Source organism: Microvirga arvi (assembly GCF_016892765.1).
Lineage (GTDB): Bacteria > Pseudomonadota > Alphaproteobacteria > Rhizobiales > Beijerinckiaceae > Microvirga > Microvirga arvi.
Window position 1 is genome coordinate 1 of record NZ_JAFEMD010000039.1, and the last position, 52225, is coordinate 52225.

Annotated in this window: 46 protein-coding genes, 1 tRNA gene and 1 rRNA gene; 23 read left to right on the plus strand and 25 right to left on the minus strand. The window is 64.2% G+C overall.

Features of this window, described 5'->3' with window-relative positions:
- Positions 1-290 precede the first annotated feature (290 nt).
- From rrf to ILT44_RS20815, 5 genes are all read left to right on the plus strand, one after another.
- Positions 291-407 (plus strand): 5S ribosomal RNA (rrf, locus tag ILT44_RS20795).
- A gap of 131 nt (positions 408-538) precedes the next feature.
- Positions 539-615, plus strand: a tRNA-Met gene (locus tag ILT44_RS20800).
- A gap of 204 nt (positions 616-819) precedes the next feature.
- Positions 820-1797: a TAXI family TRAP transporter solute-binding subunit gene (locus ILT44_RS20805; RefSeq protein ID WP_204241532.1), complete on the plus strand. Its 978-nt coding sequence runs from the start codon at positions 820-822 to the stop codon at positions 1795-1797.
- Between the two features lie 76 nt (positions 1798-1873).
- A complete protein-coding gene (locus ILT44_RS20810; protein ID WP_204241533.1) occupies positions 1874-4045 on the plus strand; it encodes a TRAP transporter permease in 2172 nt (723 codons plus the stop codon).
- Between the two features lie 104 nt (positions 4046-4149).
- Positions 4150-4980, plus strand: a complete 831-nt coding sequence (locus tag ILT44_RS20815) for a tellurite resistance TerB family protein (protein ID WP_204241534.1) — start codon at positions 4150-4152, stop codon at positions 4978-4980.
- Between the two features lie 6 nt (positions 4981-4986).
- Here the strand turns inward: ILT44_RS20815 and ILT44_RS20820 are convergent, their stop codons facing one another.
- Positions 4987-5586 (minus strand): hypothetical protein, encoded by a 600-nt coding sequence (locus ILT44_RS20820; RefSeq protein ID WP_204241535.1) that lies wholly within the window; start codon positions 5584-5586, stop codon positions 4987-4989.
- A gap of 235 nt (positions 5587-5821) precedes the next feature.
- On the opposite strand from ILT44_RS20820, the gene ILT44_RS20825 reads away from it, so the two are divergent.
- Positions 5822-7630, plus strand: coding sequence for an IlvD/Edd family dehydratase (locus ILT44_RS20825; RefSeq protein ID WP_204241536.1), 1809 nt, complete (start codon positions 5822-5824; stop codon positions 7628-7630).
- A gap of 28 nt (positions 7631-7658) precedes the next feature.
- A complete protein-coding gene (locus ILT44_RS20830) occupies positions 7659-8402 on the plus strand; it encodes an SDR family oxidoreductase (RefSeq protein WP_204241537.1) in 744 nt (247 codons plus the stop codon).
- 366 nt (positions 8403-8768) lie between these two features.
- Here ILT44_RS20830 and ILT44_RS20835 read toward each other — a convergent pair whose 3' ends face one another.
- The 8 genes from ILT44_RS20835 to ILT44_RS20870 all read right to left on the minus strand — a co-directional run bounded on the left by ILT44_RS20835 (position 8769) and on the right by ILT44_RS20870 (position 16786).
- A complete protein-coding gene (locus ILT44_RS20835) occupies positions 8769-9740 on the minus strand; it encodes a 2-hydroxyacid dehydrogenase (RefSeq protein WP_204241538.1) in 972 nt (323 codons plus the stop codon).
- 24 nt (positions 9741-9764) lie between these two features.
- Positions 9765-10070, minus strand: a complete 306-nt coding sequence (locus ILT44_RS20840; protein WP_204241539.1) for a TfoX/Sxy family protein — start codon at positions 10068-10070, stop codon at positions 9765-9767.
- Positions 10067-10990, minus strand: a complete 924-nt coding sequence (locus tag ILT44_RS20845) for a DMT family transporter (RefSeq protein WP_204241540.1) — start codon at positions 10988-10990, stop codon at positions 10067-10069. The genes ILT44_RS20840 and ILT44_RS20845 overlap by 4 nt, the downstream gene beginning before the upstream one ends.
- Positions 10991-11138: 148 nt before the next feature.
- On the minus strand, positions 11139-11669 hold the full coding sequence (locus ILT44_RS20850; RefSeq protein ID WP_204241541.1) for a MarR family winged helix-turn-helix transcriptional regulator: 531 nt from the start codon (positions 11667-11669) through the stop codon (positions 11139-11141).
- Between the two features lie 103 nt (positions 11670-11772).
- Complete coding sequence (locus tag ILT44_RS20855; RefSeq protein ID WP_204241542.1) at positions 11773-12594, minus strand: ABC transporter permease; 822 nt, start codon at positions 12592-12594, stop codon at positions 11773-11775.
- Entirely contained in the window at positions 12594-13388 is a 795-nt protein-coding gene (locus ILT44_RS20860) for an ABC transporter ATP-binding protein (RefSeq protein ID WP_204241543.1), read from the minus strand. The genes ILT44_RS20855 and ILT44_RS20860 overlap by 1 nt, the downstream gene beginning before the upstream one ends.
- Before the next feature lie 24 nt (positions 13389-13412).
- Positions 13413-14417: an ABC transporter substrate-binding protein gene (locus tag ILT44_RS20865; RefSeq protein WP_204241544.1), complete on the minus strand. Its 1005-nt coding sequence runs from the start codon at positions 14415-14417 to the stop codon at positions 13413-13415.
- 800 nt (positions 14418-15217) lie between these two features.
- Positions 15218-16786, minus strand: coding sequence for an OpgD/OpgG family glucan biosynthesis protein (locus tag ILT44_RS20870; RefSeq protein ID WP_204241545.1), 1569 nt, complete (start codon positions 16784-16786; stop codon positions 15218-15220).
- A 640-nt stretch (positions 16787-17426) separates the two neighbouring features.
- Here ILT44_RS20870 and ILT44_RS20875 point away from each other — a divergent pair.
- The 3 genes from ILT44_RS20875 to ILT44_RS20885 all read left to right on the plus strand — a co-directional run bounded on the left by ILT44_RS20875 (position 17427) and on the right by ILT44_RS20885 (position 19825).
- Positions 17427-18581, plus strand: a complete 1155-nt coding sequence (locus ILT44_RS20875) for a type III PLP-dependent enzyme (protein WP_204241546.1) — start codon at positions 17427-17429, stop codon at positions 18579-18581.
- Between the two features lie 128 nt (positions 18582-18709).
- On the plus strand, positions 18710-19276 hold the full coding sequence (locus ILT44_RS20880) for a GNAT family N-acetyltransferase (protein ID WP_204241547.1): 567 nt from the start codon (positions 18710-18712) through the stop codon (positions 19274-19276).
- Positions 19277-19312: 36 nt separating this feature from the next.
- Positions 19313-19825 carry a hypothetical protein gene (locus tag ILT44_RS20885; RefSeq protein ID WP_204241548.1) on the plus strand — a complete coding sequence of 171 codons (513 nt, stop codon included), beginning with the start codon at positions 19313-19315 and terminating at the stop codon, positions 19823-19825.
- A gap of 9 nt (positions 19826-19834) precedes the next feature.
- On the opposite strand, the gene ILT44_RS20890 is transcribed toward ILT44_RS20885, so the two are convergent.
- A complete protein-coding gene (locus ILT44_RS20890) occupies positions 19835-21058 on the minus strand; it encodes an MFS transporter (RefSeq protein ID WP_204241549.1) in 1224 nt (407 codons plus the stop codon).
- Positions 21059-21305: 247 nt separating this feature from the next.
- On the opposite strand from ILT44_RS20890, the gene ILT44_RS20895 reads away from it, so the two are divergent.
- Entirely contained in the window at positions 21306-22733 is a 1428-nt protein-coding gene (locus tag ILT44_RS20895; RefSeq protein WP_204241550.1) for a homospermidine synthase, read from the plus strand.
- 56 nt (positions 22734-22789) lie between these two features.
- Positions 22790-23128 carry a hypothetical protein gene (locus ILT44_RS20900; RefSeq protein ID WP_204241551.1) on the plus strand — a complete coding sequence of 113 codons (339 nt, stop codon included), beginning with the start codon at positions 22790-22792 and terminating at the stop codon, positions 23126-23128.
- A gap of 7 nt (positions 23129-23135) precedes the next feature.
- Here ILT44_RS20900 and ILT44_RS20905 read toward each other — a convergent pair whose 3' ends face one another.
- From ILT44_RS20905 to ILT44_RS20915, 3 genes are read right to left on the minus strand one after another with little or no spacing between them, the layout of a single operon-like run.
- Positions 23136-23660, minus strand: coding sequence for a DUF2937 family protein (locus ILT44_RS20905; RefSeq protein ID WP_204241552.1), 525 nt, complete (start codon positions 23658-23660; stop codon positions 23136-23138).
- An 11-nt stretch (positions 23661-23671) separates the two neighbouring features.
- On the minus strand, positions 23672-23950 hold the full coding sequence (locus ILT44_RS20910; protein WP_204241553.1) for a hypothetical protein: 279 nt from the start codon (positions 23948-23950) through the stop codon (positions 23672-23674).
- An 8-nt stretch (positions 23951-23958) separates the two neighbouring features.
- A complete protein-coding gene (locus ILT44_RS20915) occupies positions 23959-24966 on the minus strand; it encodes a WD40 repeat domain-containing protein (protein WP_204241554.1) in 1008 nt (335 codons plus the stop codon).
- Between the two features lie 172 nt (positions 24967-25138).
- Here ILT44_RS20915 and ILT44_RS20920 point away from each other — a divergent pair, with 172 nt between their 5' ends.
- The gene (locus ILT44_RS20920; RefSeq protein ID WP_204241555.1) at positions 25139-25381 is read left to right on the plus strand and encodes a hypothetical protein; all 243 of its coding nucleotides are present in this window, start codon (positions 25139-25141) and stop codon (positions 25379-25381) included.
- Between the two features lie 51 nt (positions 25382-25432).
- On the opposite strand, the gene ILT44_RS20925 is transcribed toward ILT44_RS20920, so the two are convergent.
- The 6 genes from ILT44_RS20925 to ILT44_RS20950 all read right to left on the minus strand — a co-directional run bounded on the left by ILT44_RS20925 (position 25433) and on the right by ILT44_RS20950 (position 30842).
- A complete protein-coding gene (locus ILT44_RS20925; protein WP_204241556.1) occupies positions 25433-26395 on the minus strand; it encodes a CobW family GTP-binding protein in 963 nt (320 codons plus the stop codon).
- Between the two features lie 47 nt (positions 26396-26442).
- Positions 26443-27363, minus strand: a complete 921-nt coding sequence (locus tag ILT44_RS20930; RefSeq protein ID WP_204241557.1) for a metal ABC transporter solute-binding protein, Zn/Mn family — start codon at positions 27361-27363, stop codon at positions 26443-26445.
- Positions 27364-27387: 24 nt separating this feature from the next.
- Positions 27388-28254, minus strand: coding sequence for a metal ABC transporter permease (locus ILT44_RS20935; RefSeq protein ID WP_204241558.1), 867 nt, complete (start codon positions 28252-28254; stop codon positions 27388-27390).
- 10 nt (positions 28255-28264) lie between these two features.
- On the minus strand, positions 28265-29014 hold the full coding sequence (gene aztA, locus ILT44_RS20940; protein ID WP_204241559.1) for a zinc ABC transporter ATP-binding protein AztA: 750 nt from the start codon (positions 29012-29014) through the stop codon (positions 28265-28267).
- Positions 29015-29017: 3 nt separating this feature from the next.
- A complete protein-coding gene (locus tag ILT44_RS20945) occupies positions 29018-29173 on the minus strand; it encodes a hypothetical protein (RefSeq protein WP_204241560.1) in 156 nt (51 codons plus the stop codon).
- Between the two features lie 91 nt (positions 29174-29264).
- Positions 29265-30842: an OpgD/OpgG family glucan biosynthesis protein gene (locus ILT44_RS20950; protein ID WP_204241561.1), complete on the minus strand. Its 1578-nt coding sequence runs from the start codon at positions 30840-30842 to the stop codon at positions 29265-29267.
- A 153-nt stretch (positions 30843-30995) separates the two neighbouring features.
- On the opposite strand from ILT44_RS20950, the gene ILT44_RS20955 reads away from it, so the two are divergent.
- The 3 genes from ILT44_RS20955 to ILT44_RS20965 all read left to right on the plus strand — a co-directional run bounded on the left by ILT44_RS20955 (position 30996) and on the right by ILT44_RS20965 (position 34716).
- Positions 30996-31964, plus strand: coding sequence for a TAXI family TRAP transporter solute-binding subunit (locus ILT44_RS20955; protein ID WP_204241562.1), 969 nt, complete (start codon positions 30996-30998; stop codon positions 31962-31964).
- Between the two features lie 92 nt (positions 31965-32056).
- Positions 32057-34348 carry a TRAP transporter permease gene (locus tag ILT44_RS20960; RefSeq protein ID WP_204241563.1) on the plus strand — a complete coding sequence of 764 codons (2292 nt, stop codon included), beginning with the start codon at positions 32057-32059 and terminating at the stop codon, positions 34346-34348.
- Positions 34348-34716, plus strand: coding sequence for a DUF1850 domain-containing protein (locus ILT44_RS20965; RefSeq protein ID WP_204241564.1), 369 nt, complete (start codon positions 34348-34350; stop codon positions 34714-34716). Before ILT44_RS20960 ends, ILT44_RS20965 begins: the two co-directional genes overlap by 1 nt.
- Here ILT44_RS20965 and ILT44_RS20970 read toward each other — a convergent pair.
- A complete protein-coding gene (locus ILT44_RS20970) occupies positions 34713-34910 on the minus strand; it encodes a hypothetical protein (RefSeq protein WP_239468420.1) in 198 nt (65 codons plus the stop codon). The two genes, ILT44_RS20965 and ILT44_RS20970, sit on opposite strands and share 4 nt — an antisense overlap.
- Positions 34911-35059: 149 nt before the next feature.
- Here ILT44_RS20970 and ILT44_RS20975 point away from each other — a divergent pair, with 149 nt between their 5' ends.
- On the plus strand, positions 35060-36658 hold the full coding sequence (locus tag ILT44_RS20975) for a gamma-glutamyltransferase family protein (protein ID WP_204241566.1): 1599 nt from the start codon (positions 35060-35062) through the stop codon (positions 36656-36658).
- Here ILT44_RS20975 and ILT44_RS20980 read toward each other — a convergent pair.
- Positions 36655-37671, minus strand: coding sequence for a nickel/cobalt transporter (locus ILT44_RS20980; protein ID WP_204241567.1), 1017 nt, complete (start codon positions 37669-37671; stop codon positions 36655-36657). The genes ILT44_RS20975 and ILT44_RS20980 overlap by 4 nt on opposite strands.
- Positions 37662-38303 carry a DUF1007 family protein gene (locus ILT44_RS20985; RefSeq protein WP_204241568.1) on the minus strand — a complete coding sequence of 214 codons (642 nt, stop codon included), beginning with the start codon at positions 38301-38303 and terminating at the stop codon, positions 37662-37664. The genes ILT44_RS20980 and ILT44_RS20985 overlap by 10 nt, the downstream gene beginning before the upstream one ends.
- Before the next feature lie 194 nt (positions 38304-38497).
- On the opposite strand from ILT44_RS20985, the gene ILT44_RS20990 reads away from it, so the two are divergent.
- Positions 38498-41998: an indolepyruvate ferredoxin oxidoreductase family protein gene (locus ILT44_RS20990; protein ID WP_204241569.1), complete on the plus strand. Its 3501-nt coding sequence runs from the start codon at positions 38498-38500 to the stop codon at positions 41996-41998.
- A 233-nt stretch (positions 41999-42231) separates the two neighbouring features.
- On the opposite strand, the gene ILT44_RS20995 is transcribed toward ILT44_RS20990, so the two are convergent.
- The gene (locus tag ILT44_RS20995) at positions 42232-43437 is read right to left on the minus strand and encodes an amino acid aminotransferase (protein ID WP_239468416.1); all 1206 of its coding nucleotides are present in this window, start codon (positions 43435-43437) and stop codon (positions 42232-42234) included.
- Between the two features lie 91 nt (positions 43438-43528).
- Positions 43529-44236 (minus strand): uracil-DNA glycosylase, encoded by a 708-nt coding sequence (gene ung / locus ILT44_RS21000; protein WP_204241570.1) that lies wholly within the window; start codon positions 44234-44236, stop codon positions 43529-43531.
- 198 nt (positions 44237-44434) lie between these two features.
- Here ung and ILT44_RS21005 point away from each other — a divergent pair, with 198 nt between their 5' ends.
- The 5 genes from ILT44_RS21005 (at position 44435) to ILT44_RS21025 (ending at position 51091) form a co-directional block, all read left to right on the plus strand.
- The gene (locus ILT44_RS21005; RefSeq protein WP_204241571.1) at positions 44435-45946 is read left to right on the plus strand and encodes a bifunctional metallophosphatase/5'-nucleotidase; all 1512 of its coding nucleotides are present in this window, start codon (positions 44435-44437) and stop codon (positions 45944-45946) included.
- A gap of 223 nt (positions 45947-46169) precedes the next feature.
- Complete coding sequence (locus ILT44_RS21010) at positions 46170-48377, plus strand: HWE histidine kinase domain-containing protein (RefSeq protein ID WP_204241572.1); 2208 nt, start codon at positions 46170-46172, stop codon at positions 48375-48377.
- A gap of 145 nt (positions 48378-48522) precedes the next feature.
- A complete protein-coding gene (gene hemH / locus ILT44_RS21015) occupies positions 48523-49584 on the plus strand; it encodes a ferrochelatase (RefSeq protein WP_204241573.1) in 1062 nt (353 codons plus the stop codon).
- Positions 49585-49658: 74 nt separating this feature from the next.
- Positions 49659-50645 (plus strand): SPFH domain-containing protein, encoded by a 987-nt coding sequence (locus ILT44_RS21020; RefSeq protein WP_204241574.1) that lies wholly within the window; start codon positions 49659-49661, stop codon positions 50643-50645.
- Entirely contained in the window at positions 50642-51091 is a 450-nt protein-coding gene (locus tag ILT44_RS21025) for an NfeD family protein (protein ID WP_204241575.1), read from the plus strand. Before ILT44_RS21020 ends, ILT44_RS21025 begins: the two co-directional genes overlap by 4 nt.
- 1 nt (position 51092) lies before the next feature.
- Here ILT44_RS21025 and ILT44_RS21030 read toward each other — a convergent pair whose 3' ends face one another.
- Positions 51093-52088, minus strand: coding sequence for a KpsF/GutQ family sugar-phosphate isomerase (locus ILT44_RS21030; RefSeq protein WP_204241576.1), 996 nt, complete (start codon positions 52086-52088; stop codon positions 51093-51095).
- Positions 52089-52225: the final 137 nt, after the last annotated feature.

Genomic DNA, 52225 nt, shown 5'->3' on the forward strand with positions numbered 1-52225 from the left:
AGGCCAGGTGTGTAAGCGCGGTGACGCGTTGAGCTGACTGGTACTAATCGCTCGATTGGCTTGATTGCTCTCATGATCACTGTCCGTGATCATGATTTTGGACAGCCTCAGACGCCGGCGGGAACGTCCGTTCCCTTGGCTTTCCCGTGCATGAGCACGGGCGGCCGGTCGGCCTTCGCGGGATCTTCGATCCCGGGAGTGTTGAGGTTGAGAGATAAGACCTTTGGGTTTGAACTGTGAAAAGTTCAGGCCGGCGCCCCTGGCGCCCTTGCCTGTTTGTCCTTCGCCGGTCCGGTGATTTGAGCGAGGAGCATAAGAACCCGATCCCATCTCGAACTCGGCCGTTAAACTCCTCAGCGCCGATGGTACTGTGTCTCAAGACCCGGGAGAGTAGGTCATTGCCGGGCCTGCCAAGGACAAACACAACGCCTCTTTATCGATATCGACAACGCGAAACGCGGCGCTTCTTCACAAGAGCGCCGCGTTCGTGTTTGTCCTCGAGATCGCCTTCGAAGCCTGCTTCGAAGGCCATGATTGACGCGGGGTGGAGCAGCCCGGTAGCTCGTCAGGCTCATAACCTGAAGGTCACAGGTTCAAATCCTGTCCCCGCAACCAAACAGAAGCCCTCGCAGGCGAAAGCCGCAGGGGCTTTTGCTGTCCAGCATAAGCAAGATAAGCGCCTCAAACGGCCCGAAAAAACATCCCTTCGTTCAATAACAAAGATTGAAGAGGCCCATAGACGAGGCATGGATTCCCGATAGAGTGGCGCAGAACCGTATTGCAAACGGTCGTAGCCTTCACCAGGGGAACATAGTGTCCATGAAGTTGACCCGTCGCGAGTTGGCCAAGATCGGCCTCGGACTTGGGGCTGCAGCCGCCCTCGGCCGTAATGCTTTTGCGCAGGCGCCTGCATTCTTCCGGATCGGGACCGGCGGCACGGCTGGAACCTATTATCCCGTGGGCGGTCTCATCGCGAACGCCGTCTCGAGCCCGCCGCAGCTCGTCCTGACGGCTCAGGCGTCCAACGGCTCGGTCGCCAACGTCAATTCTATCGTCTCCGGTGCGCTCGAATCGGGCTTCACCCAGGCCGACGTCGCCTACTGGGCCTATAGCGGCACAGGGCTATTCGAAGGCAAGGGCAAGATCGAGGATCTGCGGCTCCTGGCCAATCTCTATCCTGAGAGCATCCATCTCGTGGCTGCGAAATCAGCCAACATCAAGTCCGTCGCCGATCTCAAGGGCAAGCGCGTCTCCCTCGACGAGCCCGGCTCGGGCACCCTTGTTGACTCGCGGATCATCCTCTCCGGCTGGGGCCTGAAGGAATCGGATGTGAAGGCCGACTTCCTGAAGCCGAACCAAGCAGCCGAGCGCATGCGCGACGGCGGACTGGATGCTTTCTTCTTCGTCGGCGGCTATCCGACCAGTGCGATCACGGAACTCGCGGCCACCGGCGGTGGCGTCGACCTCGTTCCGCTGGCGGGGCCCGAGGCCGATGCCATCCGCAAGCAATACAGCTTCTTCGCCGCTGACGAGATTCCGGCCGGCACCTACAAGGATGTGGCTGCCGTGAAGACGCTGGCCGTCGGCGCCCAATGGGTGACCTCGGCCAAGGTGCCGGAGGCGGTCGTCTATGAGGTCGTGAAGGGTCTCTGGAGCGACAGGACCCGCGCGGCTCTCGACGCCGGCCATGCCAAGGGCAAGCTGATCCGCAAGGAAAGCGCTCTTGCCGGCGCCGGCATCCCCGTGCATCCGGGTGCGGAGCGCTTCTACAAGGAAGCCGGTCTCCTCAAGAGCTGATCGACACCAGCCCTCCAGTCAGCCTCCCGCGTCAGTCGCCGCGGGAGGCGCTTTGCTTCCCGTCCAAGAGTACGTCATGACCGCCACCGATGCCCATGTGATCATTGAGAACCGCAGCCTCGAGGAGAAGTTCGATCCCGAGATGCGCTTCCGTCCCCTGCCGACGGGAACCGCGTGGCTGGTTGCAGGACTTCTCCTGACTCTCTCGTTCTTCCACTACTACACGGCAGGCTTCGGATTGCTGCGGGAGGCCACTCATCGCGGCATCCATATGGCCTTCGTGCTCGGCCTCATCTTCCTGGTCTTCTCGGCATCCAAAAAGGACTATGACCGGATCGCGCCTTCGAGCTGGTGGCGTCCGGGCAGCATCTCGCTGATCGACTGGGCTCTTGCGGTCGCCGCGGTCGTCTCCTCTCTCTACGTCCCTTGGATCTTCAGCGAGCTCGCTTTCCGGGTCGGCAACCCTTCGCCGACCGACGTGGTGATGGGGACGATCCTCATCGTCGTCCTGCTGGAGGCGACGCGCCGTTCCGTAGGCTGGCCGCTTCCGGTCATCGCCATCGGCGTCATGCTCTATGCCTATTTCGGCCCCTCCATGCCGGGCATCCTGCAGCATCCCGGCGCGTCCTGGTCGAACATCGTCAACCATCTCTACCTCACGAGCCAGGGCATTTATGGCATCGCTCTGGGAGTCGTTGCCACTTACGTCTTCCACTACGTGCTCTTCGGCGTGCTCGCGACGCGGGTCGGCCTCGGCAAGCTCTTCATCGATCTCGCCACCGTTGTCGCCGGGCGCTATGCAGGCGGACCGGCGAAGGTCTCGATCTTCGGCTCGGCCCTGTTCGGGATGATCTCCGGCTCCTCCATCGCCAATACGGTGACGGTCGGCTCGCTGACGATTCCGGCCATGATCCGGGTCGGCTACCAGCGCCATTTCGCGGCGGCCGTCGAGTCGGCCGCCTCGACCGGTGGCCAGATCACGCCGCCGATCATGGGGGCCGCGGCCTTCCTCATGGTCGAGTTCCTGAACCTGTCGTACCAGACGATCATCCTGGCGGCGATCGTTCCGGCCTGCATGCACTTCTTCGGCGTGTTCATGCAGGTCCATCTCGAGGCCAAGCGAGCCGGGTTGAAAGGGCTGCCGGTGGAGGAGCTGCCGAACGCTGGAAAAGTCATCCGTGAGGGATGGCAGACCATCATGCCGCTTGCTGTTTTGCTGATCGTGCTGTTCTCCGGATTTACACCTTATCTGGCCGCTTTCTGGGGCATCACGGGCTGCCTCGTCGTCGGCGCTTCGCGGGTTCCCGTCATCACCATCGGCTTCCTCGTCGCGATCATTGCAGGGATCGCCACGGGCCTTCTCACGCAGCTCGTCTTCGTGGGGCCGGTGCTGGCTTTCGTCCTGGGCCTCCTGATCTACACCTACCTCAGAAGCGAAGCCGGCAAGGCGGTGGTCATCGACCTCATCGACGCCTTCGTGGTCGGCGCGAAATACGCCATCGGCGTGGGTGCGGCGGCGGCCACCGTCGGGATCATCGTCGGCATCGTCACCCTCACCGGCGTAGGCTTCAAGATCTCCTTCATCGTCACGTCCTTCGCCGCGCAGCTGGCTCAAGGCTTCATGGATCTCGTGCCGGCGGGCCTTGCCGACATGAAGGCGATGACTCTGTTCTTCACCCTGCTGATGACGGCTATCGTCTGCATCCTGCTGGGCTGCGGCGTGCCGACCACGGCAAACTACATCATCATGGTCACCGTCGCGGCGCCGGCCCTCGGCCTTCTCGGCGTCCAGCCGCTCGTCGCCCATTTCTTCGTCTTCTATTACGGGGTGCTCGCCGATATCACGCCGCCCGTGGCCCTGGCCGCTTATGCCGGGGCCAGCATGGCGGGCGCCGACCCGTTCAAGACCGGCAACACGGCCTTCCGCCTTGGCCTCGGCAAGGTGCTGGTGCCATTCGTCTTCGTCTATGGGCCGGCCATGCTCATCGTGACGCCCGAATTCACCTGGCCCGGCTTCCTCTTCGTCGTCGCCGGTGCCGTGGTGGGCATCATGTTCCTGTCGGCGGCCTTCGCCGGCTATGGACTGACCGTGATGCGGGCTTGGGAGCGCTGGCTCATCGGCTTGGCATCGCTGCCGATCATCGCGCCCGATCCGGAACCGACCCTGATCGGCCTGGCAATGGCAAGCCCCGTGGTCGTGTCCCAGCTGTTCAAGGCTCGCGCCGCACTGGTGCCGAAGCCGGCCTGAGGGCGGATAAGGCGGTGCTGGGCACGGCTCACGCAAGAACCTGAACCATTCTGCCGCGCTCCCGTTGTGTTCTTTGCTTGGTTCAAAGACAGCAGGAGAGCCTCATGGTGGATTACAGGAAGCTTCTGGATGCGTTCGTAGGAGCCATCGGACGTCCTGATCACACTCCGGGGCAGCCTGCTCAGGGTGGCGTGCGCCAGCAGGTCGAGAAAGGCGTGACCCAGGTCACGGGCCAGTCGCCCGATCAACTCCTGCAGAAGGCCAAGGATTTCGCAACCCAGCATCCGGGTCTGACCCAGACGGCTCTGATCGGCTTGGCCGGTCTCCTGTTCAAAGGGCGCAAGAAGAGCAAGCTGACCGGCAATCTGGTCAAGCTCGGCGGCCTCGCCGTCATCGGCGGGCTGGCCTACAAGGCCTATCAGAACCAGCAGGCGGCCAGAGGCGGCGCCGCTGGAGAAGACAACGCGCCGGCTGCTCCTGCCGCCTCTGAGGCGCAGATCTCCGCCCCTAAGCCCGAAGAGGCCGTCGCGCGATCGGCTCTCAGCGTGACGGAAACCTCGCGCTTCCATCCGGTGTCCCAGACCGAGGACGATGCGCTTCTCTTCCTCCGCACCATGGTGGCGGCTGCGGCGGCCGACGGGCATATCGACGAGGCGGAGCGGTCGCGAATCACCAAGGGTCTGACCGAGGCGGGCATCGACCCGGACGCCACCCGTTGGCTCGAGACAGAGATGGCTTCGCCCGCCGATGTGGAGGAGCTCGCCGCTCCTGTGAATGATCCGGAGAAGGCGGCTCAGGTCTATGCGGCAGCCCGCATCGCCATCGATCCCGACACGATCCAGGAGCGCGAATTCCTGCATCAGTTGGCCGAGGCCCTCGATCTCGATCCGGCTGTCAGGACGCAGATCGACGACACGGCAGGGGCGCTGACCTGAGGCGTCTCAGAGAGGCGAGGTTTTCCCTAAAGGCTTGATGCTCTGGTACTTCACCGTAGTCTGCCTGCCGCCTCCCTCCTCGTAGCGCTTGGCCAGAACGAAGCCGAGATCGGGCGAGTACAGATCCGTAACTTCTGACGTGACCTTGCCCTCGGCATTGAGGTAGCGGTTGCGCACGATCAGCACGTTGTAGGAGCAGGCGCCGAGCTGGAACTGCTCCTGGCCTGTCACGGTGAGTTCAAGAGAGACCAGGGCGCCTACCTTGTCGGGCTGAGCTAAAGCATAGGTGATGGCGCGGCGAGCCTTCAGCTCGAGGGGGAATACGGTTCGCAAATCGGAGACGGGGATGTTGATGCTGCGTGCCGTGTCGTCGAAGCGGCTGATCGGAAAGAAGCCCCGGTAGTAGACGACGTGCTGCTTCTTTCCGCTCGGATACGAATTCACCACGTGGACGAAATGGTTCGGAGCTGGCCGAACCTCGGCGGTGGCCCCCTGCTGCTCCAAAACAAACCCCAGCTTCGCCGTCTGTGCTGTCGGACAGTCATTCGCCGAGGCCGTAGACACAAGAGGGGCCACAAGGGCCGCAAGGAGGGTGTATCGAAACATGGCTGGGCTGCTTGGAATGGGCGTGGGCGAACGCAAGGAATGAGATCTTTATGTGCAACCCTATAACGCGCTGCGCTTGTCTTGGAAATGCCGAATGGAGTCTGGTGCTGAGCTTGGATGAAAAATATTTCCCATGCCTCGGCAGCAACTTTCGTCAGGGGATGGTTGATCTCGGCTTCCGCTCCAGATCAAATACCGACTAATTCGGTTACGGATGCCCGAAAGGAAATGAAGAATGGCTGAGAGGCCTCACCGTCGCACTCCCGATCAGCTTCGCTCACGGCTCTGGTTCGATAATCCGGACAATCCGGGCATGACGGCGCTCTACCTGGAGCGCTATCTGAATTTCGGCCTCACGGCCAAGGAGCTGCAGGGCAAGAAACCGATCATCGGCATTGCGCAGACAGGTTCCGATCTGTCGCCCTGCAATCGGCACCATCTGGACCTTGCCAAGCGCGTGCGCGACGGCATCACGGCCGCCGGCGGCGTAGCTTTCGAGTTCCCGTGCCATCCGATCCAAGAGACCGGTAAGCGCCCGACCGCCTGCCTCGACCGCAATCTCGCCTATCTCTCCCTCGTCGAGGTTCTCTACGGCTATCCGCTCGACGGCGTGGTGCTGCTCACCGGCTGCGACAAGACCATGCCGGCCTGCATCATGGCGGCGGCGACCGTGAACATTCCGGCGATTTCGCTCAATGTCGGCCCGATGCTCAACGGCTGGCATCACGGCGAGCGCACGGGCTCCGGCACCATCGTCTGGAAGGCCCGCGAGCGCCACGCGGCCGGCGACATCGACTACCAGCAGTTCATCGACATCGTCGGCTCGTCGGCTCCGTCCGTCGGGCACTGCAACACCATGGGCACGGCCTCGACGATGAATGCGCTGGCCGAGGCTCTCGGCATGTCACTGCCGGGCTCGGCCGCCGTGCCAGCGCCTTACCGCGAGCGCGGGCAGATGGCTTATGAGACGGGCAAGCGTATCGTCGACATGGTTTGGGAGGACCTGAAGCCCTCCGACATCATGACCCGCGAGGCGTTCGAGAACGCCATTGTCGCCAATGCGGCCATCGGCGGCTCCACCAATGCGCCGGTTCATATCAATGCGATCGCCAAACATATCGGTGTGCCGCTCGATTGCGACGACTGGGAGCGCATCGGCTTCGAGATCCCGCTGCTCGTGAACGTGCAGCCGGCGGGTGAATATCTCGGTGAAGAGTACTATCGCGCGGGTGGCCTTCCGGCCGTGATGGCCGAGCTGATCGGCGCCGGAAAGATTCACGAGGATGCGATCACCTGCACCGGCACGACCATCGGCGAGAATTGCCGCGGCAAGCATACCTGGGATCACGACGTGATCCGCTCCTACGACAATCCGCTGAAGGAGAAGGCAGGCTTCCTGAACCTGAAGGGTACGCTCTTCGATTCCGCGATCATGAAGACGAGCGTGATCAGCCCGGAATTCCAGGAGCGCTATCTCAACAATCCGGAGGATCCGAACGCCTTTGAGGGACGCGTCGTGGTGTTCGATGGGCCGGAGGATTATCATCATCGCATCGACGATCCGTCGCTCAACATCGACGAGCACACGATCCTCATCATGCGCGGCGCAGGGCCCGTCGGTTATCCGGGCGCCGCCGAGGTCGTGAACATGCAGCCCCCGGGCGCGCTCATCAAACGGGGCGTTCTCTCGCTGCCCTGCATCGGCGACGGACGTCAGTCCGGCACGTCGGGCACGCCGTCGATCCTCAACGCCTCGCCAGAGGCGGCTGTCGGCGGCGGGCTGGCGCTGCTGCAGACGGGCGACCGCATCCGCATCGATCTCAACAAGCGCAGCGCCGACATTCTCCTGTCGCCGGAAGAGCTGGAGAAGCGCCGCGCCGATCTCGAAGCCCGCGGCGGCTATGCCTATCCGGCGAGCCAGACCCCCTGGCAGGAGATCCAGCGCTCCATGGTCGACCAGCTCTCGGAGGGCATGACCCTGAAGCCTGCCGTGAAGTACCAGAAGGTCGCGCAGACCTTCGGCGTGCCGCGCGACAATCATTGATCTGCAAAAGACGGGGACGAGAGCGGTCATGAACAGACTTCAAGGAAAGACAGCCCTCGTCACGGCGGCAGGGCAGGGGATCGGGCGCGCGATCGCGGAAGCTTTCCTCCGCGAGGGTGCGAAAGTCTGGGCAACGGATCTGGATGTTGCGAAGCTGGAAGGACTCGAGGGAGCTGAAAAGCGCAGGCTCGACGTGCTCTCAAGTGCCGGTGTCGAGCAACTCGTCGCCGAGGCGGGATCCTTCGACATCCTGGTCAATGCGGCGGGTTTCGTGCATCACGGCACGATTCTCGAATGTTCCGACAAGGACTGGGATTTCTCGTTCGACCTGAACGTGAGATCCATGCATCGTACGATCAAGGCAGTGCTGCCCGGCATGCTGAAGAAGGGCGGCGGATCGATCGTGAACATCGCCTCCGGCGCCTCCTCTGTGCGCGGCATTCCCAATCGCTATGTCTACGGCACGACCAAGGCGGCGGTGATCGGCCTCACCAAGGCCGTGGCGGCCGATTTCATCAAGCGCGGTGTCCGCGCCAACGCGATCTGTCCCGGCACGATTCAGTCGCCGTCGCTCGACGAACGCATCGCGGCCCAGGCGGAAAGCTCCGGCCAAAGCCTGGACGCGGTGCGTCAGGCCTTCATCGACCGCCAGCCCATGGGCCGGCTTGGCACGGCGGAGGAGGTAGCGGCGCTTGCCGTGTATCTGGCGTCCGATGAAGCCAGCTACACGACGGGTCATATTCATCTAGTGGATGGCGGGTTCGCGCTTTAACCTCGCGTCCATGGGACGATGCGACTGTCATCCCCTGCGAGCGTAGCGAAGGAAGGGGATCCACCCACGCGCTTATCTGATGGATTCCCTTCCCCTTCGCTGCGCTCCGGCCAGGAATGACAAACCTTACATCGCTGCCATGTCATGGCCAGGACAAGCCAGGCCATATGCATTTCGGCTATCTCTCACCTCATCCTGAGGAGGTCGCTCAAGCGACCGTCTCGAAGGAGGATCAGTGCTCTCTGGTATCTCCTTCGAGACGCAGACTGCGTCTGCTCCTCAGGATGAGGACGGAGGAACACAAGACGGGAGTCACCGGCACAAGGCCGGTGACGACGAAGAGTTGAGACTAATTGTGAAAGCCGCTCAACCGACCCGTCCCGTGTAAGGCGTCTCCGGCACCGGAGTCAGCGGGCCCTTGCCCTCGACCCACGAAACGATGTTGTCGGCCACGAGCTTGCCCATGGCGTTGCGGGTGTGCACCGAGGCCGAGGCGATGTGGGGCAGGAGCACCACGTGCTCCATGTCGATCAATTCCTGCGGCACGCGGGGCTCGTCATTATAGACATCGAGACCGGCGCTCAGGATCGTTCCGGCCTTCAGCGCCTCGATCAGCGCCTGCTCGTCCACGACGCTGCCGCGCGCCACGTTGATCAGCACGCCGTTGGGTCCCAAGGCCTTCAGCACATCGGCATTGATGAGATGGCGCGTCCCGGCGCCACCGGGCGTGATGACGATCAGCACGTCGCAAGCCTCCGCGAGGCCGATCACCGTCGGGAAATAGGGATAGGCAACGTCGTCCTGCTGACTGCGCCCGTGATAGGAGATGCTGACCCCGAACCCGTGAACCCGCTTCGCGATGGCCTTGCCGATGCGTCCGAGACCGACGATGCCGACCTTTCGGCCGCGCAGGGTGGACGAGAGGGGGAAGGAGGCTTTCAGCCATTGTCCCTCGCGCAGGTAGCGGTCGGCCTGCGGGATCTTTCTCAATGTGGCCAGGAGCAGGCCGATGGTGAGGTCGGCCACCTCGTCGTCGAGAACGCCGGGGGTGTTGGTGACGACGATGCCGCGTCGGGCTGCTTCCGCCGCGTCCACGTTGTCGTAGCCGACACCGAAGCTCGAGATGATCTCCACGTTCGGCAGCCGGTCGAGCAGCGAGGCTTCGAGGCGGCCATAGAGCGTGCTCGTGGCCACGCCGCGCATGCGCGGCCCGAGTTCCTTCAGAAACGCCTCCTGATCCGCGTGCTCCCACAGGCGGTGCAGCGTGCAGGCTTTTTCCAGCGTCTCGATGACGATCGGCATCATCGGCGCGGTCATCAGGATATCGGTGCGGCTCATGGTGTTTCCTGTTGTCGTCTGTGGTCAGGCAATGGTGCAACGTGCGCCGCCGCCTCGGCGAAGGGCCTCGTCGATGCTCCTGGCCTGATGCTGGAGCGCCGTCTTCACATCCTGGGGCAGATCGAGCCAATGGCAACCGCGCAGGGCCGCTTCCAGGGCGTAGAGGGCGTTGAGATTGACGCGGCGGGGCAGCATGAACCTGAGGCGCCGATAGGCCTCGACAGCGCCGATGGAGCGAAGCTCGCCGACAGTATGGATGCCGACCTCCGTCAGCCAGCCCTGCGTGACGGGTCCGATTCCGGGCAGGGTTTCGAGGGAGGCATCGCTCATGAGGGCGTCTCCGGCTGTCGTGGCTTCACGCGTTCACGGGAGAGCAAATAAAGCCCCGATGCGATGACGATGCCAGCCCCGACGAAGGTCCAAGAATCGGGCCAGTCCCCGAACAGGATGTAGCCGAGAGCGAGCATCCAAAAGATCTGGCTGTAGATGAAGGGCGCCAGGATCGCCGCCGGGGCCCGGGCATGGGCGAGAACCAGGAGCCAATGCCCGAAGGCCCCATAGAACCCTGTCGTCGCCAGAAGAAACCACACGAGCGGCGAGGAGGGCGTGGTCCAGATCCAGGGCAGAACGGGCGTCACGAAGAGAATGCCGGCGACGCTCGAATAGAGCGTCGTCGTGGCGGTGGGGTCGCTCGAGGCGAGCATGCGGGTCACAATGTTGTAGAAGGCATAGGCCACGGAGCCGGCGAGCGACAGCAGAGCCGCGGGATGCATGGTTCCCAGGCCCGGCCGCGTGATGACGAGGATGCCGACGAAGCCGACGGCGATGGCGGTCAGGCGCTGCCAGCCGACGCGCTCTCCCAGGAGAGGACTTGCCAGCAGCGCCACCAGCAGGGGTGTCGCAAAGATGATCGACTGGGTTTCGACCAGCTGCAGGTATTTCAGGGCGAAGAAGTTGCAGAGGGTCGAGGCCAGGAGGAGGGAGGATCGAATGAGCTGGAGCGGGAGCCGGCGGGTCCTGAGCGCTCCCGGCTGGGTTCGGGGATTGATGACCAGGAAGGTCAGCAGGGCCGCCGACATGTAGCGGGCCCACACCGTCACCATGGGGTCGACGGAGCGGTTGACCCATTTGGCCGTCGCATCGAGGCACGAGAAGCAGAGCAGCGCCCCGCACATGAGGGCGATGCCGATCAGGCGGTTCCGGCGCTGCGAAAGCGGCTTGGGCAGGGATGGGGAGACGGTGTCGGCCATGGTCGGGATGCTAGCCCATCGTGCGGAAAAGTGGATCCGGTTTTCCGCATTGAACGATGGGCCAGTAAGGAAGAAGCATCGCGGTCAGGACGCGAATACCCGCGGCGCACGGCCCTCGTGCGCGCACATCAGAGCTCGGGCGTGTCGGTCAGGCCGTCGCGGCGAGTTCGGGCTCGCTTGTCGCTTCCAGCCCTTCGACCTCGTCGTCGGCCTCGAAGCCGGTCTGGTCGGCGCCTGTGAGGCCGGCAAGGTTCTTGGCGGCCTTCCGAAGGAGCTTGCGCAGACGCTTGCGGTCCTTGTTGTCGAAGCCCTGGAGCAGCTCGGCCTCGACCTCGTCCCAGAGAGCGTCGATGGCGGCTGCCTTGCGCTTGCCTTCCTTGGTGAGCTTCACGCGCACGACCCGGGCATCGCCGGGTTCCGCGTGGCGCTCCACCAGCTTGAGGGCGGACAGGCGCGAGACCGTCTTGGAGGCCGTCGGCGGGCGCACGCGCAGGATCGCCGCCAGATCGCCCATGGTCATGGGGCCGGAATTGCTGAGGGCCTGGAGCACCTGCTCCTGACCGGCGAAGAGGCCGAGTTCGGACAGCTTGTCGCCCGTGCGGCTTCGATGCAGGCGCGAGGCTTGAACCAGAGCCCATCCGACGCTCTTGATGCCCGGATGCTTGTTGTCGGTGTCCATGGTCCCTCGCTGTTCGAAGCGTTGCCTTGCGTACCATGGGTGGAACTCATGACGGTACGATGACAAGCCGGCGCAATATTAACAGGCTAACAGGGCGGGCGCCTCATTTCTCAGGAGCGAGGGCACTTTCGTGCCATCGGCGTAAGAAGCGGTGACTGAGGCCTGCGAGCAGGAGATAAAGGCCGATGCCGGTCAGGGCCAGAAGGACGAGGGCCGCAAAGAGGCGCGGGATATTGAGGCGGTACTGGCTTTCGATGATGCGGTAGGCCAATCCCGACCCTGCCCCAGCGGAGCCCGCTGCCATCTCGGCCACCACGGCGCCGATCAGGGAGAGCCCTCCGGCGATTCGGAGCCCTGTTAGGAAAGCCGGCAGGGCGGCAGGACGGCGCAGATACCACAAGGCTTTCAGCCGGGACCGGAAGAGCGCCAGGGGAGTTCGGGACGCGGGGGCACCATAAAGCTGGAACAGCTCCATGAGGTTCCTGTCGACCGATTGCAGCCCGAGCATCGTGTTGGAGAGAACCGGAAAGAACGCGACGAGCCACGCGCAGGTCAGAACCGCAACGTCCTGCGGCATGTAGATCAGAAGCAGGGGCGCGATGGCGATGACAGGCGTGACCTGCAGCACGATGGCAAAGGGATAGAGAGAATACTCGACGATCCGCGACAGGCTCAGAAGAAGGGCAAGGAAAACGCCGCCGGCCACGGCGAGAGCAAGCCCCAGGAGCGTCGTGCCGAGGGTCGTCAGGAGCGAGGCGCGCAGAAGCGGCCAGTCGGCGATCATCGTCGCGCCGATCAGGCTCGGCGCCGGCAGGATGTAGGGCGGGATGCCTTGCAGGCGCACCGTCGCCTCCCAAGCCCCGACAGCCGCTGCGAAGACGGCAAGCGGCAGGACAAGCTTCCAAGGATTGGAGGCCGGCGCCATCACCCGCGCTCCTCCGCCATATGCTCCAGCAGGATCCGCGAGATCTCTCCGCATAAGGCAGCGTAGCGCGTGCTGGTGCGAAAGTCCTTCGCGCGCGATCCGGGCGTTTCGCCCATGACCTCGGCGACGATGCGGCCCGGGCGCGGGGACATGACCGCGATCCGGCTCGACAGATAGGCGCTCTCATAAACCGAATGGGTCACGAACACCACGGTGCAGCGCAGATCGTTCTGCAGCCTCAAAAGATCGTCGTTCAGCCTGAAGCGCGTGATCTCGTCGAGCGCTGCAAACGGCTCGTCCATGAGCAGCAGGCGCGGCTTCAGGGAAAGCGCGCGGGCAATCGACACGCGCATCTTCATCCCGCCCGAAAGCTCTCGCGGATAGGCTTTCGCGAAATTCTCCAGGCCGACGAGGGAGAGGCTCTCGGCAATGCGCTCCCGCGCATCGTGCCTGGAGACGCCCCGCAGCTGCAGGGGCAGCCACACATTGTCCGCCACATCGGCCCAGGGCATCAGCGTCGGCTCCTGAAACACGAAGCCGATCTCGCTGCGATGATCCTCATGGGTGGAGCCCGGCCAGGCGACGTGTCCCGTGGTCGGCTCGGCTAGTCCGGCGATGAGGCGCAGCACTGTCGATTTTCCGCAGCCCGACGGCCCGAGCAGGGACAAGAACTCGCCGGCACGGATGTCGAGATCGAAACCGGCAAGCGCCGTCACACCATTGGCAAAGACCTTGGTGATGCCATGCAGGGAGGCGAGCGGGGATGCGGGCTCGATCATGGGATGCAGCAGCATTGGGCGAACCGGCGCCGCTCTCCTCTATTTCTTCAGGTTCAGGCCCACGCCCTTGTTCACGAACTGGAGCGTGTAGGCCTTGCGGTAATCGAGATCCGGCTTGAACAGGCCGGCCTTCACCATCTTGTCGAAGAAGTCATTCATGCGCGCATCGGTCATAGCTCCGATGCCGAGCGTTTGCGTGTCGCCGGAATCGACGATGCCGTATTCCTTCATCTTGGCATGGGAATAGGCCAGCAGCTCGTCGGTCATCTCCGGGTTGTCGCGCTTGATGAGCTCCCTGGCCCTGGTGTTGTCGCCGTAGAGATAATGGTACCAGCCGATGGTCGAGGCATCGACGAAGCGCTGCACGAGATCGGGATTTTTCTCCACCACCTCGCGACGGGTTTCCACGGTCGTGGAATAGGTGCTGAAGCCGTGAGCGGCGAGCAGGAACACGTTGGGCCTGAAGCCTGCGGCCTTCTCGATGGTGAGGGGCTCGGACGTGACGTAGCCCTGCTGCACCGCTTTTTTGTTGGCGATGAAGGGGGCCGGGTTGAAGCCGAAAGGCTTCACCTGCTCGTCTTTGAAGCCGTACTCTGCCTTCATCCATTGGAAGAAGGTGGCGACCGCATCCTTGGAGAGCAGGATGTCATTGGACTTCTTCAGATCCTCGAAGGTATCGAGCCCCTGGCCGGGATGGCTGAGGAGGACCTGCGGCTCTTTCTGGAAATGGGCCGCCACCACGATGGTGGGAATGTCCTTCTCCACCGCTGAGAAGGCTTGGATCATGCTGCCGCCCATGTAGAAGTCGAGCTTGCCGACCGTCATGAGCATGCGGTTGCTGGCGCGCGGGCCGCCCGGAACGATGGTGACCTTGAGCCTGTATTTCTCGTAGGTGCCGTCGGCAAGCGCCTGGTAATAGCCGCCGTGTTCGCCCTGCGCGAGCCAGTTGGTGCCGAAGGTCACCTCCGTCAGCGGCTGCTGCGCCAGGGCGCTTCCGCCCAGGCACGCTGCGAGCGCTCCTGCGATCCAGGCATTCAGCTTCATCGGCACTCACCTTCCGCTAGGCAGGGTGGACGGACTGCCTTTCGAGGCACAGGTTCTGCGCGGTTCGATCGAGCTTGGCAAGGTCCCCTGTCAGCCTCGGTTAAGTCCGAAGCGGATGGATCGATCCATATCAAAGAGCCAGCACCTTGGGGCCCGCAGCCTAAGCTGCGAGCCTTGCGGGGAGATCGAGGGTGGCGCGTCGGGCAGCCCGGCTCGATGATGTGTGGTGAAAAGTGAGAGCCGGACTGCTCGTCACGCGCGGTTTGTTTCAGCGGACCTGGATCAAGCCAGGATCGGCCACCCGCGATCACAGGCGTGCGAGACCTGCGGCGGGACCGCTCCCTGCCCCACTCTTGCGACGCCTCGCGAGCGCGCCCCTCGAGGGCGGGGATGCCCAACGATATAGCCGAGCTTAGGACGATTGTCAAGAACAAAATGAGAACGTACACCCTGCCCTCTCCCCTTTAGCGGGAGAGGGTGGCCCTCGCGTCAGCGAGGGTCGGGAGAGGGGCAGTGCGAGACCGATGACGCCCCCTCTCCCGGCTCACTTTCGTTCGCCACCCTCCCCCGCAAAGGGGGGAGGGAACGCCCGCACCCCGTCATGGCCGTCCTTGGACTTGATCCGGGGATCGTCCCGGTGATGACGGGGAGGGTGTCAGGACCGAGGAAGCTTAAAACCGCAAGAGTGTCATTCCCGGCCGGAGCGCAGCGGAGGGGAAGGGAATCCATAGGGACGAGCCTCATCATGGATCCCCTTCCCGGTCCTGCGGATCGCCGGGGATGACACGGGGAGCTGTGGGCTAATCCACGAACCAGGGATAGGTCCAGGTCTCTGTCAGGGCCCGGTTGCCGGCGCGCAGGAAGGCGCGCAGGTCCGTGGACTGCCCCGGCTCCAGCCTGACATCGATGGCGGCGCGAAAGCCGTCGATGTGGGGGTTGGGCATCAGGAAGGTGTTGGTGATCTGGCCCGTGGAGGTGGAGGGCACCAGCTGCACCTGTTCCGGAGCGCCGAGATAATAGGGCAGGTTGCCGCCGGCGAAATCGATGATGAACCGGCGATGTTGAGGATCGCTCGGAGCGTTCGATCCGCTGGCGCGCGGCGGCGTCTGGAAGGTGTTGACCGCCTTTCCGCCCGGATGCATGGCGCTGATCGCGGCGGCAGCCCTCAGACGGTAGGAGAGCACGACCTCCTGCCCCGGCTCGTAAGCGCGGTTCGGCTGCCAATAGGCGACGATGTTGTCGTGTGTCTCATCCCCTGTCGGGATCTCGACCAGTTCGACCCAGCCTTCCCCCCATTGCCCCACGGGCTCGACCCAGTAGCCGGGCCGCTGGTGGTAATGCGCTTCCAGATCCTGGTAATGCTCGAACACCCGGTCGCGCTGCATCAGGCCGAAGCCGCGAGGATTGTTGTCGCTGAAGGACGAGATCGTCTTCTTGTTGGGATTGCGTAACGGACGCCAGATCCATTCACCGGCGCCCGACTGCATAAGCAGGCCATCCGAATCGTGCAGCTCCAGCCGGAAATCGTCGGTGGGCTTCCGGTCGTTCTCGCCTTCGAAGTACATGGAGGTGAGCGGCGCCAGGCCCACATTGGTGATGGTTTGGCGCGGGAAGAGCGTGGCCGTGACGTCGAGGGTCGTCTCCTTCGACGGGTAGATCTCGAACCGGTATGCTCCCGTCACGGAGGGGCTGTCGAGAAGGGCATGGATGATGGCCCGCTCGTCGTTGGGCTTGGGCATCTCGACCCAGAACTCGCGGAAATGCGGAAACTCCTCCGCTTCGCCGCCTTCCACGTTGATCGCGAGTCCGCGCGCCGAAATGCCGTATTTCTGACCGGCTCCGAGGAAGCGGAAATAGCTCGCGCCGAGGAAGGCGATGAGCTCGTCCAGCAGCTTGGGCTCGTTCAGCGGGTAGTGCAGCCGGAAGCCCGCAAAGCCGAGATTGACCGGCAGCGGCCGCTCGATCTTGTTGCGGCCGTAGTCGAACAGCTCCCGCTGGTAGGGCACGGGGGCCGGGACGCCCTCGCGGATGATGTTCACCGTCACCGGGCGTGGATAGAGGAAGCCGAGATGAAAGAGCTGCATCCGGAACGGTCCGTTCCCCGAGGCGAGCAGGGCCCTTTCAGGGCGGAAGCGGATGTCGCGGTAATCGTCGAAGCTGAGCCGGTTCAGGGGCTCGGGCAGCTGTGTCGGCGGAGCCTCGAAAGGTGCCGTCGACAATTCGCGGGCTCGGCGCACCACATCCTCGTAGCGGAAGGGCGTGGGCTGCGGCACCCCGTTCTGCTGGGCGGAAGCCTGCCGGCTTGAGGCGGACAGCGCAGTCGCTGCGAGCAGGCTTTGCAGGAGGGTGCGGCGGGACAGGTGCGTCATGGCAGTGGAGCTGTTCTCATCTTGAGGGAGCGGCCGGGCTTCGAGAGCGGAATATGGGGCCTCAGCCCTCATCCGTGTAGCTCGACCGCTTAATGGAAGCTGAATGGTGATGCGGGCAAGACACAGGTCTCGGCAGGGTTAAAAAAATCCTCGGACAAGGCCCAAAAACTCTTGTGATCGGGGGCGAATGTGCTTATTTCAGCCTTGCCCAATTTCGCACGTGCCTGTGGTCGTGTGTCGGTTGGTGGGCATCCGGACAAGAGGCCGGACAGCCGCCCGAGTGCGCTCTAGCTCTCGATACCCCTAACCGGCAGCCGGAGGCGAAAACCGGCGCACCTCGCTCTCAGCGGGGGACGCGACTTAAAGCAACGACGAACGGGCTTTTTTGGTCTCGTTGGCCCTCCAAAGGTCAACACCGAAGAGGCTTGTTTATCATTGCCAGGCGTGCGGATGGAGTATCCCCATCCAATCCAAGGCAGCATCTCCGGGTGAAGAGCCCATCGCGCCTCTCGTGTCTCCATCGCACGAAGCGGGATGCCATCTTCCCTCGCTGACGCCGGACGGCAGGAATCCTGATCGTCTGAATTTCAATCCGGAGGCTCCACAAGACCTCCATTGAACCTTTGGTGGGGAGAGCGCCGTGACTCAGCGCATCCGTGAATTCCTGCGCAACCGACGTGAGGACGGCCCGTGCGTGGTCGTCGACCTCGAGGTCGTGCGCGACAACTACTCCAAGTTTGCCCGTGCGCTCCCCGACACGCGCGTGTTCTACGCCGTGAAGGCGAACCCGGAGCCGCAGGTGCTCAAGCTCCTGGCCGAGCTCGGCTCGTGCTTCGACACGGCGTCCGTGGTCGAGATCCAGCTCGCGCTCGACGCCGGCGCCACGCCTGACCGCATCTCGTTCGGCAACACGATCAAGAAGGAGCGCGACATCGTTCGTGCGCTCGAGCTTGGCGTGCGCCTCTATGCGGTCGACTGCGAGGCGGAGGTCGAGAAGATCGCCCGCGCTGCCGAGACGGCTGGCATCGAGGCTTCCGAGGTGAAGGTGTTCTGCCGCATCCTGTGCGACGGCGCCGGCGCCGAGTGGCCGCTCTCCCGCAAGTTCGGCTGCGTGCCAGAGATGGCCGTGGACGTGCTGGAGCATGCGCACCGTCAGGGCCTCGAGGCTTACGGCGTGTCCTTCCACGTGGGCTCGCAGCAGCGCAACACGGAAGCCTGGGATCAGGCTCTCGGTTCCGCCTCCGCGATCTTCCGTGAGTGCGCCCACCGCGGCATCCACCTGTCGATGGTCAACCTCGGCGGCGGCTTCCCGACGAAGTACCTGAAGACGGTCCCGATGGTCGAAGCCTACGGCGAGTCGATCTTCCGGGCGCTGTCGAAGCACTTCGGCAACCGCATCCCGGAGACGATCATCGAGCCGGGCCGCGGCATGGTCGGCAATGCCGGCATCATCGAGACCGAAGTCGTCCTGATCTCCAAGAAGAGCCGGGACGAGGACGAGGTGCGCTGGGTCTATCTCGACATCGGCAAGTTCGGCGGACTCGCCGAGACGATGGACGAGTCGATCCGCTACCCGATCCGCAGCGAGCGCGACCACGACCGCAAGGTGCCGTGCGTGCTGGCCGGTCCGACCTGCGACTCGGCCGACGTTCTCTACGAGAAGGAGCCTTATCCGCTCCCCATCTCGCTGGAGATCGGCGACAAGGTGCTGATCGAAGGCACGGGAGCCTACACGACCACCTACTCGGCGGTCGCATTCAACGGCTTCCCGCCGCTGAAGTCCTACGTGATCTGATTCACGTCCCGCCTGCCTCGTGAAACGAGGCAGGCATCAACCCCCAAAGAGTTGTCCCGGACGGCCGGCTTTTAGTTCAAGCCGGTGCGAGGGCTGTCGCTCACCCCACGTATTGGGAGGCCACGGCCATGATCACGATTCGCGAAGAAACCTTCCACGATGTCGAAGCGCGCGAGGCGCTGCTCGATTCCTGCTTCGGACCTGCCCGGTTCCAGAAGACCTGCGAGCGCCTGCGCGAGGGCAGGATGCCGGCCAACGGGCTGTCGCTCGTCATCGACCGCAACAGTGAGATCATCGGGACCGTGCGCCTGTGGCACGTCTCCGCCGGTGCGAACCGCGCAGCCCTGATGCTCGGCCCCATCGCCATCGATCCGTCCGTGCAGAGCCTCGGCCTCGGGGCCAAACTGATGCGCGAGTCGCTCAAGCGTGCTGCCGGCCTCGGTCACAAGGCGGTGCTGCTGGTGGGCGATGCGCCCTATTACGAGCGCTTCGGCTTCTCGACCGAAAAGACGGGCTCGCTGTGGCTGCCAGGTCCCTACGAGCGCAACCGCTTCCTGGCACTCGAATTGCAAGCCGATTCGCTTTCAGGGGCGAAGGGGCTTGTCTCGGCAACCGGAGCTATGGAAGAAAAGCCTGATCTCGGCCTCCTCGTGGCTGCGGCAGCACAGGGAGCGGGATCCCTGACAGCTTTCTAGAAGCTGCACACCAGATAGAGAAATGAGAGGCTCGCGATGAATGAAGTCCCCGATCGCGAGCCTCTTCGGGAGGTTCTGCAAGGCATCGCATCCGTTAGGCAACTTGGCAAAAGGGAAGATTTCGATGCGGCTCTGGCCCTCGCGCGAGACTTGCTTGATCGCTTCCCAGGCTGTGCTGCCTTATGGATGCTCAGCGGTCGCCTGATACAATTGGCCAAGAACGATGACGCTCCATTGGATCAGATCCTCCAATGCTTTGAGAATGCTGCGGCACTGGCGCCGCATGATCCGGAGTGCAGCATAGAGCAGGGCTATTTCCTCTATGCTGTTCAGGATCGAACAGAAGCAGGCCAAGAGCATTTCGCGGCGGCTGCCACGAAAGCACGTGAACTCCTTCGCGAAGCACTCATCGGCCAGCTCAGATGCGCTGTGGAGCGCGGCAATAGGGAAGCAAGCCTCGAAATCATCAGAGAGGCCGACGCCATATTCCCGGAAGATTTCGACATCCAGATTCTGAAGGATGAGTTGGCGTCGCAAATCGGAAAATAGGCGGAAATCCTATAATGGCTGCAACCGTTCGGCCCTCGGATTGGGCAGCACAAAGGTGATGGCAGCCGCCGCCAGCATGTAGGCGACGAAGCCTAAGCAGATCGCTTCCAGGCTGATCCCGGCATCGAACAGGAGGCCGATGGCGCCGGGCGTCGCGGCCGATGCCACCACCATGATCGCACCCGCAAGCGCGCGGATCTTGCCGAGATGCGTGGTGCCGAAGAGCTCGGCCAGCACGGCTGCGATCACCACATTGGTGCAGCCGGAGGTGAGGCCGATCAATCCGAAGAATACGAGCGGCAGGAACGGCGCGTCGAAGGTGGCGAGGACAAGGGACGCCGCCGTCATGCCGGCCAGGTAGAAGTGGCTGAGGCGCACGGCTCCGAATCGATCGATGAAGGTGCCAGCCGTCATGGCAACGACGACCGATACCAGGGCGAAGAGCGTGATGCTGCTCGCCAGGAGCTCGAGGGACCAGCCTTTCACCTCCGCGATGAAGCGCTGATGAAAGAAATAGGCCGTCATGATGGCCGGATAGCCGATCATGGTGGGGACGAGCGCGAGGAAGCGCCAGTCGCGCAGAATGTCTTTCCAGCGCGGCCCTGCCTCGCTCGAAGCCTTCCTGTGCGCGGCTTCATCAACGGACGGATCCTTGCGCCTGATGGCAAACCCGAGCAGCCAGCCGAGGCAAAGAGCCACGATGATCGTAACCGATGCGGTGCGCCAGGCGCCCGTCCAGCCGATGGCCGTGATCAACGCGATGGCAACGGCGGGAAAGAATGCCTCGCCGGCCGGGAAGCCGAGGGCCGCCACGCCCAGCGCCCTGCCGCGCACGCCTTCGCCGAGGCGGGCGGTGCTCATCACGCCCGCATGGCTCAGCATGCCCTGGCCGAAAAGGCGCAGGGCAAACAGGCTCAAGCCGAGCACGATCACATTGGGGGCCAGCGACAGGCTGAGCGCTGCCGCTGCCAGGCCAAGCATGGCCGTGGTGGCGTAAAGCCGGATATCGACCCGGTCGATGACGCTGCCGACCCAGATCATCAGCAGGCCCGAGGAGAGGGTCGCGAGGGAGTAGATCGAGCCGAAGGCGCCGTGCGTCAGGCCGAAGGCCGCGCGGATGTCCGGCCCCGACAGGGAAATGAAGAAGGTCTGGCCGAAGGAGGACAGGAAGGTCAGGGCGAAGCCCAGGCCGATCATGCGCCCGTGGCGCATGAGAAGTTCGTGAAATTTCATCGGTCGCAGTCGGTTCAGGGTATCACGGCGGCCATCATGAAGCCTTGTTGCACATTGTCGAGGGTGGATTGAGCATGGCAGGGCGGACTTGAGCCATCGGGCCTTCGCCATGCGTCAGGATATGGCTTGCAGTGCCTGCCGGAGCCTACAGGCATTGACCCCAGGGGCTCCTCAATCCTAGATGCGCCCGAAACCGTTATCCGGCGTTGACCTTTTTCATCGCTGCTTTCGCAAGGAGACAGACCCGATGACCACCTGGCCCGTTCATGGTCGTATCAGCGGCCCCATCGTCATGATCGGCTTCGGCTCGATCGGGCAGGGCACCCTGCCGCTCATCGAGCGTCATTTCGAGTACGACAAGAGCCGCTTCGTGGTCATCGATCCGCAGGAGAAGCACAAGGAACTGCTCGACGAGCGCGGCATCCGCTTCATCCAGAAGGCGGTGACCAAGGACAATTACCGTGAGCTGCTCACGCCGCTGCTGACCGCAGGCGGCGGTCAGGGCTTCTGCGTCAACCTCTCGGTGGACACGGGTTCCGTGGACATCATGGAGCTGTGCCGTTCGCTCAACTGCTTCTACATCGACACCGTGAACGAGCCGTGGGCCGGCTTCTATTTCGACAAGAGCAAGGGGCCGGAATCGCGCACGAATTTTGCCTTGCGCGAAGTGACGATGGAGGCGCGCCGCCGCAATCCCGGCGGCACTACGGCGGTGTCCTGCTGCGGCGCCAATCCGGGCATGGTGTCCTGGTTCGTCAAGCAGGCGCTGGTGAACGTCGCAGGCGATCTCGGCATCACCTATGACGAACCGAGGAGCCGCGAGGATTGGGCGCGTCTGGCGCAACGCGTCGGCGTCAAGGGCATTCACATCGCCGAGCGCGACACGCAACGCGCCAAGTCCGAGAAGCCGATGGGTGTTTTCGTGAACACCTGGTCGGTGGACGGCTTCGTGTCGGAAGGCCTGCAGCCGGCCGAGCTCGGCTGGGGCACGCATGAACAATGGATGCCGGAGAATGCCGGCACGCTTGGGCCGGACGCGCAGGCGATCTACCTGCTCCAGCCCGGCGCCAACACCCGCGTGCGCACCTGGTGCCCGACGCCCGGCTCGCAATACGGTTTTCTCGTCACGCACAACGAGTCGATCTCGATCTCGGACTATTACACCGTGCGCGAGAACGGGAAGGCCGTGTACCGGCCGACCTGCCACTACGCCTATCATCCGTGCAACGAGGCGGTGCTCTCGCTGCACGAGATGTTCGGCAGCGCCGGCAAGTTCCAGGAGGAGCAGCACATCCTCGACGAGAACGAGATCGTGGACGGCATCGACGAGCTCGGCGTGCTGCTCTACGGCCACGGCAAGAACGCTTATTGGTACGGCTCGCAGCTCTCCATCGAGGAGACGCGCCGCGTGGCGCCCTACCAGAACGCCACCGGCCTCCAGGTGACCTCCGCCGTGCTCGCCGGCATGGTCTGGGCGCTGGAGAATCCCAATGCCGGCATCGTGGAAGCGGACGAGATGGATTTCCGCCGCTGCCTCGAGGTGCAGATGCCCTATCTCGGCCCGGTGAACGGTTTCTACACTGACTGGACCCCGCTCACTGACCGCCCCGGCTTCTTCCCGGAGGACATCGACACCTCTGATCCGTGGCAGTTCCGGAACGTTCTGGTGCGATAACACATCCAGAGCCCTCCTCCCCCTCGTGGGGAGGAGGGGAAAATGGAGCAGACTGCATGCCCCACTTCGACGAGTTCTACGCCAACAAGCTCCGCGGAGGTCTTGGCGTCACAGATGCCGAGAGCGTGCTCGATCTGCGCGGCGCATCCCGCGAGCAGGCTGCGGCTTCGATCCAGGACATGCTGGAGCGCAGCCGCTTCGGGGCGCCCAAGGCGGTGGCCATCCGTCTCGATGCGCCGGCGGAGGGTGGAGGCGAGACCCTGTTCCAGCCCATCGGCAAAGCCCTGCTCGAGGCCAAGAAGCGCGGCTGGATCGACCGCCTGCAGACGCTGCCGGCGCAGGATGGCTTGGGCTTCTACGTGGTGCTTGCCGGAAAACCGGAGCGCGAGGCCTGAGGCTGTATCAGGCCTGCACCACACTCCGCCTTGAACGCGAACGCCGGAAGAGACTGCGCAGGAAGCCCGAGAGCAGAAGCAGGCCGCCCCAGACGGCGATGAAGCCGATGGCCGTGGAGAGAAGGCCTTCCTCCGTCACCGGCAGGGCCGGCTCGAAGTCGCGGGAAACGGCTTCCATGATATCCGTGTCGCCGTCGCGAACCATGAGGGCGACGCGGGCGAAGGGGCCCGCCTCCAGCATGGCTGCCCGATGGGTTTCCAGACGGCTCAAACGCTCCACATTCGCCTGCATGGCCGTGCCCTGGCGGCTGACGAAATCGTCCGCATTGGAGCGCAGGCGCGTGATCGCGCTCTCCCGCGTCACGCCGCTGGCTTGGGCATCCCTTTCGAAACGGCTGATCACCTGCCGCAATTCGTCAACCGCACCGCCGAGACGCTGACGGTATTGCTGCCCGAATTCAGGCCCTTGCGAAGCGACAATGCCGCCGAGGAGCCCCATTCCGAAGGCGACGATGCGAGTGATCCGGGACAAGCTTGATCTCCTCAACCGTGAAGAGCCGCGAGGATATCTTGTTCCATGACCTCGTCGAGGGGCTTGGGGACCTTGAGCGCCCGCGTCTTTTGTCCGGGCTCCATCACGAGGATGACAGTCTCGATTCCCGGGCAGCCGGGATCGTTGCATGCGATCTCGTTGACGGCGAAAGCCGTTTCAGGCGATGCCCGAAGCGCTGAGCGGGCCAAATCCTTCACTTGGTCCACGGTCTGCTTGTCGGGCTTCGGCAAGCCGAAGCTTCCGCGCAGGAAGGCGCCGAAGCGAGCCACCGGCGACCTCATGCGGGCAGGGTCAGAATGCCGGCCTGACCGTCCTCGCAGCCGAAGGCCAGACGTTTGCCGGCCTTGTCCCAGGCCATGGCCGTGATGCCGCTATCCTTGACGGCAGGGCGCACCAGAAGCTCGGAGGCGTCCGTCAGGCGGATGAGCAGGATGCAGCCATCTTCATAGCCGGCCGCGAGCACATAGGTGTTCGGGTGGAAGGCCACCCGGCTGACCTTCGCCGGGCGCACGCCGCATTCCCGCGGGGCCTTGCCCATGGGGCCCTCCTTCGACTCGAAGGGCCAGATGATCGCAGCCTCCGCGCCGGAGGTGGCAAGCCATTTGCCGTCTCCCGACCAGGAGAAGGAGCGCGTCTTCGACGGATAACCGCTCATGCGCATATGCCCCTTGTCGGGGATGAGGCGCCAGCCGTGCAGGGAATTCTCCTGCATGGAGGTCACCACGAAGCGGGCATCGGGCGACCAGGTGACGTCGAGGTGGGAGCCCTTCCATTCGAGCCCTTCGGGCTTGGCCTCCACGTTGGGAAACCAGAGCGTGGCGCCGTTGTAGTGAGAGATCGCCAGCCGGTAGCCCTTGGGTGCGAAGGCGAGCCCGCGCGCGGTGGAGGGAACCTCGAGAATCTTCTCGCGACCCTTGTCGTCGCGGGCGATGACCCGCTTGCCCACTGCATAGGCGAAGGCGCCGCCCGCGTTGACGGCGAGCGAGTCGATCCAGGCGCCCTTGGTCTCGGCCAGGGTCTTGGTGGAACCGTCAGACCCGGTGACGGCGACGCGGCCGTCGTCACCGCCGGTGACGAAGCGCTCGCCATCGCAGGCTCCCACCAGCACGCCCGCGTCTGGATGAGCTTCCACCCGATGGGTCTCGCCATCCTTTGCCAGCAGAACGCCGCCATCCCCCAGGCCGAAGGCCGTCGTACCCTTCAGCCAGCCGAGGGCCGTCACATGCGCGCCCGCCTCCACGGGCGTCACGCTTTGGGTCAAGGAGGGGGCGGTTCCTGTACTCATCGAGCAATTCCTTCAGATTGGCTGCCCATACCATAAATCGACGCTAGGGGGGCAAGATCGTCGTGAGGTTCGACAGGCACCATACGCATGGCCGGAAGGACTAAGACCTTTGCGCCTTAGACCGGCTGGGACGCCAGACCCATGATGCGCGTTCTCGAATCAGGAGCGACATATGCGGATCTTGCCTCTGATCACCCTCACTATCGCGATCGCGATGCCCATGGGCCTTGCTGCCCAGGAGCAGCGCGGCGCTACGACGGCAAGGGAGGTGCTGAAGGCCGCCTGCGAGAGAGACGCCCGCCTGATCTACAGGACGGGCAACACTACGGCGCCCGACCTCCGTGAACAGATGCTGGCCGCCCGCAAAGCCTATGTCCGCGACTGCCTCGTGAAAGGGAATGCGGTTTCCGGGTGAGCCGCAGAACGCCTCACAGGGGAGCCCGTAAGCCGGCAGGGACGAGGTGCTTTATGCCGCGCAGGCGAGAAAGCCCTCTCGGATCGCCTTCTCGTTCAGATCGCGCCCGATGAACACGACCTTGGAGGTGTGCTTCTCGCCAGGCTTCCACTCGCCCTGCACATCGCCGTCGAGGATCATGTGAACGCCCTGGAAGACGAAGCGTTTCGGCTCATCGGGGAATGCCACGATGCCCTTGCAGCGCAGGATGTTCGGCCCCTCGACCTGGGTGAGATTGGAGATCCAGGGCATGAACTTCTCCGGGTCGACCTCGCCCTCCAGGTGCACGGCGACGGACTGCATGTCCTCGTCGTGATGGTGGTGATGGCCCTCCTCGAGGAAATCGGGTTCGAGTTCGATGATGCGGTCGAGATCGAAGGCCTTGCGATCGAGCACTTCCGAGATCGGAATGGCGCAGTTCTGTGTCCGGTGGACCTTGGCATAGGGGTTGATGGCGCGAATGCGGGCTTCGACCTCGTTTAGCTCAACCGCGGACACGAGATCGATCTTGTTGAGGATGATCACGTCCGCGAAGGCGATCTGGTTCTTGGCTTCGGGCGCATCCTTCAGCCGGTCCGAGAGCCACTTGGCATCGGCTACCGTCACCACCGCGTCGAGGCGGGCGGCGTCGGAGACGTCCTGGTCCATGAAGAAGGTCTGCGCGACGGGGGCAGGATCGGCAAGGCCCGTGGTCTCGACGATGATGGCGTCGAACTTGCCCTTGCGCTTCATCAGCCCGTCGAGGATGCGGATCAGGTCGCCGCGCACGGTGCAGCAGATGCAGCCGTTGTTCATCTCGAACACTTCCTCATCGGCGCCGACGACGAGCTCGTTGTCGATGCCGATCTCGCCGAACTCGTTGACGATCACGGCATATTTCTTGCCGTGCTGTTCGGTGAGGATGCGGTTGAGAAGGGTGGTCTTGCCGGCGCCGAGATAGCCTGTGAGGACGGTGACGGGGATCTTGTCGGTCATCGGATAATCCGCAACGTTCATCTCCCACGAGCGGGGAGGGTGGATGATCAGCTCGAAAGGGCCGCGCTGAAAGCCCTTATATTGTGTCTCATCATGTCAATGTAAGTGCCAGCAGGGCCATTGGGCTCCGAGAGCGCATCGGAATAGACCTGGGACCCGATCTTTGCCCCGGTTTCCGTGGCGATGCGCGCCATCAGGCGGGCATCGGAGACGTTCTCGACGAAGACGGCGGCAATCCTCTCGCGCTTGATCTGCTGGATGATCCGGGCCACGTCCTTCGCCGAGGCCTCCGAGTCGGTCGAGACGCCCTGGGGCGACACGAAGTCGATGCCGTAGGCGTTCTCGAAATAGCGGAAGGCATCGTGGGAGGTGATGATCCTGCGACGCTCAGCGGGAATGCCTGCGACGAGGCTCTTCACCTCCGCTTCCAGCTCGTCGAGCTGCTTGAGATAAGCCGCGGCATTGGCCTCGTAAGCCTCCTTGCCGGCCGGATCGGCGGCGATCAGCGCATCCCGGATATTGGCCACGTAGATCTTGGCGTTGCCGATGCTCTGCCATGCGTGGGGATCATCGCCATGGCCGTGGTCATGTCCATGGCCGCCCTCCTCACCCTTGAGCGGCTTCACGCCTTTGGCAGCCTCGATGCTGACGGCCCTGGTGCCGGAGGATTTGACGAGACGGTCGATCCAGCCTTCGAACTTCAGGCCATTGGTGAAGACGATCTTCGCTTCGGTCAGGCGGCGCCCATCGGCGGGTGTCGGCGAATAGACATGGGCATCGCCGTTCGGGCCGACGAGAATCGTCACTTCGAGCTTGTCGCCGCCCACCTTGCGCACCATGTCGCCCAAAATCGAGAAGGTCGCCACGACCTTCATCGTGCTGGCATTCTGGGCCGCTGCCGGCAGGGCAGGCACGGCAAGGGTGAGGCATCCTGCCAGAAGGGAGACGGCAGCTCTTCTCGTCAGCATGGTCTTGGTCCTCGTTGGGAGGGTTCAGGCTTCCAGGTGCCGGCCGGGCCAGGCGAGCCACAGCAGGCCGCCCTCGCGCCCCAGCACGACGGAGATCACATAGATGGCCCCGGCCGACAGGATGATCGCCGGTCCTGCAGGCAGTTCCGCATGGAACGAGAGCAGCAGGCCGCTCAGGCCCGAGACGATGCCGATAAGGATGGAGACGAGCATCATCATGGTGATGTCGGTGGTCCAGAAGCGGGAGGACGCTGCGGGCAGCATCATCATGCCGACCGCCAGCAGGGTGCCGAGCGCATGAAAGCCGCCGACCAGGTTCATGACGACCAATCCTAAGAAGATCAGGTGCGTCGGCGTTCCGGCGCGGCTCACCGAGCGCAGGAAGATGGGATCCACGCATTCGAGCACGAGCGGGCGATAGAGCACCGCCAGCGCCACGACGGTGATGGTGGAGATGGAAGCCAGCAGCAGGAGCGTGTTGTCGTCGAGCGCCAGCACCGTGCCGAAGAGCACGTGCAGCAGGTCCACGTTTGAGCCGCGCAGCGACACGATGGTGACGCCGAGCGCCAGGGACAGGAGATAGAAGGCTGCCAGCGATGCATCCTCCTTCAGCGCGGTGAAGCGCGAGACGAGGCCCGCCGCGACGGCGACGATCACGCCCGCGAACAACCCGCCGATGGTCATGGCCGGCAGGGAGAGGCCGGCGACGAGATAGCCTACAGCGGCGCCCGGCAGGATGGCATGGGCCATCGCATCGCCGGTGAGACTCATGCGCCGCAGCATCAGGAAGACGCCCACAGGACCTCCGCCCAGGGCAATGGCCATCACGCCCACTAGGGCGCGCCGCATGAACTCGAATTCGGAAAAAGGCGCGTAGAACAGGTCAAGCATGGAAGGCGCCTCAGGCGACGTGGCGATGACAGACATCCGCATGCGGATCGTATGCCTCGACCATGCGGCGGGCCTTCAAAAGGTTCTCTGGACTCAGCACCTCCCCCGTCTCGCCCCAGGCCACGGGCTCGCGGGCGATCAGCAGGGTTTGCGGAAAGGTGCGCCGGACCATGTCGAGGTCGTGCAGCACGGCCACGACCGTCCGGGCTTCGTCATGCCAGCGACGGACGAGGTCGAGCAGGTCGGCGGTCGTCTTGGCATCGATGGCGGTAAACGGCTCGTCGAGCAGGATCACGGGAGCGTCCTGCAGGAGGAGGCGCGCGAAAAGCGCTCGCTGCATCTGCCCGCCCGAGAGGGTGGATATGGGCCGCCGCTCGAAGCCGGTGAGGCCGACTGCCGCCAGCGCGTCCTCGATCCTGGTGCGGTCCTGGCGTGCAACGCCGCCGAAGAGGCCGGAGCGGGACCAGAGACCCATGGCGACGAGATCATAGACCGAGAGCGGAAAGGACCGGTCGATCTCGGCCGCCTGGGGCAGGTAGGCGATGCCGGAAGCGGGGCCTTTCAGGTCGATGCGGCCCTCGAGCGGCTTGAGGGTGCCGACGATGCCCTTGAGCAGGGTGGACTTGCCGGCCCCGTTCGGCCCGACCACGGCGATCAGGCTGCCGGCCGGGATATCACCGTCGAGGTGATGCACGGCGGGCCTGCGGCCATAGCCCAGGGTCACCTCGTCGAAGCGGATGGCGGTCGATGCCGAGGACATGCGTTAACCCGTTACCGCGAGCACCAGCAGCCACAACCCCGCCAGGACAACGGCGGATCCGGCCAGACGCTGCCCGACCGAGAGGCGCAGGAGCGAAAAGGTCGGAGCGGCGGCGATCGCCCGATGCGCATGGTGGTGATGGTGGTGGCCCTGTGACATGGCCCCTTACATAGACCGATCCGGCGCCGATTTCCAGGGGCGTACAGTATTTTATACGCCCCTTCAACAATATGGTTTCTAAGGCTTAATCTCAGAATGCCGGGTGGTACTGGTAGAGCCAGGTTTCGCTCAGGACTTCGTTCCCGTTGCGCAGATAGCACCGCATCTCCACCGGCTCGGTCCCGGTCGCCGTCAGGTCGAACTGGGTGCGCCAGTGACCAGGCACGTTGTTGGGCACCGCCTCGGTCAGAACGTTCGTGAACTCGCCGCGGGAGGCCGAGAGCACGGGCTGGGGGATCACACCGCTCGGCAGCTTGGTCAGGGGCTGGCCGATGAACTCCACCATGAACTTGCGCACGCCCTTCGGCCGGTTGGTGCCGGCCTGCCCGCCATTGCCGAAGCGAGTGGCAACGACCCGAGCGAGCGGCGTCGGGTAGGGCTCCTCCGCCGACCAGTGCATGCGGTAGCGCAATTCGATGGCCTGACCCGCGCGGACAGGATCGGCGGGCACCCACATGGCGACGATGTTGTCGTGGATCTCGTCGTCCGTCGGGATCTCGACGAGCTGGATCGAGCCCCGGCCCCAGGTGCCCTGCGGCTCGATCCAGAGGGAGGGGCGCCGGTCATAGTAAACGCCGTCGAGGTAATGGTCGAAGTTCCGGTCGCGCTGGAGCAGGCCGAACCCCTTCGGGTTCTCGTCGGCGAAGGCCGAGGTGATGATGCGCGGCGGGTTGTTGAGGGGGCGCCAGATGCGCTCGCCGCCCCCGGTCCACATGGCGAGCCCGTCCGAATCGTGGATTTCCGGGCGCCAGTCGACGGCGGTGGTTTTCGACTTTTCCGAGTACCAGTACATGGAGGTCAGGGGCGCGAGGCCGAGGCGGCTCACGTCCTGACGCATGTAGACCGCGCTGTCGATGTCCATGATCACCGCGGCCGCCCGCTGCATGACGAAGCGATAGGCGCCGGACACGCTCGGGCCGTCGAGCAGGGCATAGACGGTCACAGTGTTCGAACCCGCCTGAGGCGTCTCGAAATAGACATGGGTGAAGTCGGGAAACTCCTCGTTCTTCCCGAAGACGGCCACGTCGACGGCAAGGCCCCGGGCGGAGAGGCCATACTGGTAGAGTTCGCCGATGGCGCGGAAATAGGAGGCACCGAGAAAGGCCACCCAGTCGTTCTTCTTCCAGTCGAGCTTTCCGGTGCGCGCCTCCTGGAAGCGGAAGCCGGCAAAGCCGGAATTGTCCGGCAGCTTCCGGGCCGGTGAGTCCGCCGGCATGTCGAAGGAGTCGCTGTCGTAGATGATCTCGCGGGCTTGGCCGCCTTCGACCACATGCATGCGCACCGGTTTCTGGAAGAAGCGGCCCATGTGGAAGAAGGTGACCGGAAACTCGCTGGGGCCGTTGGCCCAGAGCGCCAGATCCGTCTTGAACCGGATCTTGCCGTGGGCGTCGTAGTCGATCTGGTAGAGCACCTCAGGCGATGGGCTCGGCGGCGCGACGTAAGGCGAGCGCGCCATGTCCTGCGCCCGCTTCTTCAGCTCATCGAAGGAGAAGGGGGAGGGGGTTCCCATCTTCAGGCCCTGCTGCGCCAGGGCCGGAGCGGAAAAGCCTTGGGCAGCCAAGGCGGCCGTTGCGGTTGCGGTCTGGAGGAACTGGCGGCGATTGATCATGGATGAGCGCATGTATCTGTGGAGGGACGCACCCCTACCGACCAAGGTGGCAGGATTAAGTCCCTCTTAGCCTCTTGAGAAATCTTCGTCAGCGGTCAATGTAGCCCCACACACAGGCCAGCGACGACTGCGCCGTAAATTAGGGAGTACGCTATGCATCGAAAAGTCATGCGCCGCCTCATCGGCGCAGCGGCCGCCATCGCGCTGGCCGGGGCCAGCATCCCGGCCCAGGCCCAGGATTTTATCAATGTCCTGACCGGCGGCACCTCCGGTGTCTATTACCCGCTCGGCGTCGCGCTCTCCAAGGTCTTCACGGACAAGGTGCAGGGCTCCCGTCCCTCGGTTCAAGCCACGAAGGCCTCGGTTGAAAATCTGACGCTGCTGCAGCAGGGCAAGGGCGAGATCGGCTTCACCCTCGGCGACAGCCTCGCCATGGGCTGGGCCGGCGACGAGGAGGCTGGCTTCAAGGGCAAGCTCGACAAGCTGCGTGGCATCACGGCGATCTATCCCAACTTCATCCAGATCGTCGCCACCCAGGAATCCGGCATCAAGTCTCTTGCGGATCTCAAGGGCAAGCGTCTCTCCGTCGGCGCGCCGAAATCCGGCACCGAGCTCAATGCCCGGGCGATCCTCCAGGGCGCGGGCCTGTCCTACAAGGATCTCGGCAAGGTCGAGTACCTGCCCTTCGGTGAGTCGGTCGAGCTCATGAAGAACCGCCAGCTCGACGCGACCCTGCAATCGGCCGGTCTCGGCGTGTCCTCCATCCGCGACCTCGCCACCTCCGTGCCGATCGTCGTGGTGGAGATTCCCGCCAGCGTCGTGGACAAGGTCGGCACGCCCTACGTGAAGGCCACGATCCCGGCGAACACCTATGGCGGCCAGACCGCCCCCGTGCAGACGGCTGCGGTGGTGAACTACCTTGTCACTCATTCCGGCGTGAAGGACGAGACCGTCTACCAGATGACCAAGGCGATCTATGACAGCCTGCCGGATCTCGCCGCAGCCCACGCCGCCGCCAAGGACATCAAGCTGGAAAGCGCGCTCTCCGGCATGCCCGTCCCGATGCATCCGGGCGCCCAGCGCTACTTCGACGAGAAGGGCGTGAAGAAACAGGGTTCCTAAACCTATCGACCTGTTTGACAATCCAGCCGGGGCAGGTGAACTGCTCCGGCTTTTTCATGACGACAACAATCCGGGCCAGGGAGAGCCGCACGATGAGCCAAGGGGTCAACACTTCGGAACTCGCGCAGATGGAAGCGCCAGCGGAATCGGTCAATCCGGAGCACGGTCTTCCCGAGAGCTTCGGCGAAGGGCTCCTCGGACGGCTGCTCTTCTGGATCGCCGTCTCGTTCTCCACCTTCCAGATCATCACCTCGTTCGGCATTCCTCTCGATCAGCCGTTCATTGCAGGCTTGAGCCTCACGCATCTTTTCGCCGTCACGATGGTGGCCTGGGCCGCCTGGCTGGTCGGACTTGCCGTGCGCCGACGCAGCATCGTCGACGGCCTCATGGCCTGGATTGCCATTGCCAGCGCGTTCGGGCTGGTGCTCTGGTTTGGCGGCAGCATGCCGAGCCAGGTGGTGCGCACCATTCATGTGGGCTTCCTGTGCCTTGTGGCCGGAGCGATGATCGCCAACCATCGCTCAGGTTCGTCGTCGCTCCGCGCCATCGGCTGGATCGTCGGCTTCGCGAGCTTCCTCATCGGGCTGTACCACTGGGCATTCTACGAGGAGCTCGTCATTCGCGCCGGTGATCTCACGAGTGTCGATCTCGTCGTCGGCATCGCCGGTCTCGCCATCCTGATCTATCTCATCTGGCGCGTGATGGGGCCGGCTCTGCCCATCGTGGCCGGCCTGTTCCTGTCCTATTGTCTGTTCGGGCACTGGCTGCCCGCTCCTCTCGATCATCGCGGCTACTCGCTCGATCAGGTGATCGAGCACATGTCGTTCGGGACGGAAGGCATCTACGGCACCCCCACGCTGGTCTCGGCGACCTACATCTTCCTGTTCATCCTGTTCGGCGCCTTCATGGAAAAGGCCGGCGTCATCGATTTCTTCAACGACATCTCGATGGCGGTCTTCGGCGACAAGCAGGGCGGTCCCGGCAAGGTTTGCGTGGCATCCTCCGCGCTCATGGGCACGGTCTCGGGCTCCGGTGTCGCCAATGTGGTGGCTTCAGGCCAGTTCACGATTCCGCTCATGAAGCGCTTCGGCTTCAAGTCCGCCTTCGCTGGCGGCGTCGAGGCGACGTCGTCCATGGGCGGCCAGATCATGCCACCGGTCATGGGAGCGGTTGCCTTCATCATGGCCGAGACCATCGACGTGCCGTACTCGAAGATCGTCGAGGCGGCGATTATCCCGGCCATTCTCTATTTCGCGGCCTGCTATCTTGCGGTGCATCTGGAGGCTGGCAAGAACCATCTCAGGGGCCTGCCGAAATCCGAGCTGCCGAATGCCTGGACCGAGATGAAGAAGAAGTGGTTCCTCCTCGCGCCGCTCTGCGTCCTGGTCTATCTGCTCTTTGCCGGATATACGCCGCTCTTCGCCGGTGCCGTGGGCTTGTCGCTCACGGTGGCTTTGATCCTCGGCACAGCCATCGTGGCGGGCTTTGCCACCCCGGCCCTGCGTGTGGCGTTCTGGATCGGGCTCGCCTTGCTCTCGGCCTATTCACTGGCTTCGACCGTCACGCTCGTCGTTCTCGTCGTTGCAGCGCTTTCACTCTGGAACGCTTTCTCGGGCCGCGGGCGCACGACCTTGCAGGCCTGCGTCGATGCCATGGCGGACGGCGCGCGTCAGGCGCTACCCGTGGGCCTCGCCTGCGCGGTGGTCGGCATCGTGATCGGCACCATGACGCTTACGGGGCTCGGCACCATCGTCGGCACCTGGATGATCTCCATCGGCAAGGAGAATATCTTCGCGGCCCTCGTGCTCACCATGATCTTCAGCCTGATCCTGGGCATGGGCATCCCGACGATCCCGAACTACATCATCACCTCGTCGCTGGCCGCACCCATCCTGCTGCAGCTCGACGTGCCGCTCATCGTCTCGCACATGTTCGTCTTCTATTTCGGCATCATGGCGGACCTGACGCCGCCAGTAGCGCTGGCGGCCTTCGCGGCAGCACCCATGGCGAAGGAATCCGGCCTGAAGATCGGCGTCCAGGCAGTCAGGATTGCGCTGCCCGGCTTCGTCATTCCCTACATGGCCGTGTACGATCCCACCTTGATGCTGCAGCCGGTGCCGGGACTTGAGGGAGCAGGCTACTGGTTCGCAGTGGCCTACATCGTCATCAAGGCGACGCTTGCCATGACCCTTTGGGGAATGGCTGCGGTCGGGTTTTTCCTGAAGCCTCTGGTGTGGTGGGAGCGGATCTGGGCGACCATCGCGGCGGCGCTGCTCGTGGCGGCGATCCCGCTCACCGACGAGATCGGGTTCGTCCTGTCGGCGCTCTTCATCGGCTTCCACGTCTGGCAATCCCGCAAGGTCGCCACGCCGGTCATCGGCTGATGATCTGCCTGCTCGCTGGCTCGACGATCGCGCCTCTCATGGCGGGCGCGATCACGCTCGCCTGGACGCATTCGGTCGAGAAGATCGTCTGGGAGGAGGATTGGCGCTCAGTCCCGGCAGGGCTCGAACTCGTCGAGGCACGGGTGCGCGGGTCCGGTGCCGGGATGGAGCCGCCGCCGGGGGCGACGCTCGTCAAGGGCGTTTGGTCATGGAAGCCGAGCCTGCCGCCACAGGTGCAAGTGGTCATGCGCCGCTCGGGCGCGACGGCGGATTGGCGGATCTGTATCGCAGGCCAATGCCGCCCGATGGAAGCCTATGTGTCGCCTGAGGCCGATCCGATCGTGATGAAGGTGTGCGATAAGTCTTAGGCCCGGCCGGTCAGGGGCTCGACCGCCACGCAGCGGCGCCAGAGGTTCACGAGGACGTAGAGGGCAAAGAGGCTGAAGAGGGCCATCAGCGCATAGCCCACGTAATCGCCGAGTTCGAACAGACCCGCAATGGCCCAGCCGGCGGCGATCGCGACGCCGAAGACTTCCGCCCCAACCAGGATCATGATGCTCATGATGGTGATCACGTTGCGCCAGTTGGTGCTTTTCGCCTGAGCCACTGCTGCCTCACTTTGATATCTTGCGGATGGGACTACCCTAAACGCCCCCTCCGGTGCAAGGTCTGCTCGAATCTCATTCTGTCGCGCCTCACATTCAAGAGACCATGCCCGAGACCCCCGTCTTCTCGACTGCCGCCGTCGCGGCTCCCCACACCCTCGCAGCCGAGACCGGCCAGACCATCCTGGCCGCAGGCGGCAACGCCATTGAGGCCATGGTCGCCATGGCAGCCAGCATCGCGGTCGTCTACCCGCATATGAACGGCATCGGCGGTGACGGGTTCTGGCTCGTGCGGGAGCCGAAGGGCCGCATCCATGCCCTCGACGCCTCCGGGCCGGCGGGATCGCTCGCCACGATCAAGCGCTACCGGGAGAAAGGCTATGACGCCATTCCGCCCCGCGGTCCCGAGGCGGCTCTCACGGTTGCAGGTGCCGTCAGCGGTTGGGGCCTTGCGCTCGAGCTGTCCCGGGCGCTCGGCGGGCAACTGCCCCTCGATCTGCTGCTCGGAGATTCCATCCGCTTGGCCCGCGACGGATACAAGGTCTCCCGCTCAGAGGAGCGGTTCAAGACCAGCGAGGAAGTCGCCCTTTATGAGGTTCCCGGTTTTGCCGAGGCCTTCCTGGTGGAGGGCAAGAGAGCCCCGGAGGGCACGCTAAGGCGCACACCGCGCCTCGCCGACACCCTGGAACGGCTCGCCCATGCGGGCCTTGCCGATTTCTACCGCGGCGATGTGGGACGGGAGATCGCCCTCGATCTGGAGCGGATTGGCAGCCCTATCACCCGCCGCGACCTGGAGACTTATCGCGCCCGCGTCGTCGAACCACTCGCAGTTCGGCTCAGGCACTCGACGGTCTACAACCTGCCGCCGCCGAGCCAGGGACTGGCCACCCTTCTGATCCTCGGAATGGTCGAGCGTCTCAAGGATCTTCGGGGCGAGACGCCTGAACGCCACCATGCGCTCATCGAGGCCTCGAAGCGCGCCTTCGCCATCCGCGACCGGGTGGTCGCGGACCCGCGGACCCTCGCCCACGACCCGGCCTCCTTCCTCACGCCCCGGGCGCTGGAAAGAGAGGCTGCCCTCATCGACATGAAGCGTGCTGCCTCCTTTCCCCTGCCGCGCCCGATCGACGGGGACACGATCTGGATGGGGGCCATCGACCGTGACGGGCTCGCCGTATCCTATATCCAGTCCGTGTTCTGGGCCTATGGCTCGGGCTGCCTGCTGCCAACGACGGGTGTCCTCTGGCACAATCGCGGCACGGCCTTCTCGCTCGACCCCGCGAGCCGCAACCGGCTGGAGCCCGGCCATCGGCCGCTCCATTCCCTCAATCCGGCCGTGGCCGTGTTCGACGATGGGCGAGTGCTGTCCTTCGGGGCGATGGGCGGCGAAACCCAGCCCCAATTCCTCAGCCAGATCTTTTCGCGCTACGCAGAGGCCGGCATGGGGCTGGCGGACGCGGTGGAAGCGCCCCGCTGGCTGCTCGATGCAAGGTTGCGCGAGCGCGAGGCCGTGCTGAAGGTGGAGAGCCATTTCGACCCTGGCCTGATCCGCGGCCTCTCACGGCTCGGCCATCGAATCGAGGAGATGGACGAGGCCTATTCCGGACGCTTCGGCCATGCCGGCATGCTGGTGAAGCACCCACGCAACGGGCGGGTCGAGGCCGTGCACGATCCCCGCTCGGATGGTGGGTCGCTGGGACTCTAACCGGTCGTCCAGAGTCCGTAGAGGAGGCTCGCCCCCAGCACCAGCACGAAGGCGGCGGCGAGGAGCTCCAGTCCGGCAATGGCGATGGCACCGGATGCGCCGCGCCCGCCGGCCACTCTCAACGCCATGGCCTTGAAGAAAACCGCGAGCGCCGCGATGGCGCTGGTGGTGAGCGCGGTGCCGAGCGCCATGGCGAAGGTCGCCGCGATGCCGGCTGCGAAAAGCCCTTGCGACAGCGCGAAGACCAGGACGATGAGGGCTCCGGCGCAGGGGCGGATGCCGGCCGCGATGGCCACGCCCGCCATGTCGCGCCAGCGCGTCAGGCGGCTGAGCTCTTCCGGCGGCGGCAGATGGGCATGGTCGCAGGTCTCCTGAACCGAAGCGAAGGGATTCCGAGCGAGCACCATGACGCCCAGCACCTTGCCGGCCTTGCGCCAGGTGATGACGGCGCCGACCAGTGCCACGGCGATGAAGCTCGCCAGCTCCACGTTCATGGCGAGCCTGTTCATGGTGGAGGCGGTGGCCCGCAACGCGAGGCTGACGACCGACACGATGGCGATGGCGACCAGGGCCTGCACCAGGGCTGCCGCCAGACTCAGGAGGAAGCCTCTGCGCAACGCTTTCTCGTCGGCCACCAGATAGGCCGAGATCACGCCCTTGCCGTGTCCCGGACCGGCGGCATGGAAAATTCCATAGGCGAAGCCGACGAAAAGGAGCGAGAAGAAGGCCGAACCGTTCTCCTTCATCTCGCGCACGCCCGCCCGCAAGCTCGCGTAGTAATCGGATTGGACGGAGAGAATCCAGGCGCCGATGCTCCCCGAAGGGGTGGCCTCACGAAGGCCCATGCCGAACGGATTGCGCGGCGGCGGCTTGCTCACCGGCCCGAGCCACAGGCCGATCAGGCCCATGGCGGCGGCCACGACCGCGATGGCGATGAGCATGACGCCGAGCCGCCGCCACAGCGGCGTTCGGCCGGCGCTCGCAAGGGCGGAGGCGTCGGACGTCAGGGACATGCGATGATGGCCCTGTTGGCGTATTCCACGCCCAGGTCCTGCGCCTGGATGGCGCCCTCGTCCTGCAGGATCTTCTGCATGGTGGCGTCGAGCGGCTTTGCCTTGGCGATCGTCGTCACGCAGCCCTGCGGGGCATTGGCAAGGGAAACGGCGGCGTTGCCCTCCGTCAGGCTGAAATAGACGAAGAACGTTGGGTCCTCGATTTCGATGGAGACCGCTCCCGTGGGGGCTGCCGGCGCCTTGAGGGGCAGGAGGAAGGACATGGCGACCTGTGTTTTCTCCATGGTCATTCGGGCCTCCCTAGGCGCGTCGAAGGCCTGAGGCTTCCCTCGCGCCTTCAGCACGGTGAAGTAGTCGAACTCGTTCAGGGAGGCGGCGTTCTCGTCGGCGAGTTCCTGCAGCTCCTCCGAGGTCAGCTTGCCGTCGTTGTTCTTGTCCAGCCCCTGCGTGACATAGGCCGTGTAGGCCTCGTCGAAGGTCCAGTGGTGGCGGACGCCCGTTACCCGCCCGTCGGGCGCGAAGACGATCTCCGCTTTGGCGGTGACCCAGACATGGGGATGGGCGAGGGCCGGCGGGGCCGAGCCCACGACCAAGGCAGCCAGGGCGGATTTCAGACCGAAATGGCGTGTCATGCGATGACCTTGGTGAGTAACATCTCCGGCCAAAGCCGGGGGCAGCCGTGATATGAGGGTTTTATGGTTAACAGAGGCGAAACGAAGGCGCTTGATTGACGGGTCCCGGCATTTATGTCAGCATTACTGACATATTCACCACAACTAGACCGGATCACCGGCAGCGGGGCAAAGCCCCAGGAGGAAAACGGATCATGGCCGAAGGTTTTGGTGCGCTTCGTCACGTGACGCTCGACGACAAGTACGATCTCACCAAGGATCATGTGTTCATCACCGGAACACAGGCCGTCATCCGCATGCTGCTGATGCAGCGCGAGCGCGACCGGCTGGCGGGCCTGAGCACGGCCGGTTTCGTCTCCGGCTATCGCGGTTCCCCCATCGGCGGCCTCGACCAGAATCTCTGGCGTGCTCGGAAATGGCTCGAAGCCTCGAACATCGTCTTCCAGCCCGGCCTCAATGAGGAACTCGCCGCCACAGCCATCTGGGGCTCGCAGCAGGCCGAGGTTCGCGGCGAGGGCAAGTATGACGGCGTGTTCGGCCTCTGGTACGGCAAGGGCCCCGGCGTCGACCGCTCCGGCGACGTGTTCCGCCACGCCAACATGGCCGGCTCCTCGCAGCATGGCGGCGTGCTCGCTCTTATGGGCGACGACCATACGGCGGAATCCTCCACCGTCGCGCATCAATCCGAATTCCACTTCGTCGACGTGATGATCCCGATCCTGAACCCGGCGGGCGTTCAGGAAATTCTCGATTACGGCCTCTACGGCTATGCCATGAGCCGCTTCTGCGGTACCTGGGTGGCGTTCAAGTGCGTGAAGGACAACATCGAGTCGACGGCTTCCGTCGATGCGTCCCTCGACCGCGTGAAGATCATCATCCCTGATGATTTCACGATGCCGCCCGGCGGGCTCAACATCCGCAACCGCGACGGCGTGCTCGACCAGGAGGCGCGTCTCCAGGATTTCAAGCGCGACGCAATGCTGGCGTTCGTCCGCGCCAACAATCTCAACCGCATCGTGCTCTCCGGCGGCCGCAACCCGAAAATCGGCATCATCACCGTCGGCAAGTCCTATCTCGACGTGCGCCAGGCGCTCGACGAGCTCGGCCTCGACGAGGTCAAGGCCAACGACATGGGGCTTCGGCTCTACAAGGTCGCCTGCCCCTGGCCGCTCTCTCAAGCCGAGCTGATGGATTTCGCGCGCGGCCTCGACAAGGTCATCGTCGTCGAGGAGAAGCGCTCCCTCATCGAGGTGCAGCTGCGCGAGGAGCTCTACGGCACCGCCAACCAGCCGGTCTGCATCGGCAAGAAGGACGAGGAAGGCCGCTGGCTCTTCCCGGTCAAGGGTGCGCTCGACCCCAACGACATCGCGATCGCCATCGGCGAACGGCTGCTCGCCTATCACAACAACGACGACCTGCGTGGCCGTGTGGCGCGGCTTCGCCATGCGCAGGACGTGCTGGCGACGACGGGCGACGTGGCAACCCGTACGCCGCATTTCTGCGCCGGCTGCCCGCACAACTCCTCGACGAAGGTGCCCGAGGGCATGCGCGCCTATGCAGGCATCGGCTGCCACTACATGGTGCAGTGGATGGACCGCTCCACGGAAGGCTTCACCCAGATGGGGGGCGAGGGCGCGAACTGGATCGGCGAGTCGCCGTTCTCCAAGCGCGGCCACGTATTCCAGAACCTCGGCGACGGCACCTACAACCATTCGGGCGTCCTGGCTCTGCGCTGGGCGATCCACACCAAGACCAACGTCACCTACAAGATCCTCTTCAACGATGCGGTCGCTATGACCGGCGGGCAGCCACACGAAGGCAAGCTCACCGTCGACATGATCGCCCGGCAGGTGCGTGAGGAGGGCGTCGAGCGCATCGCCCTCGTCACCGACGAGCCGCACAAATACCCGAAGGAAATCCGCTGGCCTGCGGGCATGACGATCCATCACCGCAGCGAACTCGAGGCCGTGCAGCGCCAGCTCGCCGAAGTGCCCGCCGTGTCTGCGATGATCTACGACCAGACCTGCGCCTCCGAGAAGCGCCGCCGTCGCAAGCGCGGCGAGTTCCCGGATCCGGACAAGCGCGTCATCATCAACGATCTGGTGTGCGAAGCCTGCGGCGATTGCTCGGTGCAGTCGAACTGCGTCGCCGTGCAGCCGGTCGAGACCGAGTTCGGCCGCAAGCGCCAGATCGACCAGTCGAACTGCAACAAGGATTTTTCCTGTGTCAACGGCTTCTGTCCGTCCTTCGTGACGGTGCATGGCGCCAAGGTGAAGAAGGCCGTGCCCGAGACTGTCTCGACCGACGGGATGACGTTCAAGCCGCTGCCCGATCCTGTGATCCCCACCATCGACCGCACCTTCAACGTGATCGTGACGGGCGTGGGCGGCACCGGCGTCGTGACCATCGGGGCGATCCTCGGCATGGCGGCTCATCTCGAGGGCAAGGGCATGGGCATGATCGACATGGCAGGCCTCGCCCAGAAGGGCGGCGCGGTCTACAGCCATGTGCGCCTTGCCAACAACCAAGACGACATCCATGCCATCCGCGTGAGCGCGGAATCGGCGCATCTCGTGCTCGGCTGCGACCTTGTGGTGACCGGCACGAAGAAGGTGCTGGCCTCGGTCAAGCAGGGCCAGACGGCGCTCGTGGTGAACACCGCGGAGGTGATGCCCGGCGAGTTCACCCGCAATGCGGATTTCTCCCTGCCGACGGAGCGCCTGAAGCGCGCCATCAAGTCCGCAGCGGGAGCGGAGGGCGTCTCCTTCGTCGATGCGACGGCGATCGCCACCGCGCTTCTCGGCAATGCCATTGCGGCCAACATGTTCATGCTGGGCTATGCCTACCAGACCGGCCGCGTTCCCCTGTCGGGGGCTGCCATCGAGAAGGCCATCGAGCTCAACGGCGAAGCGGTGAAGATGAACCTTTCCGCCTTTGCTTGGGGCCGCCGCGCCGCCGCCGAGCCGGACGCGATCGCCTCCATGATGGGCGAGCTGAAGGCGCCGACGGAATCGCGCAAGCTGTCCGAGACGCTGGACGAGGTGATCGAACGTCGAGCAGCGTTCCTCTCGGAATATCAGAGCCAGCGCTATGCCCGCCGCTACCGCAACTCCGTGGAGCGGGTGCGCCTGGCGGAAGACAAGGCCGTGCCGGGGTCGACAGCGCTCACCGATGCGATAGCGCGCTCGCTGTTCAAGCTCATGGCCTACAAGGACGAATACGAGGTGGCGCGTCTCTACACGAACGGCCATTTCGAGAAACAGGTCGCGTCGGCTTTTGAGGGCGAGAACCTGCGTTACGAGTTCCATATGGCGCCGCCTGTCCTGGCGAAGAAAGACCCGATCACGGGCCTCCCACGCAAGATGAGCTTCGGGCCGTGGATGCTCAAAGCCATGGGAGTCCTGGCGAAGTTCAAGGCTCTGCGCGGCACGCCGCTCGACGTCTTCGGCTACAGCCACGAGCGCCGCACCGAGCGTCAGCTCGTCCGCGAATTCGAGGGACTTATCGAGGAGATCGTGGCGAAGCTGAATGCCGACAATCATGCAGCGGCCGTAGGCCTTGCCGGCATTCCGCAAAAGATCCGCGGCTTCGGTCACATCAAGGAGCGGAACCTTAAAAGCGCGAAGGCGGAGGAAGCCGATCTCCTCGCCAAGTTCCGCGCCAATCCGCAGCCGCTGCCCGTTGCGGCGGAGTAAAGGGCTCAACCATTGTCATCCCGGACGCCTAAAGGCGATCCGGGATCGAGTGCAGGATATAGCTCGAGACTCCCTCTCCCTGAGGGAGAGGGTTGGGGTGAGGGGTTACAGTTCTATCCGGATAAGGCAGTAACCCCTCACCCGCGCCTCCGGCGCGACCTCTCCCACTGGGAGAAGTAGAAAGGCGCTACACTCGGCCAGCAATCCTGGTTTCTGCTCCACGAACGTGGGTCTCAACCTCGCGCCTGACTCACCTCGACAAAGCTCTTCGCGACCTTCCCCACGTTTGCCTCGTTCAGCCCAGCCACGCACATGCGTCCGGAGCCCACGAGGTAGACGCCGTCCCGCTCGCGCATGAGGTGGACCTGCTGCGCGCTCAGCCCCGTGTAGCTGAACATGCCGCGCTGGGTCGTAAGGAAATCGGCATCCACTTCGTTCGAGACGGCTCGAATCTCCTCCGCGAGGCGCTTGCGCATCGAGGCCATCCGATCGCGCATGGTCTCGACCTCACGGGTCCACTGGGTGCGCAGGTCATCGTTGCCGAGGACGGTAGCCACCAGAAGGCCGCCCATCATCGGCGAGCTGGAATAGCTGCGGCGCACGGCGAGCTTCAGCTGCCCGAGCACGCGCTCGGCCTCGTCGGCATCGCGGCACACGACGCTTAAGCCCCCGCAGCGCTCGCCGTAGAGAGAAAAATTCTTCGAGAAGGAATTGGCTACGAGGCAGCTCGCCCGCTCCGCATAGCGGCGCACGAACGCGGCATCTTCGTCGAGGCTGGTGCCGAAGCCCTGATAGGCCATGTCGAACACCACGATGTGGCGCTTGGCGACGAGCACGTCGGTGACGGCCGCCTGCTGCCCCTCGTCGAGGTCGACGCCGGTGGGGTTGTGGCAGACGGGCTGGAGCACCACGATGGAGCCGGGCTCCGCAGCCTCAAGCGCCTTCACCATGCCATCGAAGTCGACCGAGCGGCTGGTGCGATTCCAGTAGGGATAGGTCGTCGTCTTGAACCCGGCCCGCTGGAAGAGGCCGTGGTGGTTGTCCCAGGTCGGATCGCTGACGAGAACGGTTCGGCCGGGGCAGTGCTTGGCGAGGAAGTCGGCCGCGATGCCGACAGCGCCCGTGCCGCCGATGGTCTGGATCGTCGCAACGCGCCTGTCGGCGAGAGCCGGATGAGACGCGCCGAAGATGAGCTTCTGCACACCCTCGCGATAGCCCGCATGGCCTTCCATCGGGAGATAGGGACGCTCGGCGAACCCGATACGCTCATAGGCGGCCCGGACCGAGCCGAGAACCGGAAGTCGTCCCTGCTCGTCGGTGTAGACTCCGATGCTGAGATTGACCTTCTCTGGCCGGGGATCGGTCTTGAAGCTGTCGTTGAGGGAGAGGATCGGGTCGCCCTCGAAGGCTTCCACCTGTCCGAACAGGGATTCCGTCATGCTGATCTCCAGGCCTGCAGATTGCTTGCCGCGAGACCTATCTCCTGAGGCAGCCCTTCGGCAAGGTGGCTCGTGGGAAATATGGCGTGTCTCAAGCATCCAGACGCCAGTCCACCGGCTCGAGCCCCTTTTCGACAAGCCAGGCGTTGGCCCGGCTGAACGGCTTTGTGCCGCGGAAGTCATTGAGCCGGTTCAGAGGGGAGGGGTGGCCTGCCTCAATGACGAGATGCTTCGTCCGGTCCACGAGCGCCGCACGCTTCCGGGCGGGGCCGCCCCAGAGCAGGAAAACGACGGCGGGCTGCTGCTGCGAGATGGCGGTGATCGCCTGATCGACCAAGGCCGACCAGCCGAATCTCATGTGGGCTCCGGATCGCTCCATTTCGACCGTGAGAGCCGTGTTGATGAGCAGCACGCCCTGCCTGGCCCATTTCGAGAGGTCCCCCGATGCTGGCATCGGCACGTCCAGATCTTCCGCCATTTCGCGCAGGATCGTGCGCAGGGAGGCGGGCAGCCGCCGGGAGCCGCGATAGGAGAAGGCGAGGCCGTGGGAATCGCCCGGGGTGGGATAGGGGTCCTGGCCGAGGACAACCACCTTGACCTTCTCCAGGGGCGTTAGGCTGATGCTGGTGAACACGGCGTCCGGCGGCGGCAGCACCTGGGCGCCCGAGGCGGTCACGCTATCGACCTTGGCGGCCACGGCTTCCGCGCTCCCATCCTGGAAGAAGGGGAGCGTGAGCCATCCCTCGGCCCCAGGCCTGGTGCGGAATTCGGCGAGAGCTTGGCTGATGGGGCCGGTCATGGAGAGTGATGCCTTTCTCTGGGGGTTAAGGTGCCGACGCTGCGCCAGCAGAGGGATTCGGCGGGGCCGATGAAAAAGACATCGGAGTGCCGCCGATCAGGGCTCCGGGAATATCGACAGAATGTTACTTCTGTGACACGTTGCCGGTCTAGGCTCCGCGCCTCCATCCGTGGATCCAACTTGCTACGAGGACTTTGTATGATGCTTCAGAGCCGTCCCTCCGCCACCCTGCGCGCCGGGTTTCTTGGATTGTCCCTGCTGCTGTCGGGCACGGCCCTGGCACAGGAGGCCGTAACGATCCGTTTCGTCCATACCAATGATATCGATCGCATGAGCGCCGAGAAGGGCCGCGGCGGCTTTGCCCGCCTGGCGACGGTGGTCAAGGAGGAGAAGGCGAAGGGCAACGCCTTCTTCATCCATGCGGGCGACACGATCTCGCCCTCGCTTCTCTCGGGCTTCGACAAGGGCGCCCATATCATCGACATCCTGAACCACATGGGTGTCGACGCCATGGCGCCGGGCAATCACGAATTCGACCTCGGCGACGCCGCCTTCCGCGCCCGCATGGCCGAGGCCAAGTTCGACGTTCTGGCCACCAACATCGTCGACGGCAACGGTCTGCCGGCCAATACCAAGCCCGACAAGATGGTCGAGGTGCAGGGGGTGAAGATCGCCTTCTTCGGCCTCACCACCGAGACGACGCCGATCGAGTCGAGCCCCGGCACCATCAAGTTCTCCTCCACTGTCGACACCGCCCGCGCGAAGGCCAAGGAACTGCGCGAGAAGGGCGCCGACATCGTCGTTGCCATTGCCCACACTCCCCTGGCAGTGGACATGATCATCGCCCGATCCGCCGGGGTGGACGTGATCATCGGAGGCCATGATGAGCACCTTCTCGCCTTCTATGACGGCAAGGTGGTCCTGTCGGAAGCCGAGTCTCAGGCCAATTACGTCAATGTCGTCGAGCTCTCGGTCAACAAGGCGACGAAGGACGGCAAGACTACGGTCACCTGGTCGCCGAACTTCCACATTGTCGACAGCGCGACTGTGAAGCCCGATGCCGAGATCGAGACCGTGGTGAAGGGCTACGAGGACAAGCTCTCCAAGGAGCTTGACGTGGAGATCGGCACGACGGAGACGGCCCTCGACAGCCGCCGCGCCACCGTGCGCGGAGGCGAGGCCGCCATGGGCAACCTGATCACGGATGCCCTCAAGACCGCTGTTGGCGCCGATGTCGCCCTCACCAATGGTGGTGGCATCCGGGCGGATAAGCAGTACCAGGCCGGTCAGAAGCTGACACGTCGCGATATCCTCTCCGAAATGCCCTTCGGCAACACCACCGTGCTGCTCGAGGTCACCGGCGCGCAAATCAAGGACGCGCTGGAGAACGGCGTCAGCCAAGTGCGTGAACTGGGAGGCCGGTTCCCGCAGGTCTCCGGCATCGTGGCCGAGGTCGACGTGAAGGAGCCGGTGGGCAGCCGCGTGAAATCGGTGAAGATCAACGGCCAGCCGCTCGATCCTGCCAAGACCTACAAGCTCGCCACCAACGACTTCGTGGGGCGCGGTGGCGACGGCTATCGCTCGTTCATCGGCGCCAAGTCGCTCATCGACGTCTCGGCAAGCCAGCTGATGGCGACTCAGGTGATCGACTACGTGGCGAAAGCCGGCAAGGTGGCCCCGAAGGTCGAGGGACGCATCGTCCTGCGCTGATTGAACAGGCGTTTTCAACCTGACGCTGGGCCCCGCACGGGGCCCAGCGTTTTTCGTGGGACACAGGCGCGACCTCCGGGCGCATCCCTTCCAGGCTCGCGGCAAGATAGGTCGCAGGCTCTGGTCAACGGGAAGCCGAGACGTAGATTCCCTCTCCATCAAAGGTGGTTGCTGTGTCATTCTGCGTGCGCAACGGCGAATCTCAGACATAAAAGCGACCTCCGTGCAGTTCTCCCCGCGCCCAGAAGCCATCACCCTGTCGCAGAAGCGCCGTCGGCGCTCCCTTGCACGCGGTCGGCTGACTCTCTTTATGGGCCTGCTCGGCGTTGCGTTCATCCTCCTGACCTTCGGCTACATCGCCTGGGAGCAGCGCAACCGCCTCATCCAGCGCAATGAGGACGACCTTCGGAACGCTGCCTTCTTCCTCGCGGATCACACGGCCAGGCTTCTGGAGATCACCGACCTCACCTTGAAGCAGGCCATCGCCCTGATGCAGGGGCAGACCTGGGATCAAGTGGAGGCATCGAAGCCCCTGTGGCAGCAGATCCATGCCATTCGGGAGGCCTTGCCGTACATTGATGATGTCTGGCTCAACGATCCGAGCGGCCAGTTGCGCATGACGTCCGTCCAGTTCCCGGCTCCGGAGACGAACGTCGCCGGACGCGATGTCTTCATGGCGCAGGTGAACGAAGATCAGGGGCTCTACATAGGTGAGCCAATTCTCGGGCGGGTCACGAAGGTGCCGACCTTCATGATCAGTCGCCGCCTCCAGAGCAGCGACGGCGGGTTCGACGGCATTGCATCGGTTACCGTGACCCTGTCCTATTTCTACGATTACTGGTCCAAGCTGCGGTTGCCGCGGGGCAGCCGGGTCGTTCTCATGCGCGGTTCGGACGCGGCTGTGGTCGCGCAATATCCGCCGCCGTCCGACGGCCTGTCATTCGCACCCATCGACAAGCCTGCCCTTGATACGGCCCTGCGCTCGGCGCCTCAGACTGGCCTCTACTCCTTCCTCAGCCTGGGCAGCGAGCGCATTGGAGCCTACCACCAGGTCGGTGCCATGCCGCTCTACATCAACGTCAGCATGCCACGGGATGCCTATTGGACGCCCTGGTTCGTCCAGACGCGGCTCTATGGCGCCTTCGCTCTGGTCGCTCTCCTGGCGCTTCTCGCGCTGACCGCCCTGGCCTCTCAGCAATTTCACGAACAGGCCGCGAATGCTGCGCTTCTCGAAAAGCAGGTGGCCCTGCGCACGAGCGAGTTGCGGACGGAAACCGCAGCTCTTGAAATCCTCAACAGAACCGGCGGCGTGCTGGCCGCTGAACTCGATCTTGATCGCATCATCGAGAGCGTCGTCGATGCCGGGATCGAATTGACAGGCGCGCAGGTCGGAGCGTTCTTCTGTGGCGCCGCTCAGGGTGGAAGGGAGCATTACGGCAAGTTTGCATCTGCCGGGTTCAAGGACGCCTTCGGCGCCCTCGACGTCCGGGCGATATGCGCTCCCGCCTTTGCGAAGGGCGAGACGGTCCGCCTGGACAACATTGCCGTCGAGCAAGGTTATGACGGCACGCCTTTCACCGTGGATGCCGCTGCGGGCAATCCCGTGATCCACAGCCTCATGGCCGTGCCCGTGCTGCTGCGGAACGGCGAGACCCACGGCATTCTCGTTTTTGGCCATGACCGGCCCGGGGCCTTCAATCAGAGATCCGAGCGCCTGCTGGCGGGCCTCACGGCTCAGGCCGCCATTGCCCTCGAAAACAGCCGCCTCTACCGCAATGCGCAGAACGAGATCGAGGATCGCAAGCAGGCTCAGACCCAGCAATCCCTGTTGATCCGCGAACTCCATCATCGGGTCAAGAACACGCTGGCGACCGTTCAGGCCGTGGTGGGGGCCACCGCCCGCTCGGCGCTCAGCATCGACGATTTCTACCAAGCCTTTGTCGGGCGCATCATCTCGCTGGCCAACACCCATTCGCTGTTGACGGAGGCCGTCTGGCAGACCGCCTCGCTGCGCGAAATCATGGAGAAGGAACTGCGCCCCTATAACGATGTGAGGGGCGAGCGGATCACCCTGGCCGGGCCTGCGGTCGAACTGCCGTCGGACGCAGCCGTGCCCATCGGCATGGCAATCCATGAGCTGACCACCAATGCCGCCAAGTACGGCGCTCTGTCGGTGTCCCGTGGCAAGGTGGCCGTTTCCTGGGAGGCCGAGCCGGCAGACGAGGGGACGAGGCTCAAGCTCGTCTGGGAGGAGCGCGGCGGACCCAAGGTCTCGGCTCCCACGCGGCAGGGCTTCGGTTCCCGCCTGCTGCACCGGGTGCTTGCGACGCAGTTGAATGCCAAGGTCGAGATGGATTTCAAACCCGAGGGCCTGCGGGTCGCGCTCGACGCCGTCCTCAAGCATGCACCCAACATGGGCCCAGGTCTCTGAGCAGCGTTCGCTTCCTGCAAACAGCGCTTGCGGCCGAGAGCGCCAATGTGATGGTGGATTCGGTTGGCGGATCTCTCCCAAACCCTTATCTAAGCGACATTAAGGAGCGGGATTCACGGAGAATTCTGCGGCCAAGGGGCTCTTCATGAACGAGAACGTCAGCCTGACCGATTTGCGCCAGGGCGTCCGCCCGGTGGACCACCCTCCCGCGAGGGCCGGGCGGATCGGCGTGCTTCTGATGAATCTGGGAACGCCCGAGGGCACCAGCTACTGGCCCATGCGCCGCTATCTCAAGGAGTTTCTTTCCGATCGGCGCGTGATCGAAACCCCGCGCCTGCTCTGGTGGCCGATCCTCAACCTGATCATCCTGACCAAGCGTCCCGGCCCCAAGGGGCGCGACTACGCCTCGATCTGGAACAACGAACGGGATGAGGGCCCGCTCAAGACCATCACCCGCAGCCAGGCGGAGAAAGTGGCGGAGCACCTGAAGGGCATCGCCGGCGACAGGATCACGGTCGATTGGGCCATGCGCTATGGCAAGCCGGAGGTGCGCGAGCGCATCCAGGCCCTTCTCAACCAGGGCTGCGACCGCATCCTCCTGGTGCCGCTCTATCCGCAATATGCGGCCGCCACCTCGGCGACCGCCTGCGACCAAGCCTTCCGCGCGCTCATGGACATGCGCTGGCAGCCGAGTGTGCGTGTGTCGCCGCCCTATCACGACGATCCTGTCTATATCGAGTCCCTGATATCCTCGATGAAGAAGGACTTGGCGAAGCTCACCTTCGAGCCCGAGGTGATCCTTGTCTCCTTCCATGGCGTGCCGAAGGAATACCTGCTGAAGGGGGATCCCTATCACTGCCAATGCGTGAAGACATGGCGCCTGATGCGCGAGGCCTTCGGCTGGCCGGCGGACACGTTCCGCATGAGCTTCCAATCGCGGTTCGGCACGGCGGAATGGCTGCAGCCTTACACCGACAAGACGGTGGAGGCCCTTGCCAAGAGCGGCGTGAAACGCATGGCCATCGTGGCGCCCGGCTTCTCCGCGGATTGCCTCGAGACTCTGGAGGAGCTCAACGGCGAGAACCGTGAGATCTTCATGCACAATGGTGGCGAGGAATTCGCTTATCTGCCCTGCCTCAACGACAGCGATGACGGCATGCGCGTGATCAACCACGTTGTGGAGCGCGAGCTGCAGGGTTGGATCTGAGGTCCGGTGCTCTAGGACTCCAGGCCCCTTTGCGCTAGCGTGAGCCCTCTGCAACGACGTTGCCTGGGGGGCCCATGCCGGTCAGTGGTTTTGACATCTTCGTCATCGTTCTGGTGCTGGTCGTCATCGTGACGATCGCCATGGGCATCCGGACGGTTCCGCAGGGATATGCCTACACGGTCGAGCGGTTCGGGCGCTACTCCCGCACCCTCACCCCCGGCCTCGGGCTGATCGTGCCCTACATCGATCAGATCGGGAAAAAGGTGAATGTCATGGAGCAGGTCCTCGACATTCCGAGCCAGGAAGCCTTCACCCGGGACAATGCGGGCGTCACCATCGACGCGGCTGCCTTCTATCAGATCCTCGATCCTGCCCGTGCCTCCTATGAAGTGTCGGACATGAACCAGGCGCTGCTGGTGTTGACCATGACCAATATCCGCACGGTCGTCGGCTCTATGGACCTCGACCAGCTTCTCTCCCATCGCGACGAGATCAACGAGCGCCTGCTGCGGGTCATGGATGCGGCCGCCTCCCCCTGGGGCGCCAAGGTTACTCGCGTCGAGATCAAGGATATTCTCCCGCCGCAGGATCTCGCCGGCGCCATGGCGCGGCAGATGAAGGCCGAGCGCGAGAAGCGCGCCGCCGTGCTCGAAGCGGAGGGACTGCGTCAGGCGGAAATCCTGCGAGCCGAAGGGCAAAAGCAGTCGCAGATCCTGGCGGCAGAAGGCCGGAAAGAAGCGGCGTTCCGCGACGCGGAGGCGCGCGAGCGGCAGGCCGAGGCCGAGGCGAAGGCCACCGGTATGGTGAGTGACGCCATTAACAAGGGCGATCTCGCCGCCGCCAACTTCATCGTGGCTGAGAAATACATCGATGCCATCCGTGCCCTGGCATCCGCCCCCAACCAGAAGGTCGTGATCGTGCCGATCGAGGCGGCAGGGCTTGCCGGAACGCTGGGCGGCATTGCCGAACTCACCAAGTCGGTGTTCGGCGAGGGCGGAGCGGGCCTCAACAAGCCCGTGCGCAGCGTTCCCAAGGTGACGGGAGGGGGCGAGCGCTCATGATTCAGGATGCGTTCATCAGCTTCGGAGCCTGGGCCTGGATCATCCTCGGGGTGCTTCTGATTGGCATCGAGCTTGTGGCGCCGGGTTCGTTCTTCCTCTGGCTTGGCCTCGCGGCCATCGTCACCGGACTGATCGATGCGATGCTCGGCCTGTCGTGGCAGGCCTCGGGCCTGCTCTTCGCGCTGCTCTGCGTGGCGGCAGTGATCCTGGGACGGGCCGTTACCCGCTCGAGGACGCAGGACGAGCCCCAGGCCGAGATGCTGAACCGGCGCGGTCAATCCCTCGTTGGCCGGGTCTTCACCCTCGAGACGCCGATCAAGGATGGGGAGGGACGCATCCGGGTCGATGACAGCTCCTGGCGCGTGACGGGTGCCGACCGCTTCGCCGGTGCCAAGGTGCGGGTCGTCCGGATCGAGGGCTCGACCCTCGTGGTTGACGATCCGTGACTTACGCCGCGCCGGCCCGCAGCAGGTCGAGATAATGCACGAGGCCGATGGGCCGGCTGTTCTCGACCACGATCAGGGCCGTGATCCGGGAAGCCTCTTCCATCTCCAGGGCGCTGGCCACGAGGGCGTCCGGCGCGATGGTGCGCGGCGTCTTCGTCATGATGGTGGTGACTGGCAGAGTCGCGAGGTCGGGCCTGAGATTGCGGCGCAGGTCGCCGTCGGTGACGATGCCGGCCAGTGAGCCGTCGCCGTTCACCACGATCACGGCGCCGAAACCCTTGCGGCCGATCTCGTTGATGGCTTCATCCATGCGGGCTTCAATGCCGACGATCGGCAGGCGCTCGCCCACATGCATGATGTCGCGCACGAGCTTGAGGCGGGCACCGAGCTTGCCGCCGGGATGGAAGACCTTGAAGTGCTCCGCCGTGAAGCCGCGCTGCTCGAGGAGGGCGACGGCCAAGGCATCGCCCAGCGCCAGCTGGAGGGTGGTGGAGGTGGTCGGTGCCAGCCCATTGGGGCAGGCTTCCTTCGCCTTCGGCAGGGTCAGGCAGATATCGGCGGCACGCCCCAGGGTCGATTCCGCATTCGAGGTGAGCGCGATCAGGGGCACCCGGAAGCGGCGGGAATAGCTGATGATGTCGGCAAGCTCCGCCGTCTCCCCGGACCAGGACAGGGCGATGATCACGTCGTCCGTCTGGATCATGCCCAGATCGCCGTGGCTCGCCTCTGCCGGGTGGACGTAATGGGCCGGGGTGCCGGTCGAGGCGAAGGTGGCCGTCATCTTGCGGCCCACATGGCCGGACTTGCCCATGCCGGTGACGATGACCCGACCCTTCGCAGCGGCAATGGTCTCCGCCGCAGCCGTGAAGAAGGGCCCAAGGCCGTTGCCGATGGCCTCCATCAGGATCGTCAGGCCGTCGCGCTCGGTCTCTAACGTGCGCAGAGCTGAGGCGATCGCTTGATCGGGCGAATGGGATGCGGGTTTTGCAAGTGCCATAGCCGCCCTTTAGCATAGGCGGGGGGCCATGCGGAACCCTCTGGCGGAACCGTGCAGCCGCTTACTTCTGCCGCAGCAGCGCTTCGAGCTCCCGGCGGAAGTCGGCGGAGAGTTCCTCGCGCTCCAGGGCATAGGCC

Bases quoted from the DNA above. Each gene is read 5' to 3' on its own strand.
- ILT44_RS20850 (WP_204241541.1), bottom strand. From the start codon at position 11,669: ATGGACACCGACAACAAGCATCCGGGCATCAAGAGCGTCGGATGGGCT.
- ILT44_RS20865 (WP_204241544.1), bottom strand. From the start codon at position 14,417: ATGAAGCTGAATGCCTGGATCGCAGGAGCGCTCGCAGCGTGCCTGGGC.
- ILT44_RS20955 (WP_204241562.1), top strand. From the start codon at position 30,996: ATGCATCGAAAAGTCATGCGCCGCCTCATCGGCGCAGCGGCCGCCATC.
- ILT44_RS20920 (WP_204241555.1), top strand. From the start codon at position 25,139: ATGCGGATCTTGCCTCTGATCACCCTCACTATCGCGATCGCGATGCCC.
- ILT44_RS20895 (WP_204241550.1), top strand. From the start codon at position 21,306: ATGACCACCTGGCCCGTTCATGGTCGTATCAGCGGCCCCATCGTCATG.
- ung (WP_204241570.1), bottom strand. From the start codon at position 44,236: ATGACCGGCCCCATCAGCCAAGCTCTCGCCGAATTCCGCACCAGGCCT.
- ILT44_RS20815 (WP_204241534.1), top strand. From the start codon at position 4,150: ATGGTGGATTACAGGAAGCTTCTGGATGCGTTCGTAGGAGCCATCGGA.
- ILT44_RS20890 (WP_204241549.1), bottom strand. From the start codon at position 21,058: ATGAAATTTCACGAACTTCTCATGCGCCACGGGCGCATGATCGGCCTG.
- ILT44_RS20915 (WP_204241554.1), bottom strand. From the start codon at position 24,966: ATGAGTACAGGAACCGCCCCCTCCTTGACCCAAAGCGTGACGCCCGTG.
- ILT44_RS20970 (WP_239468420.1), bottom strand. From the start codon at position 34,910: ATGAGCATCATGATCCTGGTTGGGGCGGAAGTCTTCGGCGTCGCGATC.
- ILT44_RS20965 (WP_204241564.1), top strand. From the start codon at position 34,348: ATGATCTGCCTGCTCGCTGGCTCGACGATCGCGCCTCTCATGGCGGGC.
- ILT44_RS20980 (WP_204241567.1), bottom strand. From the start codon at position 37,671: ATGTCCCTGACGTCCGACGCCTCCGCCCTTGCGAGCGCCGGCCGAACG.
- ILT44_RS20985 (WP_204241568.1), bottom strand. From the start codon at position 38,303: ATGACACGCCATTTCGGTCTGAAATCCGCCCTGGCTGCCTTGGTCGTG.
- ILT44_RS20975 (WP_204241566.1), top strand. From the start codon at position 35,060: ATGCCCGAGACCCCCGTCTTCTCGACTGCCGCCGTCGCGGCTCCCCAC.
- ILT44_RS21025 (WP_204241575.1), top strand. From the start codon at position 50,642: ATGATTCAGGATGCGTTCATCAGCTTCGGAGCCTGGGCCTGGATCATC.
- ILT44_RS21005 (WP_204241571.1), top strand. From the start codon at position 44,435: ATGATGCTTCAGAGCCGTCCCTCCGCCACCCTGCGCGCCGGGTTTCTT.
- ILT44_RS20845 (WP_204241540.1), bottom strand. From the start codon at position 10,990: ATGGCCGACACCGTCTCCCCATCCCTGCCCAAGCCGCTTTCGCAGCGC.
- ILT44_RS21020 (WP_204241574.1), top strand. From the start codon at position 49,659: ATGCCGGTCAGTGGTTTTGACATCTTCGTCATCGTTCTGGTGCTGGTC.
- ILT44_RS20860 (WP_204241543.1), bottom strand. From the start codon at position 13,388: ATGCTGCTGCATCCCATGATCGAGCCCGCATCCCCGCTCGCCTCCCTG.
- ILT44_RS20835 (WP_204241538.1), bottom strand. From the start codon at position 9,740: ATGAGCCGCACCGATATCCTGATGACCGCGCCGATGATGCCGATCGTC.
- ILT44_RS21030 (WP_204241576.1), bottom strand. From the start codon at position 52,088: ATGGCACTTGCAAAACCCGCATCCCATTCGCCCGATCAAGCGATCGCC.
- ILT44_RS20945 (WP_204241560.1), bottom strand. From the start codon at position 29,173: ATGTCACAGGGCCACCACCATCACCACCATGCGCATCGGGCGATCGCC.
- ILT44_RS20880 (WP_204241547.1), top strand. From the start codon at position 18,710: ATGATCACGATTCGCGAAGAAACCTTCCACGATGTCGAAGCGCGCGAG.
- ILT44_RS20820 (WP_204241535.1), bottom strand. From the start codon at position 5,586: ATGTTTCGATACACCCTCCTTGCGGCCCTTGTGGCCCCTCTTGTGTCT.
- ILT44_RS20935 (WP_204241558.1), bottom strand. From the start codon at position 28,254: ATGCTTGACCTGTTCTACGCGCCTTTTTCCGAATTCGAGTTCATGCGG.
- ILT44_RS20950 (WP_204241561.1), bottom strand. From the start codon at position 30,842: ATGATCAATCGCCGCCAGTTCCTCCAGACCGCAACCGCAACGGCCGCC.
- ILT44_RS20995 (WP_239468416.1), bottom strand. From the start codon at position 43,437: ATGACGGAATCCCTGTTCGGACAGGTGGAAGCCTTCGAGGGCGACCCG.
- ILT44_RS20855 (WP_204241542.1), bottom strand. From the start codon at position 12,594: ATGGCGCCGGCCTCCAATCCTTGGAAGCTTGTCCTGCCGCTTGCCGTC.
- ILT44_RS20990 (WP_204241569.1), top strand. From the start codon at position 38,498: ATGGCCGAAGGTTTTGGTGCGCTTCGTCACGTGACGCTCGACGACAAG.
- ILT44_RS20925 (WP_204241556.1), bottom strand. From the start codon at position 26,395: ATGACCGACAAGATCCCCGTCACCGTCCTCACAGGCTATCTCGGCGCC.
- ILT44_RS20870 (WP_204241545.1), bottom strand. From the start codon at position 16,786: ATGACGCACCTGTCCCGCCGCACCCTCCTGCAAAGCCTGCTCGCAGCG.
- ILT44_RS20930 (WP_204241557.1), bottom strand. From the start codon at position 27,363: ATGCTGACGAGAAGAGCTGCCGTCTCCCTTCTGGCAGGATGCCTCACC.
- ILT44_RS20900 (WP_204241551.1), top strand. From the start codon at position 22,790: ATGCCCCACTTCGACGAGTTCTACGCCAACAAGCTCCGCGGAGGTCTT.
- ILT44_RS20805 (WP_204241532.1), top strand. From the start codon at position 820: ATGAAGTTGACCCGTCGCGAGTTGGCCAAGATCGGCCTCGGACTTGGG.
- hemH (WP_204241573.1), top strand. From the start codon at position 48,523: ATGAACGAGAACGTCAGCCTGACCGATTTGCGCCAGGGCGTCCGCCCG.
- aztA (WP_204241559.1), bottom strand. From the start codon at position 29,014: ATGTCCTCGGCATCGACCGCCATCCGCTTCGACGAGGTGACCCTGGGC.
- ILT44_RS20960 (WP_204241563.1), top strand. From the start codon at position 32,057: ATGAGCCAAGGGGTCAACACTTCGGAACTCGCGCAGATGGAAGCGCCA.
- ILT44_RS20840 (WP_204241539.1), bottom strand. From the start codon at position 10,070: ATGAGCGATGCCTCCCTCGAAACCCTGCCCGGAATCGGACCCGTCACG.
- ILT44_RS20810 (WP_204241533.1), top strand. From the start codon at position 1,874: ATGACCGCCACCGATGCCCATGTGATCATTGAGAACCGCAGCCTCGAG.
- ILT44_RS20825 (WP_204241536.1), top strand. From the start codon at position 5,822: ATGGCTGAGAGGCCTCACCGTCGCACTCCCGATCAGCTTCGCTCACGG.
- ILT44_RS20830 (WP_204241537.1), top strand. From the start codon at position 7,659: ATGAACAGACTTCAAGGAAAGACAGCCCTCGTCACGGCGGCAGGGCAG.
- ILT44_RS20885 (WP_204241548.1), top strand. From the start codon at position 19,313: ATGAATGAAGTCCCCGATCGCGAGCCTCTTCGGGAGGTTCTGCAAGGC.